A 57671-nucleotide genomic window follows, 5' to 3' on the forward strand; every position below is an offset into this window, starting at 1 on the left:
TCACGGAAAAACTGGGTGGCGCAGATAACGGCGCCACCCGCCTTTGGTGGGATACGGGGAAAAACTCTTTCTAGAACAGACTCCACGCAACCGTAAGCCCTGCCATCACAATGGCTACCATGCTCATCAGCTTGATTAGGATATTCAAGCTCGGACCGGATGTGTCCTTGAACGGGTCTCCTACGGTGTCACCCACGACTGTAGCCTTGTGGACTTCACTGCCTTTGCCGCCAAAGTTGCCTTCTTCCACATACTTTTTGGCATTATCCCATGCACCACCGGCATTTGCCATGAAGATGGCAAGCACGAAACCACTGCTCAATCCGCCAATCAGCAGGCCGAGCACACCGGGAACACCGAAAATAAGTCCCGTCGCAATCGGAGCAATGATAGCTATCAGTGACGGAATCACCATCTCGCGTTGCGCCCCTTTCGTCGAGATTGCCACACAACGCTCATAATCAGGCTCCGTTTCTCCCGTAAGGATTCCCTTGATTTCGCGGAACTGGCGGCGCACTTCGTCTACCATATGGGCCGCTGCACGCCCTACCGCATTCATCGTCAATCCACAGAAAAGAAATGCCATCATCGAGCCCAGAAACATACCGGAAAGAACTTTCGGATTCATCAGCGTCACATCGTAGTGATGCATAAAGTCGAAGAAAGTGGCATCTTGAAGAGCCACGGCATCGCCATGAGGAAGCGACAGTTCGGTAGTCCCGAGGCGGGTCAGCCCGATACGGATTTCCTCGACATAAGAGGCCAGCAAAGCCAATCCCGTCAAAGCGGCGGAACCGATGGCAAAGCCTTTGCCCGTAGCGGCTGTAGTATTGCCCAAGGAGTCAAGCGCATCGGTACGCTTACGCACCTCTTCACCCAGACCGGACATTTCCGCATTGCCACCCGCGTTGTCAGCTATCGGTCCGTAAGCATCTGTAGCAAGCGTGATGCCCAATGTAGAAAGCATACCTACTGCGGCAATGCCAATACCATAGAGCCCCAGACCCACATTAGAGAAGTCGAAGCCCGAAGCAAAGAGATAAGAAGCAATGATACCTATCACCACGGCAATCACCGGAATAGCCGTAGAAAGCATTCCCAAGCCTATACCGGAAATTATGACTGTCGCCGGACCGGTCTTTCCGCTTTCACTCAGCTTTTGGGTAGGACGGTAGGATTGGGAAGTATAGTACTCCGTAGACCGCCCGATGATGATACCTACTATCAAACCCACTATCACGGAGCAGGAAATCCACAGCCAGTTGTCCAACTTCAGCAACCACAGGATAAAGAAAGTGGCGACAACTATCAAAATAGAGCTGAGATTAGTACCGAAAGCCAGTGAGTTCAGCAAGTCCTTCATCTTCGCATTCTCTTTGGTACGCACGGAGAAGATACCGATAATGGAAAGCAATATTCCGACGGCTGCAATCAGCATCGGAACGATTACGGCCTTGAACTGCATCAGCGTATCACCCGAGTGGATAAAAGCCGCAGCACCGAGGGCAGCCGTAGCAAGGATAGAACCGCAATAACTTTCGTACAAATCAGCCCCCATACCTGCCACGTCGCCTACATTGTCGCCTACATTATCCGCAATCGTGGCAGGATTACGCGGGTCGTCTTCGGGGATACCGGCTTCCACCTTTCCCACAAGGTCGGCACCTACATCGGCAGCTTTTGTATAGATACCGCCACCTACGCGTGCAAACAATGCCTGCGTGGAAGCGCCCATACCGAAAGTCAGCATGGTAGTGGTAATGATGCAGAGTTTATGGGTGGGAGTCATTACATCTTCCGGAATTACAGCATTCAGCAACAGATACCAGAAAGATATATCAAGCAAGCCAAGGCCAACCACTACCAGTCCCATCACCGCACCGCTACGGAAAGCCACGCGTAGTCCGGCATTCAGCGATGTGCGTGCCGCATTGGCAGTGCGAGCCGATGCGTAGGTGGCCGTCTTCATACCCAAAAAGCCGGAAAGTCCGGAAAAGAATCCTCCGGTAAGGAAAGCAATCGGCACCCAGGAGTTCTGCACTCCGAAACCGTATGCCATAATGGAGAAAAGGATAACCAGCCCCAGAAATACCCAGCCCACAATCTTGTATTGTTGGCGAAGGTAAGACATAGCACCTTTGCGCACAGCAGCGGCAATCTTAATCATCTGAGGCGTACCCTCACTCTCTTTCATCATCTGACGATGGAAATACCAGGCAAAACAAAGTGCCATAATAGAAGCGGCTGGAACCAGCCAGAATAGGATTTGGTCCATAGCATTTATTCGTATTAAAAGGTTGAACGAAAGCCTAAAAATATTGATTTGAAACGAAATAAGCAAATGAAAAAGAAAAGAAATCCAAGCAAGCATGTATTTATACTGGCGAATAAAACAACAAGCAGTACCCTTTTTTACCTATTTTTTGTATTTAATGAGAAGAATAGAGCACATATAGATATATATTACAACTTTTATAGTACCTTTGCAACAAGTAAACAAGCTAAAAACAAAGGCATTATGAAACCAATCTATTCTAACCTAACATGCAAGATGCTGGCTTTGACATTATGCAGCATTATGCTGGCATTCCTATCCATAGGATGCGAACATGACGTCTACAATCCCAATAATGGAAAAGACGATGAGAAGACTCCCAACTCTTTTGATTTTTCTACGACATCTTCCATCCAAGTAAACGTAAAGTATGATGTCCCCGAAGGCTATAAAGTACTTTTTGAAATCTATCTTGAAGACCCGTTCACGATTGACAAAGATGGCCAGATTATAAAACGCACAGACCTGGAACCGGTCATCAGACGCATGACAGACGGTAACGGTGCATATAGCGGCAAGGAAATCATCAATTCGGACCATGGGGACGAAGCATATATCTATACTTCTTATATAGGGGTCCCCACCCTCTTCAAAACAGTTATTGCAGGAGATGCCATTACTGCCGACATCAAATGGGATTCCACCGATGATAATCCGCAAACACGGGCGGAGGGATGGCAGGCACCCAAAGGATACCATGTATTAGGAACATGGAGCTCCAAAGGATATCCTCATTATTTAGACACAGACAACAAAATCACAATTCCCGGTGATGTATTGACAATCATCAATACGACCTTGAAGGAAGGAGGCACATGCCCTAAGCAATACCGACAAGCCATAGATTTTGAAATCAATGATCCGGAAGGGCGCAATGCGGAAGTATCCATCCGGATAATTGGAGGAACCAGCGGTGCAGCGAGCGCCTTTGGCTATTATTGCTATAGGGCAGACGCATCTTTAAGTGAAATTAAAAAAGCCCCCAAATGCATTGTTTTTCCAAACACTCTGATGGATAATTATTATAATAAAAAGGCTTCCGGACTACAAGGCGGTGAAAGTGTAAAGCTTCATTACATAGACCCCGACGGAGTGGACCAAGGCACCGTATTTCCCAATGGAGTAAAAATCGGATGGTTCCTATTGAATGACAGCTTCTATGGCGGAAACAATAAGCCTTTCTACTCTACTACAAAGCTGAATGGGGACGGCCGTACACATACAGCTGCATTCCGCATCGATGATTTTGTCGTATTGTCCTTTGAAGATTGGACAGACCAAGACTATAATGATATACAATTCAACGTATGGTCCAACCCCATCGAAGCCATCATCAATCCGGATATTCCTGATATCAAACCTGACGGTGGCAACGAGGATAAGAAATACAGTCTGGAATACAAAGGAATCATCGCTTTCGAAGATAATTGGCCCAGAAAGGGTGACTATGACTTGAATGATGTTATTGTAAAATACCAGTCCGTATTGAACTTCAATGATGCCAATCAGGTCCTTTCTACAGAAGACACCTATGAGTTGCTTTGGTCCGGTGCCACTTTCAAAAATGGTTTCGCTTACCAACTGAATACAGAACGCAGCAATATGTCAACTGAAATATTGGAAGCCCCCACAAGTTTCAACGGACAAGGACTGGATACAGACCTTTCCAAAGCTACCGTCAATGTATTTCTAAGTGCGCTCGATGTAACAGAGAGAAATACAAAAACCGCTACATATAAGATAAAGAACACCTTCAAGACTCCACTATCACACGAAACGCTTGGAATTCCCCCTTATAATCCATTCATCATGGTACATGACGAATTGGAAGAATCACGCATCGAAGTGCATTTGGTCAACTATCCTCCTACTGAAAAGGCAGACATGGCTCTATTCCATACCGAAGAGGATTTGTCCTCTGTACCGACAAGCTATTATGTAGCCAATGGCAACTATCCTTTTGCCATTCATCTAAGTGGAGCCACAAACTTCAATACTCCTGAAACCCAGCCGATAGACAAGAGCTTTGAACATTTTATGGATTGGGTCAATTCCAATGGAACAGATTATAAGGATTGGTACAAATAACCGATAAAAGATACTCCTTATAAAGAAAATGGCAACCATTCACAGGGTTGCCATTTCTTATATCTTCCTATGTTGTAATATAGTAGAGCGAACTTATTCCACCGTTACAGCCGTACCGCATGCCGTAACCATCAACATGCTGCCACTGCCTCCTACCGTTTCATAGTCCAAGTCTACACCAATCACGGCATTGGCACCCATAGCACGGGCATGTTCTTGCATCTCGCGCAAGGCTATATCTTTAGCTTCGCGCAGCACTTCTTCATAAGAGCCACTTCGCCCACCCACCACGTCGCGGATGCTGGCAAAGAAATCGCGGAATACATTGGCACCGATAATCGTTTCACCGGAAACGATGCCATAATAGCGGGTGATACGTCCACCCTCAATAGTCGGGGTTGTTGTTACTAACATAATTCATTTTTTTAGTTGTTGACATATTAGACGCAAGGAATGAAAGAAAGGTTGCAAAGCTTTGCTTTGGTCAGAACATCCGGCTGACACGAACTATACCTGCCACCAGCACATCTATCTCCTCCCGGGTATTGTAAAGCCCGAAAGATGCACGCACTGTTCCTTCGATGCCAAGACGCTGCATCAATGGTTGGGCACAGTGATGTCCCGTGCGTACGGCAATGCCAAGACGGTCGAGCAATGTACCCATATCAAAATGATGGATATCACCTACCAGAAACGATATGACACTACCCTTGTCTTCTGCCTCGCCGAAGATACGCATACCGGGAATCTCTTTCAGCCGTTGCATGGCATACTGGGTCAATTCGTGTTCATAGGCGGCAATCTTGTCCATCCCAACCAGCGAAACGTAGTCCAAAGCTTTGGCAAGTCCGGTAGTACCGATATAATCCGGCGTACCGGCTTCAAACTTGAAGGGCAATTCATTGAAGGTAGTCTTTTCAAAAGATACATGCTGAATCATCTCTCCACCGCCCTGATAGGGAGGTATCCTATCCAGCCACCCCTCTTTACCATAAAGCACCCCTACCCCCGTAGGACCATACACCTTGTGCGCGGAGAAAACGAAGAAATCGGCATCCAGATCCTGCACATCTACCGGCATGTGGGGAATGGACTGGGCACCGTCCACAAGCACCGGAACACCCTGCTCATGGGCAAAAGCAATCATCTCCTTGACGGGATTGACCGTACCCAGCACATTGGAAACATGCGCCACACTGACAATCCTGGTACGTTCGGAGAACAACTGCCTATATTCGTCCAATAAGAGTTCGCCCTTGTCATTCATCGGAATCACCTTGATGGTAATTCCACGCTTGGCGGCAAGCAGCTGCCAGGGAACAATGTTGCTATGGTGTTCCATCACAGAAAGAATCACCTCATCCCCCTCCTGCATAAATTCCTCACCAAAGCTGGAGACAAGCAGGTTGATACTCTCCGTCGTACCACGGGTGAAGACAATCTCATTCGTGCTGCGAGCATTGATGAAACGTCTCACCGTCTCACGCGAGGCCTCGTGCAGCTCTGTAGCCTGCTGCGACAGGAAGTGCACTCCGCGATGCACATTGGCATTCACCGAATAATATTCGTCCGTAATGGCATTTACTACCTGGCGAGGTTTCTGCGTAGTCGCGCCGTTGTCCAGATAGACCAACGGCTTGCCATATACCTCACGGGAAAGGATAGGGAAATCAGCTCGAAGCCTCTCCCCCAGCCCCTCTCCCATAGGGAGGGGAGCCAAGATACTACTCTTATTTATATCGTTGTTCATAATGAATCGAAATTATAAGCTATCACTTGCAGATGGCGCACCCCTGGCATTTGTTCAGTTCCCCCCGGAAACGCTTCTCTACCAGCAGATGCAGACGGTCTTTCAAAGCATCCAAACGGATGGTGTCGATAACTTCGTTGACAAAAGCGAACATCAGCAGCAGGCGCGCCTCGCGCACCGGGATACCACGCTGCCGCATATAGAAGAGAGCGCTTTCATCGAGCTGCCCCACCGTAGCGCCGTGACTGCACTTCACGTCATCTGCATAAATCTCCAGCTGAGGCTGGGTGTACATATGTGCATCTCGGGTGGCACAAAGATTGCGGTTGGTCTGTTGCGAACTGGTGTGCTGTGCGTCAGGGCGCACTAAAACCAGACCGGCAAAGGCACCTACAGCCTGCTCGTCAAGGACATACTTATAAAGCTCATTGCTGGTACAGTTGGGCACGGCATGGTCGATTGTCGTATGATTGTCCACATGCTGATTCTTGTCTGCAATGGCCATACCGCACAGATTCAGCTCCGCATGTTCACCGGCAAGCGTCACACAGGTTGTATTCCGTGTAGTTCCGTTGTGCAAGGTCATACCATTCAGCAATACATTACTATTGGCTTCCTGCCTTACATACATATTGCTGATACGTACCGTACTGGTGTGTGTCTCTTCGAGTTCATAAAAATCGAAAATGGCATTCTCACCGGCAAAGATTTCTATCACCTGCGTTGCCAGGAAGTTCACGCCGTCCATCGCATGGTCACACACCAACAAGCGGGCTTGTGCACCCTCCTCCAGAATAATCAGCACACGGCGGTTCACCATAAAATTGACGTCACCACGCAGGATATTCACCAGCTGAATAGGTTTCTCTACCACCACGTTCTTAGGAACATAAAACAGAACGCCGTCTTGTGCAAAAGCGGTGTTGAACGCCGTCACCCCATCCTCTGCCGTATCAGCCAACTTGCCATAATATTTCTTCACCAAATCGGGATGTTTCTCGGCCACCTCCTTCAGGCTGCCGAAGATAACCCCTTCAGGCAGATGGGACTTAGGCAAAGCCCTGCCATAAAAAGCATCGTTCACCACAAAATAAAGAGCAGTGCTCATATTGGGAACATCGCACTTGAACACTTCATAAGGATTCACCGGAATTTCCAACCGGTTCAAGTTCAAGCCATAATCCGGCTCAAAGAACTTGCTGATATCCGTATATTTGTATTTCTCCTCCTTACGGGTGGGAAAGCCCAAGCGCTCAAAGTCAGCAAAAGCAGCGGCACGCGGCGCATTCAGCACCTCGGCACTATGCCGGCATATCATCGCCTCCGTTTGGGAGAAAAGGTCTATGTATTGTTGCTCTACACTCATGTTTTCAGATTATGAGTTTATAATTCACCTGCTTCTTTCCTTATCCAATCGAAGCCACGTGTTTCAATCTCCTTCGCCAATTCCGGTCCACCGGTCTTTACGATACGTCCACCCAGCAGTACATGTACCGTATCGGGTTTGATATAGTCCAACAACCGCTGGTAGTGGGTAATGACCATAGCACTGGTTTCCGCAGTCTTGAGTTTGTTGAAACCGTCGGCCACAATACGCAAAGCATCCACATCCAATCCGGAATCCGTCTCGTCCAAAATAGCAAAAGTCGGTTCCAACATCGCCATCTGGAATATCTCGTTACGCTTCTTTTCACCGCCGCTGAAACCTTCGTTCACGCTACGGTTGGCCAGCTTGTTGTCCAACTCCACAATGGCACGCTTCTCGCGCATCAGCTTCAGGAACTCACTGGCCGACAAAGCAGGCAGATGGCGGTACTTGCGTTGCTCATTCACAGCCGCACGCATGAAGTTCACCATCGACACGCCCGGAATCTCTACCGGAGCCTGGAAAGAAAGAAAGATTCCTTCATGTGCACGGTCCTCAGGACTCATGGCAAGCAAGTCCTTGCCATTAAAGGTAATTGAGCCGCGCGTCACTTCGTAAGCAGGATGGCCAACCAACACATTACTCAACGTACTTTTACCAGCACCGTTCTGTCCCATCAGTGCATGTACTTCTCCATCACGTATGGTCAAGTTGATGCCTTTCAATATTTCTTTGCCATTGATGCTGGCATGCAGGTCTTTTATCTCTAACATCTTTATATTTACTATTTGACTATTTACAATTTACTATTTATAAATCACCCCACGCTTCCTTCCAGCGAAATGGCAAGCAATTTCTGCGCTTCTACGGCAAACTCCATCGGAAGTTTATTCAAAACCTCTTTGGCATAACCGTTCACAATCAGCCCCACGGCATCTTCCGTAGAAATACCGCGCTGATTGCAGTAGAATATCTGGTCCTCACTGATTTTGCTGGTAGTGGCCTCATGCTCCACGATGGCCGTTTCATTGTGAATATCCATGTAGGGGAAAGTATGCGCGCCGCATTTGTCACCAAGTAGCAAGGAGTCGCACTGGCTGTAATTACGAGCATTGTCCGCTTTCTGTGCCACGCGCACCAAGCCGCGGTAAGAGTTTTCGCTCTTTCCGGCAGAAATGCCTTTGCTCACAATGGTGCTCCGGGTATTCTTGCCCAGATGAATCATCTTTGTTCCCGTGTCTGCCTGCTGATGGTTATTGGTTACTGCCACACTATAGAACTCCGCTGTCGAATTGTCGCCGGAAAGGATGCAAGACGGATACTTCCAGGTAATGGCCGAACCTGTTTCCACTTGCGTCCAAGACAGTTTACTGTCCACCCCTTTACAATGGCCACGCTTCGTCACAAAGTTATAGACACCACCCCGGCCCTCGGCATCACCGGGATACCAGTTCTGCACGGTGCTGTATTTCACTTCTGCACGGTCGTGCACCACAATTTCCACAATGGCCGCGTGCAACTGGTTCTCGTCACGCATCGGAGCCGTACACCCTTCCAGATAAGAAACGTACGAATCATCATCCGCCACAATCAAGGTTCTTTCGAACTGCCCCGTATTGCGGGCATTGATGCGGAAATAGGTGGACAACTCCATCGGACAACGTACCCCCTTCGGGATATAGACAAAAGAACCGTCGGAGAACACCGCCGAGTTCAGTGCCGCAAAGAAGTTGTCACGATAAGGCACCACCGAACCGAGATATTTCTGTACCAAGTCGGGATGCTCGCGTACAGCCTCGCTGAACGAGCAGAAGATGATTCCTTTCTCCATCAGCGTCTCCTTGAAGGTAGTCTTTACAGACACCGAGTCCATAACGGCATCCACAGCCATACCGCTTAACGCCATCTGTTCTTCCAGCGGAATGCCCAGCTTATTGAAAGTCTTTATCAACTCAGGGTCCACCTCATCCATGCTTTTCGGTCCTTCCTTCTTCTTCGTAGGGTCGGCATAGTAGGATATGGCCTGATAATCTATTTCGGGAATGCGGAGATGTGCCCATGTAGGCATCTCCAATGTCAGCCAGTGGCGATATGCCTTCAGGCGGAACTCCAGCAACCATTCCGGTTCTCCCTTCTTCTCAGAGATAAGCCGCACTACATCTTCATTCAGCCCGCGCTCAATGATGTCTGTATGCACGTCGGTCGTGAAACCGTACTTATACTTCTCCTGAGTGAGTTCCTTTACATATTTATTGGGTTCTTCTTGTTGCATCACTTCTATAATTACAAATTATGAATTACAAAATCACGGTTCACGGTATCAGTCAAAGTCTCCGTTTACAATCTGCTCCGTAACCGCCTTTGCCGCGGGAAAGAATATCCCGGCAAACTCTTCCATAGGATAATATAACACTGATTCTTTCTTTTTTGTTTTGCTAATCAGCGTATTGTCTCCGTCTATAAATTCGATGACACCAATCAGCAGGCTCGTCAGCAGGAGGTACTTCAAAGCTCCTAGACCAGCCCCCAACCAATGATTGAGCCAGCCCAGCGAGACGGCCTCCATTGCCCGGGTCAGCAGAGAAGCCACCAGGGAGAAGAGCAAGGGAACAGCCAGCCAGATGAGGACAAATGCCAGTACTTGCGCCACTGTCATAGAGTCTGTCAACGTGGGGCACAGCTTCACTGCCAACGAGGCATACAAAGCCTTTGCCGCCAGCAGACCGACAATCAGCCCCAGCAAAGAGGCCAATTGCTTCACAAAACCTTTCATGAAGCCAATGATTGCGCCCAAGCCGAAAGCAGCCAATATGATGATATCTATAATTGCCATAGATTAATGTGATAATGTGGTAATGTGCCAATATGCTAATGAGCAAATGGCTGATATGCAAAATGTGCCAATTGCCCTGCGGCATTTTCTGTACGCGCAGCCAATTGGCACATTAGCATATTTGCACATTATTCAATTATAATGTTTGCTTCACTTCTATTTCTTCGTAAGATTCGATAATATCGCCCACCTTGATATCGTTGCAGTTTGTCAGGCTGATACCGCACTCGAAGTTGGTACCTACCTCTTTCACGTCGTCCTTGAAGCGCTTCAGGGCATTGATGGCACCCGTAAAGATTACGATACCGTCGCGTATCAAGCGGGCCTTGTCGCTGCGTTTCACCTTTCCGGTCTTGACCATGGCACCTGCCACCAGTCCCACCTTCGTGATGTTGAACACTTCGCGCACCTCGATGGTTGCCGTTATCTGCTCCTTCAATGTCGGTGCCAGCATACCTTCCATGGCAGCCTTCACCTCTTCGATGGCATCGTAGATGACGGAGTACTTGCGGATATCCACACCCTCCTGCTCTGCCATCTTGGCGGCAGCACCCGAAGGACGTACCTGGAAACCGACGATAATCGCATCCGAAGCGGCAGCCAGCGAGACATCCGATTCGGAAATCTGACCGACACCCTTGTGGATTACGTTTACCTGCACCTGCTCCGTAGACAGCTTGATTAAAGAGTCGCTCAACGCTTCCACAGAACCGTCCACGTCACCCTTCACAATCACGTTCAGCTCATGGAAGTCACCCAGCGCCAGACGGCGGCCCACTTCGTCGAGCGTCAGCATCTTCTGCGTACGCAGACCTTGTTCACGCTGCAACTGTTCGCGTTTGTTGGCAATCTCGCGTGCTTCCTGCTCCGTTTCGATTACGTGGAACGTGTCGCCAGCAGCAGGTGCACCGTTCAAGCCCAATATCAGGGCAGGTGTAGAAGGACCAGCCTCCTGCATGCGTTGGTTACGCTCATTGAACATAGCCTTCACCTTACCGTAGCTGGTACCCGCCAGCACGATGTCGCCCATTTTCAAGGTACCGTTGGAAACGAGTACCGTAGCCACATAGCCACGACCCTTATCCAATGAGGACTCGATAATGGAACCGGTAGCACGGCGGTTCGGGTTTGCTTTCAGCTCCAGCATTTCTGCTTCGAGCAGCACTTTCTCCATCAACTCGGGTACACCGATACCCTTTTTGGCAGAGATATCTTGCGACTGATACTTACCGCCCCACTCTTCCACCAAGAAGTTCATGGCAGCCAGCTCTTCCTTAATCTTGTCGGGATTGGCAGTCGGTTTATCAATCTTATTGATTGCAAATACAATAGGAACACCCGCAGCCATGGCATGGTTGATGGCTTCCTTTGTCTGCGGCATCACGTTGTCGTCAGCAGCCACAATGATGATGGCAATATCCGTAGCTTTGGCACCACGGGCACGCATGGCGGTAAACGCCTCGTGGCCCGGAGTATCGAGGAATGTAATCTTACGTCCGTCGTCCAGCGACACGTGGTAGGCACCAATGTGCTGTGTGATACCACCCGCTTCACCGGCAATCACATTCGCCTTACGGATATAGTCGAGCAATGAAGTCTTACCGTGGTCTACGTGACCCATCACCGTTACAATCGGAGCGCGAGGTTCCAAATCTTCCTCATCATCCTCTTCCTCTACGATAGCCTGCGCCACTTCTGCACTTACATATTCTGTCTTGAAGCCGAATTCCTCAGCCACCAGGTTGATGGTCTCGGCATCCAGACGCTGGTTGATGGATACCATCATGCCAATGCTCATACAAGTGGCGATGACCTGAGTAACAGAAACATCCATCATGCTTGCCAACTCGTTGGCCGTCACGAATTCCGTAATCTTCAGTACCTTGCTTTCTGCCATTTCCATGTCTTCCAATTCCTGCATACGGCTGGAAGCCATGTCACGTTTTTCCTTACGATACTTGGCACCTTTGTTCTTTCCTTTGGAAGTGAGGCGTGCCAAAGTTTCCTTTACCTGCTTTGCTACATCTTCCTCGCTAACCTCCTGCTTGATGACCGGCTTCTTGAAGCGGTCCTTATTGCGGTTGCGGTTATTATTGGCATTGTTTCCACCAGGCTGGTTTCCACCTTGCGGGCGGGCACCCTGACCTTGCTGGGCACCTGCGTGTCCACGGTCGTTGCCACCACGCTGGAAGTTGGAAGCATTGTTGATGTCCACTTTCTCCTTATTGATACGGACACGTTTCTTCTTGCCGTTGGCATCACCGGCAGCGGTATCCTTCAACTTGCTGTCATCACGGCGGATTTCCTTGATGATAGCTTCCTTCATCTGCTTCTTCTGATCCTGACGAATCTTTTCCTTCTCTTCACGCTCCTTGCGTTTCTCCTCTTTCGATTTCTTCTTTGGGCGTGTGGATTGGTTCAGGGCCGCCAAGTCTATCTGTCCGATAACATTAATCTTCGAAACAAACTCAGGCTGATGTATCTTGAAGATTTCTTCTCCTTCTTCTTTCCCCTCTTTTTCAACCGGTGCTTCTTCAGCTGCCGGTGCGGGAGCAGGCGCTTCTATCATTTCTTCCTTTTTAGATTCTTGTTGAGCCTCTACAACCGGAGCAGGCTCTTCCTTGACAACGGGTTGTGGCTGCGGTTCCGAAACGGGCTGCGGCTCGGGCTCAGATGCCGGCTGTACCTCCGGTTGCGGCTGTGGTTCCGGTTGGGGAGCAGGAGCAGGTTCCGGTTTCGGCGTTTCTACAACTGCCGGTTCCTCCACCTTCTTCTCCTCTACCGCTTTTTCCGCTTCTTTCTCTTTTTCCTGAGCAGGAGCAGGTCTACGGTTCAGTTTGTCCAAATCAATCTTGCCTACCGGCTTGAACTTCGGACGTGCGTCTTCCGGAACAACCGTCTTAATCTCTTCGGGCTTCGCTTTCTCCTGCGTTTCCCTATAGCCGTCAATAGACACGGACGCCTTGTTGCGGTCCTTGCTCTGACGTTCCTGGCTGAAACGCTCCGACTTTATCTTAAGGTCCTTATCTGTACTAAACTCCTTTTTGAGCAGTTCGAACTGTTCATCCGTAATTTTTGTGTTCGGATTTGCCTCAACGGTAAATCCCTTCTTTTGCAGGAACTCGACAGCCGTCGTAATCCCTACATTTAAATCTCTTGTTACTTTGTTTAACCTTATCGTCATCAATTTTTTCTATTTACGATTTAACCATTTACGATTTACGATTGATAATACTCGGAGCGGAACGACTTACATTTACAATCAAACTCTAATCGTAAATCGTAAATCGTAAAATCGTAAATCATTCATTCTCCTCTTCAAACTCCTGTTTCAAAATGCGCAATACCTCGTCCACCGTCTCTTCTTCGAGGTCCGTCTTCTCAATCAACATCTCACGGGGAGCGTTCAACACAGCCTTAGCCGTATCGATACCGATAGCCTTGATGGCATCGATAACCCAACCGTCTATTTCATCACGGAATTCGTCCAAGTAGATGTCTTCATCCTCTATGGCCTCATCCAACTCACGGAACACGTCGATGGTGTACTCAGTCAACATACTGGCAAGCTTGATATTCAAACCGCCTTTACCGATAGCCAGCGACACCTCTTCGGGTTTCAAGAACACTTCAGCCTTGCGTTCTTCCTCGTTCAAGCGGATGGAAGAAATCTTGGCAGGGCTCAAGGCACGCTGTATAAACAACTGGATATTGGACGTATAGTTGATAACGTCGATATTCTCGTTGCGAAGCTCGCGGACAATACCATGAATACGGCTACCCTTCACACCCACGCAAGCACCTACCGGATCGATACGGTCATCGTAGCTCTCAACGGCAATCTTGGCACGCTCGCCGGGGATGCGGGCAATCTTCTTGATGGTAATCAGTCCGTCATTGATTTCGGGTACTTCCATTTCGAACAGACGTTGCAGGAAGACGGGCGACGTACGGCTCAGGATAATCTTCGGATTATTATTCTTGTTGTCCACACGTGCCACTACGGCGCGGGCGGTCTCGCCCTTGCGGTAGAAGTCACTCGGTATCTGTTCGGTCTTGGGCAGCAACAGTTCGTTGCCTTCATCATCGAGCAGCAGCATCTCTTTCTTCCAAATCTGGTAGACTTCCGCATTGATGATGGTACCCACTTTATCAATGTATTTGTTGTAAATACTATCTTTCTCCAGTTCCAATATCTTGGAGGCCAGTGTCTGGCGCAAGTTCAAGATGGCACGGCGACCGAAGTTCGCGAAGATAACTTCATCCGTCACTTCCTCGCCCACTTCATAAGAAGCATCAATCTTTTGTGCTTCGGACAATGCAATCTGCAGGTTCGGGTTTTCCAAATCCTCGTCTGCCACTACCTCACGGTTACGCCATATTTCGAAGTCACCCTTGTCCGGGTTTACAATTACGTCGTAATTCTCATCGGTACCGAACATTTTCGCAATCACACTACGGAACGACTCCTCGAGTACGCTTACCATCGTGGTTCTGTCGATATTCTTCAGTTCCTTAAATTCCGAAAATGTATCTATCAAGCTGACAGTTTCTACTTTTTTGGCCATAGTCTTATTTAAAACTGATTAAGTATTTAGTGTATTTTATCTCTTCATACGTAAAGGTCAAGTCCTCGTCCACCAGCTTGGGACGCTTGGCACCTTCCTCTTTCACTTTCTTCTGAATGGTCACGACGAAATGCTGTTCGTCGGCTTCCTTCAACACGCCGCTGAGCTTGCGGCCGTCCTTTGCCAGCACTTCCACTTCCTTGCCGATGTGGTTAATGTACTGCTGCAGTACCTTAAAGGGCTGTCCGATGCCGGCCGAACCGACTTCCAACTCATAATCCTCATCCTCACGGTTCAACTTGGACTCGATGTAGCGGCTCAGCTCTACGCAGTCCTCAATCCAAACACCTTCTTTGTGGTCTATTTCCACCAAAATCTTGTCATCCGGGCTGATTGTCACCTCCACAAGGAAGTAGTCCTTTCCTGCCAGCCACTCGTCAACAATCTGACAAACAGTTTTCTTTTCTATCATAGATTAACCATTAGGAACAAAAAAGAGGAGCTTAATCGCCCCTCCACCTTTCATCCGTTTTCGGTTGCAAAGATATAAATAATCTGTTCGACTACAAAATATTAGAGAAAAAAAGATTGATTTAACGGTTCAAACGGGAATTATATTACAAACACACCCTTTCAACACTTCAAGATAAGGGGTAAAACATATAATCTTATGAGACAGAAGCTTATACTTTATGAAATGAATTATCACGTTCCATACTGCATGAGATGCACATGTCAAGCACAACGAGATGTGCATCTCGGACAACATGAGATGTACATCTCAAGCATACAATCTCTATTGTTTCAGGAAAAGAAGTAAGGAGATACAAACGGAAAGAAGATACTGTTGAAAGACAACGCGGAAAAATAAAAGGCCGATAGCTTGTTTCATGCTATCGGCCCTTTTACTATGGTTCTAAAGGTCTAAAAGACCTTGTCGTATCACTTATTCGGAGTCTCCCACTTCTTGGTATCCGTACAAACCACGTTCACCGTTTGGTCACCCGTCTGGATGCGGAAGTCACCTTTCTCCAAAATCCACTTGCCATCATAGCCTACGAAAGCAAGGTCGGAGCCTTTCAGTTTCAGAGTCACGGTCTTTGTCTCGCCCGGTTTCAGTTCCACTTTCTCGAAAGCGCGAAGACGGCGGGTATCGGGAGTAAGGGAGGCAACGAGGTCACTGCTGAAGAGCAACACGCTCTCCTTGCCGACACGGTCACCGGTATTCTTCACATCTACAGTGAAAGTAAGCACATCATCAGCGGTAAAGTCCGACTTATCCACCTTGAGGTTACTGTATGCAAAAGTAGTATAACTCAATCCATAACCGAACGCCCACTGTACAGATACTTGCGCATCGTAGTTATAAGCACCTTCCATCTGCTTGCCGATGTGTTCGCACGGTTTGTAGTCGTACGTAATCAGAGAGTTGATTTCCTTCGGATAAGTGAAAGGCATCTTTCCGCTGAAGTTGGCGTCACCGGCAATGAGGTTTGCCAACGCATCACCGCCATAGTTGCCCGGAAGCATAGTATTGACAACAGCCTTAGCCAAAGGCTCGATGTCAGCAATCAGGCGAGGACGACCTTCGTTCAACACCAGAATGATGGGCTTCCCGGTCTTGGCAAGAGCCTTCACCAAATCGAGCTGGTTCTGGGAGAGGAAGAGGTTCGTCAGGTTACCCGGAGTCTCGCAGTAAGAGTTCTCACCGATGCAGGCAACGATGTAGTCGGCACCGGCAGCGGCAGCTACAGCTTTCTCTATCTCCGGAGTGTTTTCTTCCCACCAGTTGCCACCTTGCTTATAAGTGACACCGGCTTCGTAAATGATATTGTCCGCACCGAATTTATTGGTGAAGGCTTCAAGAATCGTATTGTATTGGCTTGCATGCTCGTCGGCCTTGTCGCCCTGCCATGAATAGGACCAGCCACCGTTGAGGCAACGCATGGAATTGGCATTCGGACCGGTAACCAGCAGTTTCTTGCCTTTTGCCAACGGCAATATACCGTCTGTATTCTTCAGGAGTACCAAAGACTCTTCGGCAGCCTGCAATGCAGCAGCGGCATGTTCCGCACTACCGAACAACGGGAAGTCTTTCAAGTCATAATAGGGCTTTTCAAATAGGTTGAGACGGTACTTCAAACGCAGCACACGACGTACAGCATCGTCTATACGGCTCATGGGAACTTCACCTTCTTCCACCAGCTCCTTCAAGAGTGTACAGAACTTCCAGTCGTACGGGTCCATAGACATGTCGATACCGGCATTGATGGCGAGCTTGATGGCTTCCTTCTTGTCCTTGGCAATGTGGTCGCGGCTATAAAGGTTGTTGATGTCCGCCCAGTCGGTCACGATCATACCGTCCCAGTTGAGGTCTTCTTTCAGCCACTTGGTCAGCAGCTCATAGTTGGCATGGAAAGGCAGGCCGTTGTTCATGGCGGAGTTCACCATCACGGAGAGGGCACCTGCCTTCACCATTTCCAGATAAGGAGCAAAATGCTTCTCACGCATATCCTGCTCGGTGATGGAAGACGGCGTACGGTCCTTACCGGAAACGGGGACACCATAACCCATATAATGCTTCATACAAGCGGCAACGTTGTTCCCGCCAATCAGGTTGGGGTTCTCTCCCTGGAAACCGATAACGGCTTCACGTCCCATTTCGGCATTGACGTAGGCGTCTTCACCATAGTTTTCCCACATACGCGGCCAGCGCGGGTCACGCCCGAGGTCGGTCACCGGGGCATACGTCCAGGGAATGCTTCCCGCCTTTGTTTCATAAGCGGAGATGCGTGCACCTTCACGTGTCAGTTCACGGTTGAAGGTAGCTCCCATATTGACGCCTTGCGGGAAGAAAGTACCACCCAGCGTATAGGTAGTTCCGTGTATCTGGTCTACACCGTACACACAAGGAATACCCATCACCTCCATGGATTTCTCCTGAATGCGTTTGATGATTTCCTGCCACTTCTCCACGCTCTGTGCCACACCGTTGGGCACGTTCAAGATGGAGCCTACTTTGTATTTTCCGATGACAGAGTCGAGCATCGCCTCATCCAACTGGAAGCCCTTGGCATTCTCAATGCCTTGGATACGCATATAGAGCTTCATCATCACATCCTGCGAAGGCATCTCCTTGCCCAGCTTGAATTCCTTTTCAAGCTTGTATCTCTTGATGATTTTTTGCAGGTCCTTCACCGTGATGTTCTTCGGGTCGAGGCCGGCAAAGGGATTGGCGCGTTTCTGCAGGAGGTCGATAGTGAGTTCGCACATCTGACCGACTTTCTCGTCAAGCGTCATCTTCTTCAGCAAAGTCTCAATCTGCTGTTCTATTTTCTCGTCTCTTGGAATGGCAGGCGCAACAGTGGTCTGCGCCGTAGCAGTAAGCACTAACCCTGATAGGGCTAAAGATAAGATTAACTTTTTATTCATGGTTGTGATATTGGTTTATAATAGTTGCACTATCTGTTTATACGAGGCACAAAGATAAGAACATCCTGCCATACCAAAGGGTACAACAGGATGTTTTTTAGGGTATGATTTGTTATCTTTTCAGACAATCCTACTCTCATCTCTTCAAGAGGCTCATCGGTTCCTGAAGTTTCAAGATGTTGTTCGTCTTCTGCGTTGCGGCAGCTACTTCAGCCTCCAGCGTAGCCTTGATGTCGCGTGAGGAAGCCCCGACGAGGAACTTGTAGTTTCCGGGAGTTACCACCCATGCCGATGCAGCCTCATCGTAGGAAGCCAGGTCGGCAGCATTCACTTTCAGCGTCACCACAGTAGTTTCGCCCGGTTTCAGTTCCTTGGTCTTGGCGAAAGCTTTCAGTTCCTTTTCGGGTTTGTTGGCGTCTGCAGCATCGGGAGCGGATACATAAAGCTGAACCACTTCCTTGCCTGCTACCTTACCGGTGTTCTTCACTTCTACAGACACGGTATAGACACCGTTGTCTGCCTTGACAGCAGCCTTGTCGTAAGCAAAAGTGGTATAGGAAAGACCGTAACCGAAAGGATAGGAAACCTGCTTGCCGAAGGTGTCGAAGTAACGGTAACCCACGTAGATGTCCTCTTCGTAATTGGTATAGTCCACGTTCTTCACGTCGTTCTTCTTCCCGCCTTTGTTCATAAGGTCGGTGCTTACACGCATGTCTATCGGGAAGTTGTCGGAAGAAGCAGCATCTTCAAACTTCACCGGGAAAGTCATTGTCAGCTTGCCCGAAGGAGAAGCCTTGCCACTCAGTACGTCGGCCACACTGTTTCCTCCCTCCTGGCCTGCCTGCCATGCACAAAGGATGGCATCGGGAACAGATTTCCAAGAAGCGGTTTCAATCACCCCGCCGATGTTGAGTACCACCACTACCTTCTTTCCGGCAGCATGGAAAGCATCGGACACGGCTTTCAGCATGTCCTGCTCTTCTTTGGTAAGGTTGAAGTCAGCTACCATACGGTCGAGGAACTCACCAGAGGTACGTCCCAGCGTCACCAGTGCCACATCGGCCTTGGCAGCCTGCTCGCGGATGACCTGTGCGGACACAGCCATCTCAGCCGGACGGGTATCGGGCATGAACCACTCTTTCTTATCTTTGGACAGACGTTCTTTCTCGGCTTTCAGGTAAGCTTCATAGCTATTCTTCAGCGCTTCATCCACCACATAGCCGGCATTCTTCAAGCCGTCCAATAGCGAAACGGTATAAGCGCGGTTCACGTTGCCCGAACCTGTACCGCCTGCAATGAAATCGTAGGAAGTGCAACCGAAGAGTGCCACGTTCTTCACGTCGGCAGCCAGCGGCAGAGCACCGTTATCGTTCTTCAGCAATACCATGCCTTCCGTTGCCGACTGGCGAGTAACGGCAGCATGCGCCTTCAAATCAGGCTTGTTGGAGTATTTATATCCCTTGAAGTGGGGAGTCTGGAGAATCATCTCCAGAATACGCTTCACATTCTGATTGAGGATGGCTTCATCTAACGCTCCGTCCTGCACACCCTTCACGATGGCTTCGTACTGCTTGGGCAGACCGGGCTGCAACATGTCGTTGCCTGCCACCATCTGTGCCACGGCATCCTTGCCGCCAAACCAGTCGGTCATCACCATGCCCTTGAAGCCCCATTCGTCGCGCAACATCGTTGTCTGCAACTCCTTGTTTTCCGAAGTGTAGACACCGTTCAGGTAGTTGTATGAGGACATCACGGTCCAAGGAGCGGATTCCTTCACGGCAATCTCGAACCCTTTCAAGTAGATTTCGCGCAAGGCGCGTGGAGATACATGCGCATCCGTAGCCATACGGTTGGTTTCCTGGTTGTTCACAGCAAAGTGCTTGATACTGGTACCCACACCGTTGCTCTGCACACCACGTACGTAGGCGGCGGCAATCTTACCCGACACCAACGGGTCTTCGGAATAATACTCGAAGTTACGTCCGCAAAGCGGGTTACGGTGAATGTTCAGCGCCGGAGCCAACAGCACGTCCGCACCGTATTCCAGCACTTCGTTACCGATGGATTGACCTACACTTTCCACCAGTTCCTGGTCCCAGGTAGAGGCGAGCAAAGTTCCGATAGGGAAATGAGTACAATAGTACGTAGCCGAATCCCCCTCACGCTTGGGGTCGATACGCAGTCCGGCGGGACCATCAGCCAGCACCACAGCGGGAATGCCGAGGCGTTCAATCGGGTATGTGGTTCCTGCCGCACCCGGCACTAGCTTTCTCGTTGCACCGATTACGGCACTGTCACCCGAGAAACCTGCCATACCGGTACCCACTACCAGATGCGCCTTTTCTTCCAAGGTCATGGCGCCAATCACCTCATCCAGAGAGGACTTTCCAAGCTGCGGCACACCCGGTCCGCAAGCTGACAAAACAGCCATTGCTGCTGCCATGGATATGATATTCTTCTTCATAATCTTATTTAAATATCTTCGGTGCGAATTCTGTCAGGTAAATACGCCAGTTCTTCCAGATATGACCTTCTCCGGTTTCATAATATTCATATTTGTAACCCTTCTCGTCCAACATCTTGCGGTAGTCGCTGTTGGCCTGGAACAAGAAGTCTTTATTACCGATAGCGATGTAATAGAGTGACGGTTTCTTGGCAAACTGGGTTTTCAGTTTGGCTTCAAGGTTGTCATAAATCGGAGACTTCACATCTTTGTTGGGCATGATGGCAGCCGAGAACAGCCCTACATAGTCGAACATGTCCGGATATTGCTTGGAGATGTGCATGGAGTGGAAACCTCCCATAGAGAGACCAGCAATGGCACGCCCCTTCTTGTTGGCCTGTGTACGGTAAGTCTTATCAATGAATTTCACCACGTCGGGGAAAGCCGTTTCGAAAGAGCCTTCCATCGTCTTGGGCAGATTCATGTTGGGAGCGGCAAAGCCCAGTGAAGATTCACCCGGAGCTGCTTCCAATGCGGCGTTGCCGTTGGTCATCACTACAATCATCGGCTTGGCCTTGCCTTGGGCGATGAGGTTATCCAGAATCTGTGCCGTACGTCCCAGTTCGCTCCATGCGTTCTCGTCGCCACCCATGCCGTGCAGCAGGTAGAAGACGGGGTAGCGCTTGCCGCTTGTCTCATATCCGGCAGGCGTATAGACAGTCAGGCGGCGGTCCATACCCAGCGTGGGGCTGTTGTACCATACCTTAGATACCGTTCCATGAGGAACCTTATTCACTTTGTAGAGATCGATGCGCTCGTCACCACCGATGATGAATACATTCGTCACGCTTGCCACGTCTCGAATCATATAGACGTTGGCAGGGTCGTTAATCTTCAGTCCGTCTACCAGGAAAGTGTAGCTGTAGAGTTCTGGTTTCAGCGGTTCGGGAGTAGTGAATTCCCACACACCGTCCTTGTTCTCTTTCAAATCTGCCACACCCGGACCATCAAACTCACCAAAAGGAGTCTTGATTTTCTGCGTAGGCAGGAAGTCGCCGGTTACTTGCACCTTTACGGCTTTCGGCGCCTTCAAGCGGAAAGTTACTGTATTGTTGTCGTGTATCTCAGGTGATACCACGGGGGCACCGCCCCAGAGAGCTTGTTGCGCGAAAGTCATCGCACACATCAGCAACAGAGCTGATAAAATAGAAATTCTTTTCATAATGAGTTTGTTATTTTGTTATTAAACAGATAGTCTATAATCCTGCACTTCGGATTGGCGAAGTGCAGGGTGAATCAATCGGCACGAAGTCACTTGAACAACTTCGGCGCGAACTCCGTCAGATAGATGCGCCAGTTCCTCCAGATATGTCCCTCGCCCGTTTCCAGATACTCGTACTTGCAACCGTTGTCATCGAGCAGTTTGCGGAAGTCCGTCACGCTCTTGAAGACAAAGTCACGGTTGCCGCAAGCGATGAAATAGAGTGCCGGTTTCTTGGCAAACTGCGTCTTCAGTTTACCCTCGAAGTCGGTATAGACCGGACAAGTGGACTTATCGTTTCTGGAAGCAGTACCCGAGAACAAGCCCACATAGTCGAACATATCCGGATAGTACTTCGAGATGCTGCAAGAGTGGAAGCCACCCATCGAGAGGCCTGCAATGGCACGGTGCTTCTTGTCCGGCAATGTGCGGAAGTTCTTCTCCACGAATTTCACGATTTCCGGGAAAGAAAGTTCGAAGCCTCCTTCCGGAGCGGAAGCACGTTCCTTCGGACTCATGGAAGGGACAGTGAAACCTTTGGGCGATTCACCGGGAGCGGCATCCTGCCAGGCATTGCCGTTGGTCATCACTACAATCATCGGTTCTGCCTTGCCCTGCGCTATCAGGTTATCCAGGATTTGTGAAGTACGGCCCAAGGCAATCCATGCCTCTTCGTCACCTCCGGCGCCATGCAGCAGGTAGAAGACGGGATAACGCTTCTTGCCGTTCTCGTAGCCGGCGGGTGTATAAACCGTCAGGCGGCGGTCCATACCCAGCGTGGGACTATTGTACCACATACGTCTCACTGTTCCGTGAGGCACTTTGTTCACCTTGTAGAGGTCGGCACGGTCACCGCCGATGATGAACACATTCGTCACAGTTGCCACATCACGAATCATATAGACGTTGCCGGGATCCATTATTTTCAGCCCGTCCACAAAGAAAGCATAGCCATAAAGTTCGGGTTTCAGCGGTTCGGCAGTGGTATATTCCCACACGCCGTCCTTGCCCTCCTTCATATCGACGATGCCCGGAGCGTCATACTCGCCCCTCGGTGTCTGGATGGTGTGCGGCGGCAGGAAGTCACCCGTCAACTGCACCTTCACGGCTTTCGGCGCCTTCAGGCGGAAAGTGACCGTATTGTCATCGTGAATCTCCGGCGAAACTACCGGAGCACCGCCCCACAAGGCTTGTTGCGCAAAGCTCATTGCACACATCAGCAACAAAGTAAATAAAAGTGTAAATTTCTTCATAATCATTTTAATTGTTTAAGGAGTTGGAGAAAGTTGAAGGGAATCAAATCTCATTTCTCAAAGCACCGGCTCACAAAAGGCAAACACATATACAATGCCGAATGCCAGTATTCACTGGTGTGCCCTCCGTCGCGCACGCGGAACTGGCAAGGAATGCCGGCATTGCGCATCGCCTGGAAGAACTCGATGTTACGGTCGAGCAGGAAATCATCGTCACCGCAATCCACAAACCACTGCACGGTGCGCAGAGCAGCTTTACGGGCCTCATCAGCCTCCAGCACATACTTGATGCAACTATGCTCCTGCACCGAACGGGTCAGCACAGCCATCTTGTTTGTGGGGTCGGGGTCTTTTCCCGCCGCCTCACCACTGACGGGGATGTTCATCAAGGCACTCATGGCGTATGCCGCACAATAGAGGTCGGGATAGCGCTGCGCGTAGCTCGTGGTTCCGCCTCCACCCATCGAAAGGCCCGCAACGGCACGATGCTGACGGTCGCCCACCACACGGTAGGTCTTCTCGATATAGGGCATGAACTCCTTGTAGAAGAAATCCTCGTAAGCCCATCCCGGCATGTTGAAGTAGCCGTTCCAGCACGTGGCCGGATTGCCTCCGGCGTTGGGGCTGACGATAATCATCTCGCACGCCTCGCCCGATGCCGTCAACTGGTCCATCACGTCCTTCACACGCTGGTCCGTAAACCAGCTGGTATTCACCCCCGACATGCCGTGCAGCAGGTAGAGAATGGGATACTTCCTGTCTGCCTCCTTGTCATAGCTCTGAGGCAGATAGATGGTATAGGCGCGGTGCGTCTTCAGCACCGTGCTGTAGATGCTGTCGGTCACGACCTTGCTTTGTGGTCCCCATGCAGGATTCTGTGCATTTGCCATCCACAACGAGCAGACGGCAAAAAGAGAAAGTATCAATCTTTTCATGGCATAGATTTTAAAAATGTACTACAAAATAAGTGCTTTCCATTCTAAAATGGATTGATATATATCAGTTTTTTCAGGTGATGTATATGCACACCTCATCTCTTCACCATGGGATGCACAGCCACCGGCACTTGTGCCCGCATGGCATCGTGCACTTTCTGCTTGCGTGCCTTTGCCACCTTCTGCACCGTGGTGCAACGCACGTCGGCCGAAGAGGCGGCAGCCATCCATTGATATTCACCCTTGGCCAACTCCCAAGAGCTGCTTTTCTCGTTGAAGGAGGCCATGTCCATCACGTTCCACTCCAATGTCAGGGTCTGGCTCTCGCCGGGTTTCAGCAGGCGGGTCTTGCCGAAGGCTTTCAGTTCCTTGGCGGGCTTGTCCATGCCGCCCTCGGGAGCCTTGACATAGAGCTGCACGGCTTCACGGCCTGCCACCTTGCCGGTGTTCTTCACGCTCACTTTCATGCGGCAGCGGTCACCGTCGATGGCAGCCTCTTCCACCGCATATTCAAAGGTGGTATAGCTCAGTCCGTGGCCGAAGGGGTAAGACACCTCTTTACCGAAGGTATCGAAGTAACGGTAACCCACGTAGATGCCCTCCTCGTAGAGGGTGAAATCGACGTTGCGTTCCGGCTCTTTCGGCTTCTCCTCTTTCTTGTCGGACTTGAAGTTCATGCCGGTACCCATGGCGAACGACGGCATCTTGAACTCATAGTCGAAGGGAAAATTGGCATCCGACGGCGCGTCGCCATACTTCACGGCAAACGTCATGGGCAGCTTACCGCTGGGGTTCACCTTACCCGTCAACACGTCGGCAATGCAGTTGCCCACTTCCTGCCCGGGCTGGAAAGCGCATACCAAGGCATCTGCCAGTTCTTTCCATGAAGCGGTCTCCACGGGGCTGCAGATGTTGAGAACCACCACCAGCTTCTTGCCTGCGGCACGATAGGCGGCAGACACTTGCTTTATCAGAGCCAGTTCGTTCTCCTTCAAGAGGAAATCTTCCACACGGCGGTCGCAGCCTTCACCACTGACACGTCCCAGCGTAAGCACGGCGATGTCGTTGGCTTTCACTTGCGCGGCCAGTTCCTCGGCAGTGGGCAGGAACTCTTCGGCACGGGGCAGCGGAGTGAACGCGAAAGGAGGACGACCGTGGGGGAAGAGGCGTTTCTGCTCGTCGGCCATGTGCTTCTTGTAGCGGTTCAGCAAATCCTTATCTACCGTATAGCCCGCATTGCGCAAGCCTTCTACCATAGACACCGTGTAGTAGCCGAAACCCGTACTGCCGAATCCCATACCGGCAGGAACCATGTCGTAGGAAGTAGTGCCGTAAAGGCCTACCTTCCTGATGCCGGCAGCCATAGGCAGCGCATTCTTGTTGTCCAGCAGCACGATACCCTCGGCACCTACCCGGCGGTCTACTTGCGCGTGGGCTTTGAGGTCGGTCTCGTTGGGATAATTGTAACCGGCAAAGGTGTGGCTCTTCACCACAAACTCCAGCACACGCTTCACGCTGAGGTTGAGGAGCGCCTCATCCAGCGTGCCGTTCTTCACGGCTTCCAGAATGGCGTTGTACTGGCGTTCCTGCCCCGGCTGCAACATGTCATTACCTGCCGCGATGGAAGTCACGGCATCTTTTCCGGCATTCCAGTCGGACATCACCAGTCCCTTGAATCCCCATTCATTGCGGAGGATATCTTCGGTCAGTTCGCGGTCTTCGCAGGTGTATTTGCCGTTCACCTTGTTGTAGGCGGTCATCACGCTCCAGGGCTGAGCCTCCTTGACGGCTATCTCGAAGCATTTCAGATAAAGCTCGCGCAAGGGGCGCTGCGTCAGTCGGGAGTCGTTGTTGTTGCGGTTGGTTTCCTGGTTGTTCACGGCGAAGTGCTTCAGGCAGGTGCCGGTACCTTCGCTCTGGATGCCGTTGATGTAGGCAGCGGCTATCTTGCCCACCAGCACGGGGTCTTCGGCATAATACTCGTGGTTTCGTCCGCAGAGGGCGTTACGCATCAGGTTGACACCGGGGGCGAGGAGCACGTCCATACCGTAGTCTTTCACTTCGGTACCCAGAGCCCGGCCTACATGGTAAGCAGCATCAGGATCGAACGTAGCTGCCACCGTGGTGCTCGAGGGGAATTCGGTGGCGTGATAGGTGCGGCTGTCGAACTCTCGTTTGGAAGCCATCGCCAGGCGGTGCGGTCCGTCGGCAAGGAAAGCCGATGGGATGCCCAGGCGTGGAATGTCGTAGGTACGTCCGGCGGTACCGGGGAACTTGGAGTCACTGCCCATCGACATGCCGCAACCGATGACGAGGTGCACTTTCTCTTCAAGGGTCAGGGCGCTGACCACTTCGTCGATGTTGTCGGCACGCAGCACGGGCGAACCGGTGGTGGGCACCGGCTGTGCATTCACAGCCAGCGCCACGCAAAAGGTGAAAAGGGGAGTTAAGAATCTTTTCATGTCTCAATGCTGTTATTCTTCAAATGTATCGCTTACTTTCTTCAAGAGTTTGGGCAGACAGCCTTTCCAGAAAGCCCAGTCGTGGATGCCGTCACGGGTGATGTACTCGTTGGCGATGCCGCTGCCGTCCAGTGCCTGCTTGAAGCTGTTGGCAGAGCCGAACAAGAAGTCGCCTTTGCCTATTTCAATGGTGATGCCCGGCAGATCTTTCGTGCCCAACATCTCATATAAGTTGGGAGCACCCTCTATGGCGGTGGCAGGACTGCACGCATAGACATAGCAGAACATTTCGGGATGCAGAAAGCTGTAATACAGCGAGCCGAAACCACCCATAGACAGACCTGCAATGGCACGTGTGCCACGTCCGGCTTTCACCTTGAAATTGCTTTCGACGTAGGGAATGAATTCATCAAAGAAGTAGGTCATATACTTCATGTTGTTTCCCTGATAGTTGTCGCAATAGAAAATATTCTGACCGTCGGGGCTTCCGTTGGGACAGACAATAATCATCTCCTTGCCACCCGCAGCCTCGGCTGCACTGGCGTAGGGATTCAGCATACCCTGAGCCATCCAGTCGTTGTGGTTGCCGTCGGCACCATGCAGCAGGTAGAGCACGGGATATTCCTTCTGTCCGTCATAGCTTTTGGGCAGATAGACGGAGAATGGCATCTTGCGCCCCATTACGGCGCTTTCCATCTGCTGGTCGCGCATTTCGTAACCGGTGCCTTGCAGCACGGTGACAAAGCGGTAGTCTGCATCGGCAGCCGTACCGGGGATTTGCGAACCGGTGGCGTCCATGCCCAGCGTAGTGTTCAAACCCTTGCCGGAGAATGTAAAGAGGGTTTCGCCCTCCATGCCCGTAGCAACGGCAATGTTCAGCGTACCTCCAAAAATATACTGCTTGGCATCGTTGGCGATGAAGTAGCTGCCCCAAGACCAGCCGCCCCACTCTGCAGGAAGTGCATTACCCTGAGCCATGGAACCGGCTTCCGACTTGCCGGTCACACTGTAGCTGCCTGCCAAAGCTTCCAGCGGCATGTTTTCCTTGTTGATAAGGTCGAACTGTGCCACCCCGTTGCCGTCAGGGTCACTGACTGCAAACGAATACTGAGATACACCGGGAACGATGCCGACAGGCTGGTTGTTGGCATCCAGCAGATAAACGGGCGATGTGGTAAGAACCGTGGTGTAGCCGCTGGCTTCGGGGTCGTCTTCACCAATCTCAAAAGTGATGGGGCCTTTGTAATCGCAAGAATATTGCGTGCCGGTCTTGCTCATGAAGAGACCGTCAATATAATAAGTATCGCCCAACAAGGTGACTTCCAAGTCACCAGAGGCAATAGTGTCCTGCCCTACAATGCTGTACAGCAATCCGGCGGTAAGCGGTTCCTTCGGCTTGATTTTATCTTCTTCCGACTTAATATCACTTTCTTCTAACTTTTCAAGAAGCTTTGCTTTAAAAACTCCATTTTGCAACACCCAGTCCTTAGAACCTAAGCGCAAGTCCCATTCGTTACCGGCTTCGTCAGCAAACTTAAGGTTGAGCTGTTTCACGCCCTTGCGCAACTTGTCTGTAGATTGTGCTACAATATTCTTATAGACACGTCTTTCCATGTCATACTTTCCGGACAATCCGTCCAGCCCATCTTCGCTACATGCTCCTAAGAAACAAAGCATCAGCAAGGCAGTTAATTGAAATATCTTTTTCATACGAATGTTCTTTATAATATTATATGTATAAGAAATTACCAACCCTCGTTTTGCACCATATTAGGATTCAGTTGTATTTCCTTCAAAGGAATGGGCAGCAGGTTGTGCTTGGACTTGAAACCATAAGAAGAATTGGTATATGGGTATGTCACTCCATCTACTTTGAATGCAGGAACTTTTTTACCTTGATTTCCCAATACAGATTCTGCATCGCCCCAACGAACAAGGTCTTGGAAGCGTACACACTCCATACAAAGTTCCAGACGCTTTTCTTTCTTCACATCGTCAAGGGTAACACTGGAGAGCGGTGCCAACTGGGCACGTTCGCGTATCTGGTTGATATATGCAACAGCTTTATCTTTGCTTCCACCCATTACATGCGCCTCAGCAGCCAACAGTAGCACTTCAGCATAACGCATCACACGCAGGTTGATGTATTGCAGTGCCTGAAAATAAGAAGCGTCATAGATACAGTCTTCTTTCAATGCACGGTTCTTCCAGTTGAAATAACCTTCATGATTTGACAGCATGGCACCTGCATTCAGCGATACGCCAAATTGCTCTACCTGCTCGTAAGTGCGGATAGTTGCGTTCACACGATAGCCATTCTTCCCTTCCATGGCAACGAAAGCATCGTATAGTGACTTACGGGGATTCATAAAGCCATACGTACCAGAAGCAATCGTGGTTTGTGCCTCACCGGTAAGCATCAATTTGTCGGTACGCCATCCCTGCATAATGAATGTCATTGTCATCTGGGTCCATGCCTGCTCTGAGTCATTGCGTTTCTGTACTTCGAGCATCGATTCGCAACTGCCGTTGGCGGCTATATGGAGCAGCTTGTCATATTCACCTTTCCACAACTCATATTTATGGGAATCAATCACCTGATCCAAAATAGAGGCGGCTTCTGCATATTTCTTCTGGAAAAGGTATGCCTTACCCAGCATGGCCTGCGCAACTTCCTTGGTAACACGGATGCCTGTTTCGCTATCGGTCGCACTCTTCTTTGAGGGGAGCACATTGGCATCAAGAGCATCGTTCAAATCCTGTTCGACGAAGCTCCACAACTCTTCGGGCGTGCTGTTTGCCATACGGTATTCTCCCGGAGTAAGCAAATGGTCTACTTTGGGAGCGGTACCAAATAAAGTAACCAGTTCAAAGTTAGCCCATGCACGGAAGAACTTTGCTTCGGCCACCGCCTGTTTCTTTACTTGTGTATCGGGTTCCATCAGGTCAATTATCAGGTTGGCATTGTAGATAATGCCGTACATGCCCGAATATATTCCAGACACCATACTATGGTCAATATCGAAAGTATATTCGTTGAGCCGTTCCATCTCTGAGTTATCACCTCGTCCGCCACCGCCTGTCCATACATCGTCGGCCAACAGATTTTTCACAAAGAACCAGTTGTAATAATTGCCTCCCCAAGCATTGTAGAGAGAAGAGAGTGCCTGCATGGCATCTGCATCCGTTTTGTAGAAGTCTTCCTGACTTCCCATATTGCCGTGCTTCGGAATGTTCAAACGGTCTTCGCATCCGGTTGTTCCTAACAGAGTGGATAAGCCGAACAATGCGACATAAAAATATTTTGCTTTCATATTCTGTATCAATTTTAGGTTTGATTAAAATTCTATGTTAAATCCAAGTACCACTTTCTTTGAGCAAGGATAAGCGCCTTTGTCCACACCCATACCTGCCGTGGCATTGGCTGCGGCTTCGGGGTCGAAGCCCGGATAGCTGGTAAAGGTGAAGAAGTCGTCGAGCGAAGCGTAAAGACGCAGGTTGTTGACGCATACTTTTTTCAACAGTTGTTTCGGAATGGAGTAACCCAATTGAATCTGCTTGATCTTAAAATAAGAGCCATCGTATACCAAGGCATCGGATACGGCATATTTGTCCATATTCTTAGCGTTTGCACCAGGAACAGTTCCTCCGGTATTATTGGGCGTCCAACGGTTGTCATAGAATACTTCCTTCATCTTATTGTAAGTGGGAATATCGGAACGGTTGATGCAATTAAATATGTCATTTCCATGTGAACCGGTAGCAAATACCGTCAAGTCGAAGCCTTTCCAAGCGGCAGTCAATGTCAGACCGTAGGTGAAATCGGGAATAGCATCACCGATATAGTCCAAGTCGCCATCGTTCAAATTACCGCTGTTATCCAAATCGTGGAAAATAGGGTCACCGGTTTCCGGATCTACACCTTTGAATTTATAGCCGCGGAAGTAGTAAACCGGATAGCCTTCTTCAAAGAAGGTGATGGTATTGGTATGGAAGTTCACACCACTCAAACGGGTCAGTGAGGGGTCAAGGTAGGTTACCTCATTTTTCAGTGTGGCAAGGTTACCGCGTACGCTGTACTGGAAGTCACCGATGTGATCGCGCCAGCCCAGTTCGATTTCCCAACCCTTGTTGCTTACGTTACCGGCGTTCATTGGTGAAGTCTTACCTCCCACAATGAGGGACGGGGTAGTACCATTTACCAACAGGTCTTTGGTCTTTTTGTCGAAGTAGTCCAAACTGAAAGTCAGTCGGTCGTTCAAGAAGCGTGCGTCAATACCCACGTTTATCTGTTCAGAAGTTTCCCATTTCAAGTCTTCGTTACCCATAGAGGTAGGAGCTGCACCGGTAATGTAGCTGTTGCCCGGCACAAAGGGATAGATGCCGCCCAATGCCATGTCGGTGCTGTAGGTATAGCCACCCAATGCGGCAAGGCTACCGTTCTGTCCCCAGCTGGCACGCAGTTTCAAACTGCTGATGTGCTTTTTCAAGGGTTCAAAGAACTTCTCTTCGGAAACAGACCAACCGGCAGAAACGGCAGGGAAATAACCCCAACGATTGGAAGCAGGAAGCATAGCGAGGTCAGCTGCATCGGCACGCAACGAAGCCTGCAACATATAGCGTCCGGCAAAGTCATAACCCACACGACCGAAGTAAGACATCTTGGCCGAACGAGTCTTTTCACCGCCTACGCCCTTGGTGGCAGAAGCCGAACCGTAGTTAAGGAAGTAGAACAGCGGGTCGTTCTTCTTCACGGCATCCTCACCGTTGGCAGAAAGACTGCCGTTCACATAATCGTAGGTAGATTCCTGATAGGACATACCCACCATACCGGTCACGGTGTGCATGCCGAAGCGTCTCATGTAGTTGGCGAAGTTCTCCCACTGGTAGTAGATGGAAGTGGAAGAGGTGGCATTGTGACTCACAAAATCACGGCTTTGTGTGGCGTTACCATAGAAAGGAAGGTCTGTGTTGCTCTGGCGTGTACCAGAAAGACGGTAACCGAAACGGGAAGTAATGGTGATGTCCTTGATGGGCTTGAAGTCGGCATAGATAGAACCGTTGACATTGAAACCGCTGTTCTTGTTAGCGTTGTTGTCGCGCATAATTATCGGGTGATAGGATTCACCGCCCAAGAACTTGGAAACAGAATAGTAGTTGCCGTTGCCATCATCAAGCAGGTGCTTGCCTTCGTTCATAGCTTTCAGCATATGGGAGGGTAGTTCCTCGTAGGTATAAGAGAAGGGAGTCAACGGGTCGGCTTGCAGGATGGAAGCCAACATACTGCCGTATTCGTTGTTGGTAGAAACGGTGCGACTGTTGTATTTCTCAATCTGGTTGGTGGTACCCACCTTCAGCCACGGCTTAATTTCGTATTCGCCGTTGATGGTGGCGGTCAGACGTTTGTAAACGTCAGCGTCGCCTTTCACGATACCGTTGTTGTCAAGGTAAGTCAGCGAGAGGTAGTAGTTCCCTTTTTCGTTGCCGTTGGAGAAGGCGATGTTGTGCTTCTGCATCTGGCTGTTCTCGAATATCTCATCAGACCAAGAGGTATTGGTAACACCGTCCCAATTTCTCAACAGGTAGTCCTGTGTATAAGTTTCCGATTCCACCATGTAGTCGATATACTGCTCGGAATTCATCATTTTCGGGATGCGTGCCAATGATTGTGTGGTCCATTGAAAATCATACGTAATCTTGCCTTGTCCGGCTTTACCTTTCTTCGTGGTGATAAGCACTACACCATTACCGGCCTCAGCACCATAGATAGCAGCCGAAGCGGCATCTTTCAAAACTTCCATAGAGGCGATGTCGTTCGGATCGATGCCGCTGATATCGCTCAGGCGAATACCATCTACTACGTAAAGGGGATTGGAAGACACATTGGAGGAATAACCACGCACGCGCACCGTAGGACTGCTGCCCGGAGCTGCCGAGGTCTGGATTACCTGCACACCGGCAGTCTTACCCTGCAAGGCGGCAGGGGCGTTGCTGATGGTACGGTTTTGCATGTCCTCTGCTTTCACCTGCGAAATGGCTCCCGTCACGGAGCTTTTCTTCTGCACACCGTAACCTACTACCACCACTTCGTCCAGCGTCTCGCTGTCTTCTTTCAATACGATGTTCATCACACCGGCAACGGCTTGTTTCTCTTGGGTTACGTAACCGATGTAAGAAAAAATGATTGTCGCTCCCTGATTCACATTCAATGTATAATTACCGTCAATATCGGTAATACAACCGTTGGTAGTACCTTTCTCTACGATACTTACACCAATCATCGGTTCATTCAGGTTGTCAGTCACCTTGCCGGTCACTTTCACGGTCTGGGCTTGTGCCAGAGAGAAAGGAAGGCAGATTAAGAGAAAGAGTGCCATAGCGGCAAGTCTCTTTCGGGCTGCTTGATTCATGATTCGTTTCATTTTAGTTAGTTTAAAATTAGATTTATAGTTACATTTATGGTTACAAGTCAATTATTAGAATTAACTGGGTATCGCTTTCATTTTAAAGCCTCAGAATCCCCGTGTAGGGAACGCCCGTACCACCTCCAGCAACTCCTTGTCGTGGTGGTGCTTCACCTCGCAACGGTTGTTGAAGAACATCGTGGCTCCTCCCTCTTCGGTATAGGCATCCCACTGGGGCAGGCCCTCTGCATTGGGATTGCCCGTACGGGCGAAGTTCAGCCAGGCGCCGCTCATCTTCTCGGCCAGGGCCTGCGCCTCGGCACCGCCGCCCGTCATGGAGGCGTGGGCCACGGCATTGTTGAAGGCGAAAGGTATCTCCATGCAGTGCGTGCTGCGGAACATGCCGTCGAGCACCGGAGATTCCCAGGCGAACATGTACATATAGACCGGAGCGCCCTGCTGCGCAGCTTTCAGTCTGGCTTGCTCCACCGCACCGGGACGGAACACGAAATCCACATCCACCAAATCCTTGGGCCGGTAGCCGGGGTAAGCCTTCTCGAAGGCGGTGAGGAAATCGTCCGTGCGGTCACCGTAGCGTTGTTTCAGGAATTCCACGGCTTTCTCTTTGGTGATGGTGCGGAAAGCAGGCACGTAGGTGCTCATGGTGAACTCGTGCAAGGTAGTTCCTATCATCACGGGCACGTCCTTGCTCTGTGCAGGCGCCTGCGGGTCGAAAGGTTGTGCAGGCAACACGTCGCCGTCCACGGTGGGCGCCCATCCGAAGATGAAGGTGGAAATGCCGTCCTCTTTCTCGGCCTCGGCCTTCACCTTGGCAACGGCTTTCTCACCGGCGGCCAGCAGCCGTTCGTAAGGCATCTGCTGCAGCTCGTCTATCTGCGAGGCTTTCAGTCCCAGCTCGTCCATCACGGCAGCACCGATGCGACGTGAATACTTGGCATCCATCGTGCGCAGCATGGAGCCGCTCTGAACGATGGCCTTGTGGTAAAGCCCTTTGGCAGACGGAGTGGCAAGCAATGTAGATACCTTTCCGCCGCCGCCCGACTGTCCGAAAATCGTTACGTTCTGTGCGTCGCCGCCAAACGCGGCTATATTCTTGTTTACCCATTGAAGTGCCGCCACGAGGTCGAGCAGGCCGGCATTGCCGGATTTGGCGTATTTGTCGCCGTAGGCGGAAAGGTCGAGGAAGCCGAGGACGTTGAGACGGTGGTTGAGCGTGACTACCACCGCATCACCTTTCTTGGCAAGGTTGAAACCGTCGTAGGAGGGAAGTTCCTGTCCGCTGCCTGCCGCATAGCCGCCGCCGTGGAGCCACACCATGACGGGACGCTTCTTGCCGTCGTTCAGGCCCGGAGTCCAGATGTTGACCCGCAGGCAGTCTTCGCCGGGATAGCCGTCGTCCCAGTGGAAGGCGAAAGCGTGCTCATCGGCACCCCAGCCCATACGCACCGCCTGGGGGCAGGTGGGACCGAACATGCGGCTGCTACGCACGCCTTCCCATTTGTCGGCAGGCTGAGGCGGCATGAAGCGCTCTGCCTTGGCGTAGGGAATACCTTTATATATATAAATACCGTCTTGCAGGAATCCTCCCACTTTGCCCGACTCGGTCTGGGCGATGGCTGTTTCGGAAGAGGCGACGATTTCGCCCGTGGTTTGTTGCGCGCCGGCGGTCTTCACGCCCGCTGTCTGTCCGCAAGAGGAGAGAATCAGCAGGGAGGCCAACGCAAGCATGGATAAAGGTTGTCTTTTCATGGTTGTATATCGTTTTTTAAAATTGATGATTTGTCTTTGACTTGCTTTCAGCGAACGAGTTGACAAGTTGTTCACTTGTTCACTTTTTCCGGTTGCAATATTACGCCGATTGCGCCGGAGGGACTGGCCGACATGTAAAAACGATTTGCCCGGAGGTTTAAAAGCGCTTGCCCATAGGTTCAAATGTTTGCCTTTTTGTTCAAAACATGCTGCAAAGCAACTTATATTCAATTTTTTATCCTTATTTTCGCACATCATTCAAAACCTTTTAATATGACCTTGTCTAACCGGAAAATCCTCCGTACCCTGCTCTGCCTGCTGGCCGGAACTCTGTATGCCGTCTGCCTGTCGGCATGCGACGCCAAAGAGCCCTTATCCGAAAACCGGGATGCCGAAATCGAAAGCCCCGTCATAGCCAACGACCTCTCCAACCAGAAAGTCACCGCCATAGCCGAAGACACGCAAGGCCATATATGGATAGGCACGTTCCGCGGGCTGAACAAGAACAATGTGCACGACTACCACCAGTACTTCTGCACCGACGACTCGCTGGGACTGCCCGACAACCAGATTACCCACCTGCTGCGCGACTCGAAGAACCGCTTCTGGGTGGGCACCGTGAACGGCGTGTGCCTATACACCGACAAGGACAACTTCCGCATCATCCCCATCGAGGCCGACAACAAGAACGTGAGGCAGATTCTGGAAGACCGCAACGGGCGCATCTTCCTCAACACCGGCTTCCAGCTCTACGCCTACCACCCCCGGGAGGAAAAGATTACCTGCGTGCTGCCCGAAATCAGCCCCGGAAATGCCTTCTACGCACAGTGCCACATCGCCCCCGACAACAACCTCTGGGTAATGACCTCCACCGGGCTCCGCTGCTACGACCCCTCCACCCTTCAGCTGAAAGAGTCTGTCGCCCTCAGCGGCTATCCCTACTACTCGTACCTGCACAACAACGAGCTGTGGATAACCGGCAACCACACCCTCAGCATCTTCGACACCCGCACGCGCAGCTTCAAGCCGCTGCCGCAGCCCATCGCCCGAAACACCACGCTGTGCAACGCCGACATCGACTACATACACCCCTACGGCAACAACGGCCTGCTGCTGAACACCGCCAGACACGGCATGTTCTACTACAACCCGGGCACCGGCAGCGTGACCCGCCAGGGCGAGAACGGATTCCCCTTCGAGATGCCCCGCTTCCGAATCAGCCAAATGTTCACCGACTCGCAGCAGAACCTGTGGATAGGCTCCGTGGACCAGGGGTACACCGTGTGCTACCACTACAAGGAGCGGTTCAACAACGACAACTACCTGCGCTCCGAGCTGAACAACAAGTCCGTGGTGTCGCTAAGCGCCGGCAAGGACCACAAGCTGTGGATTTCCACCCTGATGGACGGCATCTACGTGTATGACACGAAGAGCAGCGAAATCAGGCACATCGACCCCGAAACGTTCTGGGGGCAAGAGAAACAGAAAGCCATCTACGTGAACCAGCTGATGGTGGACAGCGACAACAACCTCTGGATGACAAGCACCGACAGCGAAGTGCTGAAAGCCCGCTACACGCCCGACGGGCAGCTGAAGATAGAGGAACGGCACCGGATTTTCCTGCCCATGTCCATCGCCCAGTCGCCCGACGGAACCATCTGGATAGGCACCGCCACGGTCAACGTCTATGCCCTGCGCCCCGGCAAGAAGGAATTCGAGGCGATGAAGCTCTTCGAGGGGTTCACCTTCGTGCCCGGCCTGGCGATGATGGATAACCGCCGGCTGATGGTGACGGGCTTCTACCAACCCATCAAGCATATCGACATCGAAAACCTGGAGACGGGCACGGCGGACATCGCGGAAGAGGACCTGAAAGCCTGCATACGCCGCTCCGTATTCGTCCCCACGGCCTTGTACAAAGACACGTACGGCATTCTCTGGATAGGCACCATAAGCAATGGCCTGATGTGCTACCATCCCGAAACGGGCCGGATGACACCCATGCCCGGCACCTCCTGCCTCGACATATCGGGCATCGAGGAAGACCTGCAAGGCAACCTCTGGATAAGCACCCAATACGGACTGAGCAAATATGACCGGACAGCCGGACGCTTCACCAACTATTACGCCGCCGACGGCATAGGCGGAAACCAGTTCTACGACCGCGCCTCGTGCCGTCTGCCCGACGGGACGCTGGCATTCGGCGGCACGCACGGGCTCACGCTCTTCAACCCCATCGACGTGCCCATCAAGCGCAGCATCCCGCTGCTGTTCAGTGACCTGAAGATACACAACAAGCTGATACGTCCGCAATTGCACGGAGAAACCATCGGCAAGCACCTCTCCTACTGCCCCGACATACACCTGGAGCACGACCAGAACAGTTTCAGCATCTCCTTCTCTGCCCTGAACTACAGCGAGTACGGACGAGTGCACTACCAATACCACCTGGAGGGTTTCGACAACTACTGGGTAGACGCCCGCAACAACCACGAGGCCTACTACGCCAACCTGCCTGCCGGAGAGTATGTGTTCCACGTGAAAATCACCAACAACGACCGGAGCATCGTGGAGGCCGAGAACTCCATCCGCATCCGCGTATATCCGGCTCCCTGGCGCACGTGGTGGGCCTACTGCATCTACTTCTTGTTGGCAACCGCCCTCGCCCTTCTCTTCCTGCGTGCCCTGCTCCGCGTCCGCGCCGAAAAGGAGGCCGCCCGCCGCGCCCGCCTGGAGAAAGAGCAGGAGCAACGGGTGAACCGGATGAACATGAGCTTCTTCGCCAACGTCTCGCACGAGTTCCGCACACCGCTCACCATGATTTCCGGTCCCGTGAACCAGCTCTGCGCCAATCCGCGGATAGAGGGTGCGGACAAGAACCTGCTGCACATCGTGCAACGCAGCGTGAACCGCATGCTGAGGCTCGTCAACCAGATGATGGACTTCAACAAGCTGGAGAACGACACCCTGCGCCTGCAAGTGAAGCGCGCCGACCTCATCGCCTGCCTGCAACGCCAGGTGGGCATCTTCCGGGTGAACGCCGACGACAAGGGCATCGACCTGAACACCTACGGACTGGAAGACACCTTCCTGATGTGGCTGGACGAGGACAAGGTGGAAAAGATATTCAACAACCTAATGTCCAATGCCCTGAAGTTCACGCCCCAAGGCGGTAAAATCAGTGTCGGCTTCGACGTAATAGACCGTGAGAAAGCCGCGCGGCTCTTCGGCCTGTCCGCCGACGGGCGCATCACGCAGTACGTCAAAGTGTCCGTGGCCAACACGGGACAGAGCATCCCCGAAGACAAGATAGAGAAGATATTCGAACGCTATTACCAGATAGGCAACCAAGCCGAAGGTACCTACAACTGGGGAACGGGCATCGGCCTGTACTACGCCCGCAGCCTGGCCGTACTGCACCACGGGCAACTGAAAGCCAGCCAGTCCGAAGAGGGAAGCGGCGCCGTGTTCACCTTCGTCCTGCCCGTGAACGACGCCGCGTATGCCGAAGACGAACGGGCAACGGAACAGAGCAACCAGTCGGAAGCCTTCCCGCTGGCCGCCGCCTCGCAGCCTGCCGAGAACAAGACCGGCACCGACGAGAAGCAACCCACCCTGCTGGTGGTGGACGACGACACCGAAGTGGCACACTACCTGCGCACCCTCCTCTCCGCCCACTACAAGGTAATCTGCCGCTTCAATGCCGACGATGCGCTGAAGGCGCTGCATGAGGAGTCACCCGACCTGGTTCTGAGTGACGTGGTGATGCCCGGCAAGGACGGTTACCAGTTCTGCCGGGAGATAAAGGAAGACTTGCAGCTCTGCCACCTGCCCGTGATTCTGGTTACGGCCAAAGCCACCGTGGAAAACCAGGTGGAAGGACTGGACACGGGAGCCGACGCCTACGTGACCAAGCCTTTCGACCCTGCCTACCTGCTGGCGCTCATCAAGTCGCTGCTCAAGAACCGCGAGAAAGCGCGCAACATGCTGGGAAAGGCCACGCAGACGGACAAGATAGAAGAGAACATCCTCTCCCCGCAAGACAACGTCTTCATGACCGAACTCTACCACCTGATGGAGAGCGAGCTCTCCAACCCCGAACTGGACATTGCCCGCATGACCGAGCTGCTGAGAATATCACGCACCAAGTTCTACTATAAAGTAAAAGGACTGACCGGCGAAAGCCCCAGCACCTTCTTCAAGACCTACAAGCTGAACCGTGCCGCCGAACTGATAACGGAAGGGAAACATACCGTCTCGGAAATTGCGGACATGACGGGATTCAGCACGCTGTCCCACTTCTCGAAGAGCTTCAAGAAGCAGTTCGGAGTAAGTCCGAGCGAATACGGCAAATAGAAGGACGGGCTACTTGGCTTGTTGTATGAGGGTTATGCCTTTCAGGAGTGAAGGTATAACCCTCATGCTTTTAACAGCCGGTCCTTGTATGCACGAGATGCACATCTCATACAACACGAGATGCACATCTCGAGATACATGAGATGCACATCTCGTGCATACAAGGACTACGCCTTAAAGTGAGAGAGGAATAGCCATGTGTGTTACCGGGCTTCCGGAATATTAGTCGAATCATATACAATCATCGCCCGGCCTTCGGCCAACTTCCTCGCAGTGGGAGGCATCTTGATGAAATAGTTGGAATAAGGTTCCGAACCTTCCTGGTCTCCATTCATCAGCCTGTGGGAAATACGTATCATCGTCTGAATATAGGCCAGCGGCAAAGAAGATTTCAGATAAGGATAATGTCCGCACCAGATATCCTTGATGTGCCCTTCCTTCATGAGCTTTTCCATACGGCAACACGACTCATGGAAAGTGGCGATGGGAGACATCGGCACACACTGCAGCCATACTTCACCCGAGCCGAACGCATCACCCGAATAACAGTCTCCGTTTGCCTTGTCCAGGAGTACCACCGAGCCGGGCGTATGCCCGGGCATCCATGCCACTTCCAGCTTGCGTCCACCCAAGTCGAACACTTGTCCTTCTTCCATATAGAGGAATTCTCCTTGATAATCCGCCGCATGCTGGGGCACCAGCACCGTATCGGCCCGATGCATCCATACTTTATCGAAATACTTGATGCAGCCGGCATGGTCGGGGTGCATGTGGGTGACGATTACTTCCAGCGGTTTCCCGGTTATCTGTCCCACAATCTTATCCAAATCCGCACAACGCGTGCCGGTATCAATCAGCACGGCCTTGTCTTCGCCCTCTATCAGATACATGGTAGTATAGTCCCAAGTGGAAAATACCCAAGTCTTCTCTTTCAACAAGGAAACCTCTACCTCTTCATTCTTGAATACCGTTTGCGCCCCTATAGCCATACAAACAAACAGCAGGGCAAATATCACTAAGTTTCTTTTCATGTTTTTCTTCTTTATATAGTTAAACCGAATTGTGAATTTCTCAAGATAAATCAATAACCGGGATTCTGTTTCAGGTTGCTGTTCACCTCCAATTCATTTTCAGGAAACGGCAGCCACTCGTCGCGATTGGGAGTCCAACCCGCCAACGACTTTTCATTATCGACATAGGTGGTTTTGGTCGTATAACGGGCGTTGTAGATGCCTGCCGCCGTAGTGAGGTCATTATTCGGGTCAGGTACAATCTGGAAAGTCGGTAACTTTTTCCCTTTATCCGCCAATACCGCCGGAGCATCCCCCCAACGCTTCAGGTCCTGGAAGCGCATGCCTTCCATAGCAAGTTCCAAGCGGCGCTCCAGCTTTATATCGGAAAGCGTCACATGACTCTTTCTGGGAAGACGGGCCCTGTCGCGCACTCTGCCCAGATATTCGTCGGCACCGGCTTGGTCTCCCGCCTGGAGGCAAGCCTCGGCAGCCATCAGCAACACATCCGCATATCTGATGACCGGAGTATTGCTCTGGTTTCCACACCAATACCCTACAAATTCGTCATCGGTGCTTGCCAGCCATTTCAGACGGAAATAGCCTTCGCTGGCATATTTGTTGGTAGTCGTGTTCACCGCAATGTTCATGGCAATCACCTGCTCCCAGGTCCTGATCCAGGCATTCAAGCGATACCCGTCGGCACCCTCCTCAGCCACAAAGGCATCGTACAAAGACTTCGACGGATTGAAGTAGCTGTAACCGCTGGTAGTGTTGAACTTATAGTGCATGGACGCTTCCGGACCGGCTATAAAGCCATAGCCGAATCCCCAATTGGCCAAGATGCCGAACCAGCCCTCCTGAGAATACATGTTGGAAGGGTCGTAATGGCGCACACACTCCAGCACATACTCCTTGCAGCCGGCAGAGGCCGGATGATAGAATGTGCTGACATCGGCTATCAAATCATATTTGCCGGAAGAAATGACCTTCTCCAACTCACTTTTGGCATCGGCATATTTCTCCTGATACAGATAAATCTTTCCCAACAAGCAGCGGGCAGCCTCCAACGTGGCGCGGGTTCCCCCGTCCCTGTCTTCCAAACTCGTTTTCGAAGTGAGTTTCCCGGAAGTTATAGCTTCCGTAAGGTCTGTCTCCATGAATTTCCACAACTGTTCGGCAGTGGAGTTGGGCACCTTATACTCTTCCGAATTCTTCAATACCCTATCTACCAAAGGAGGAGTCCCCCACAAAGTGGTCAGTTCGAAATAGCAGATGGCTCTGAAGAATTTGGCCTCGGCAATGTTTCTTGCCTTCACTTCACTTTCAGCGGCATCGAACCGCTCAATCACCAGATTGGCCAGATAAATCGTGGCATACAACCTCTTATAATAGTTTTCCACCCAACCGTTCGTGGCCACTATCGCACTTTCGTATATCTCCTGCGCATACACCTGGTCGGAGCGGGCACCACCCGAATTGAAATCGTCTGCCAAGAAATTTTTCAGGAAGAAACCGTTGGCATACTGCGAGGCTTTCTCACCACGCCCGGAATAAGCATTCCGCCAGGACGCATAGACAGCAGCGATGGCAGACTCACACTGTTCATCCGTCTGATAATAATTCTCTTCATTCTCTACACCTTTCTGGGGAATATCCAGCAAATCGACATCGCATGCGGAAAATGTAAGTGCACACGCCAACAGTCCGGACAAGATATATTTTCTTTTCATATTTCTTCTATTTATTATTTAAAATGTAACTGATAAACCGAACACCACCTTCTTCGTTGTGGGATAATTTCCGTAATCCACGCCCATACCGCTGGTAGCCGTGGAGGAAACCTCCGGATCGAGTCCCGGATACTTCGTGAACAAGAAGAAATTATCCAACGAGGCATATACTCTCAGCTTGTCGGCCAGGAATTTCTTCGTAACCGTCCGGGGCAACGTATATCCCAGCTGTATCTGCTTGATGCGGAAATAAGAGCCGTCAAAAATATAGGCATCGGACAAGCCATACTTGTCTGCATTCGTATTCTGCGGCCGTGCAAACTTACGGCTGGTAGTCCCGTCCGCCGTCCAGCGCTGGTCGTACATCTCCTTCAGCGTATAGGATATGGAGTTATAACTGTAGGACATGAATACGTCATTGCCCACGGAGCCGTTGCCGAAAATCAGAAAATCAAAATTCTTGTAGTTGGCGGTCAACGTGATTCCATATGTGAAGTCCGGCATCGGTTTACCAATCATCGCCTTGTCACTGGCATCAATGGTACCGTCACCCGTATTATCCCTGAATACGGGATTGCCCTTGTCATCCAGATGATCGACCTGATAGCCTCTGAAATACCACACCGGATAGCCTACCTCGAATGCGGAGAACGAACCGTTCGAAGCCATTGTAGTGGCGCCTTCTATGCGTCCGCCGCTGACATGCGGATCCAGATAAGTGACCTCGTTCTTCAAAGTGGCCAGATTGGCGGTCACAGAATAGTTGAAATCACCGGCTTTGTCTTTCCATCCGGCCTCAAACTCAAAACCCTTATTCGTCACATTACCGGCATTCATCGGAGCCGATGAGTTTCCCGCCTCATAAGGAATGACAATGTTGGAAACAATCAAGTCTTTTGTCTTCTTCTGATACCAGTCCATACCAAACGAGAAGCGGTCGTTGAAAGCGCGCAAATCCATACCCAAATCCAGCTGTTCGGAGGTTTCCCACTTCAAGTCAGGATTATAGAGCTGCGAAGGTTTGGCAGAAGTGACATATTTCATCGCCGTATTGCTGAAAGAGTACCCGGCAGCCGAAGTCACCAGGGAATTGGAATACTTGTAACCGCTCAGATTGCTTGTGCTGCCATTCTGCCCCCAGCTTGCACGCAACTTCAGGAATGTGAGAGGGGTATTGTTCTTTTCCGTGAAAAAGCGCTCGTTGGAAATGACCCAACCGGCTGATACCGACGGGAAATAGCCCCAGCGATTGGTACCCGGAAGCACGGAAGTATCGGCTGCATCGGCACGCATGGCCGCTTGCAGCATATAGCGGTTCTGGTAATCGTAAGCCAAACGGCCGAAATAGGACAGCTTACGATTAATCAGATTATAACCGGCGGTACTCTTCACGGCATCTCCGGCAGGATACGAAACGTCGGCATACAAAGGATCGTGCTTGGCAGTCTTGTCTACACCGGCAGAAACATAAGTGAAGTTATTCTCGCTGTAGGACATACCCAGCATGGCAGACACATGATGCTTGTCCCACAAATCCGTACTATAATTCACAAAGTTCTCCCACTGATAATAGGTAGTAGAGGAGTTGGAGCGGCTGGCCCCGTTCTTATCCTTATTATTGGCGGAAGCCGAACCGTAATAGAGATTGTTATACTGATAAGTGTTTGCGTTCAGTTCCCTGTAACCCAGCCGGGTAGTAAACACAAATCCTTTGAAAGGAGTCAGGTTGGCATAGAGCGTTCCCATCAGACTGTTGCCGAAGTTTTTCTTGTCGCTCATGCGGATGGCTACCATAGGATGTATCTGTTCCATAGAACCCAGACAGCTGTAATAATCGCCCTTGTCATTGCGCAGCAAAGTAAAGCCGTTGGCAATCAATGCCTCCATTTGTTTAGGAAGCGCATCGGCTGCATACGTGTCCGCATAATAAGGAGCCATGGTCATCACGGTAGCAATCATACTGGAATATGAATTGCCCGCACTACCGTCATTGATGGATTTCTGCGTATATTTTGCATAATTGGCAGTAACACCTACCTTCAACCAAGGTTTAATGTTATAGTCGGCATTCAGCATGACGGAAAGCCGCTTGTAGGTATCCTTGTTTTCACGAAGAATACCATTGTCATACAGATTGTTTAATGACAGGAAGAAAGAGCCCTTGTCATTCGCTCCCTGAAAGTTGACCGTATGATGGGAGGATGGCGAAGCATTAAAAGCCACATCATACCAATCGGTAGTCGATACACCGTCCCATGTGCCGCTGGTAATAAGCTCCTGGATATTATCATCTGTAAAAGTAGGGTCTTGCTCCTTCTTTTGCAATAAAGCTTCTTGTGAATTAATCAGCTTGGGACGTTGCGCCAGGCTACTGATGGAATATTGAAAGTCGTAGGAGATGCTGCTGGTTCCTTTGCTTCCGCTCTTTGTGGTAATAAGCACTACGCCATTACCGGCCTGCGCACCATAAATGGCAGCGGATGCGGCATCTTTCAGGACTTCCATGCTTTTTATATTATTAGGATCCACAGCACTCAAGTCGGATACTATCAATCCGTCTACCACATAGAGGGGATCGGAAGTACCATTCGATGAAAAACCACGGACACGAATGGTAGGCGAAGCACCCGGTTGCGAAGTTGTGGATATCAGTTGTACACCGGCTGTCTTGCCCTGCAGGGCTTCTTCCACCCGGGTAATAGAGCGGTTCTGGATGTCTTCTGCCTTCACGGAAGAAATGGCGCCTGTCAGGTCGCTCTTCTTCTGTACACCATAGCCCACCACTACCACTTCATCCAGCGTCCGGGTGTCTTCTTTCATCGTTATATTCATTCTCTCTGATACGGCTTTCAGTTCTTGTGTCACATATCCGATGTACGAATAGACAATGACGGCACCTTGCTTTACCTTTAAGGAATAATTTCCCTCCATATTCGTAATCACTCCATTAGAGGTGCCCTTTTCAAGTACACTCACACCAATCATCGGTTCTCCCAAATCATCTGTAATCCGTCCCGATATCATCATCGGACTTTGCGCCAGCATAAAAGGTATTCCCACCCAAAGGAACAGCCAGAATGCCATCAGCTTTCTTTTAAAGTTGTTTTCCATAATGCTTAAATAATTAGATTTGTTAATAAAAAAGCTACATTCACTTATTGTAGGATTTCCGATACAATTTTATCAAAAGAGGAGATAAGAGGATATTAAGAAAATACAAAAACATTTCCTATATGTTCAGATATTGTTTCTTGTACGTTCAAAAGATTATCAATATGTTCAAAACATGCCATACAGCATATTCCAAGCGGAAAAATCACTGTTACAGCAAATATCACCTACTTATTTTCTTTCTACTTTTGTCTGCTCCATTGTAAAAAAACACTCTCCGCGGAACATACCTTAATACACTTCATATATGAAAAAAATCATTCTTTCCCTCATAGCTTTATCTGCAATAGCGGTGTCTTCGTGCCAACCGACAACCGCCAAAGCAGAAGCGGAAAAACAGGATGTTTATAGAATTTCGGCAACCATTTCCAACCAAAACATTACGGATTTCCAAGAAGACGCGCAAGGCTATATCTGGATAGGAACCACACGAGGACTGAACAGATTCAACGCACACGAGTACCGGCAATATTACAGTTCCAACGACTCACTGCAACTGCCCGGAGATAGAATCCAGGATATTTTCATGGACTCACGCAAACGCTTATGGATAGCGACAACCAACGGAACATGCCGATATACCGACCAAGACAACTTCTGCCAGATACCCATAAACGTGCCCTATAATAATAGGAACGGACATCAGTTCATAGAAAGCAAGGATGGAAAAATCTTCCTAAACATGGTGGTACATCTCTGCGTCTATAACCCTGAAACAGACACTTTCAACCGTATTTTCATCAACTTTGACCCGGACAAGACCTATAAACAGACCTGCTACATAGATAACAACAACTGTCTGTGGGCCGTCAACCCCGTATCCATCCGATGCTACGACTCCCGAAACATGCAACTGACAGACTCCATACCCATGCCGCAGAAGATTACCTACTCTTACATGCACAACCATACCTCCCTATGGCTGGCAAGCAAGAACCGACTCTTCATATTCGATACCGAAAGCAAAAGATTCAAAACGACTCCCGAAGCAATAAGTAATCATCCCATCTTATCGAAAGCCGCCATCACCTATATACACCCGTACGACAAGAACAGGCTACTGATTTGCACGCAAAAGCATACGTTCCTTTACAACCACATAGAAAACACCGTCATACATGAAAAGGAAAACGGATTTCCATTTGAAGTCCCGCAACATGGCATCAAATGCATGTACACCGACTCGCACAAGAATCTGTGGATAGGCTCGCCGGACCAAGGCTATACCGTACGCTATCATTATAAGGAGCGTTTCAACAGCAACAATTATCTGCGTTCGTTCTTCCATCAAAAATCCATCATAGCCCTCGATGCCGACTCCTGCAACTTGTATATATCCACCCTGAAAGACGGAATGTATATCTACAACCTGAATACCAAGCATATAGAAGCTGTGAATATCAGTAGAATCCTACCTGCACAAAACACAGAAAATATAATTGTCAGACACATCTATCACGACAAAGACCGGCACATCTGGCTTGCCACCAATACCAATCAAGTCATAAAATGCGTGCTCGAGTCTAATCAATTAAAAGCAACGAGTATTTTTTCCGTCCCTTCCGTACTGTGCATAACGCAAGACCGTAACGGAACAATATGGGCAGGCAGCTTCAGCCAGGCAATATATGCCCTGAAAAAAGGTGAAAAGGTATTCACACCCGTATCACTTTATCCCCAGTCATTTTTCACCTTTACTCCTACCCTACGTCCCCTCTCCAATGGAGAAGTATGGATTGCCTCCTTTGCCAACAAGATTCGTTCAATAAATCCGGATACATGGAAAATCCGGATACCGGACATCTCGAGGGCAGACAGCCTGGCCTGCATACGCCGTTCTAAATTTATCCCTTCCGTATTATACGAAGACAGCCAAGGAGATATCTGGATTGGAACCTCCCATAACGGTCTTTTACGATATACTTCGCAGAATCATAAATTATCTCCCATATCCGGCATTGGCTGCACAGAGATTTGCAGCATCGAAGAAGATATGCAAGGGAACCTATGGATATCCACATTATACGGATTAAGTAAATATGAGCGCCGGACCAATCAAATCAGCAACTACTATGCAAGCGACGGTATCGGCGGCAATCAATTCTACGACCGTGCATCCTGCCGACTTTCAAACGGAACCTTAGTATTCGGCGGCACTCACGGAATGACATTCTTCAATCCGGTGGAAACTCCTTTCAAATACGATGTTCCCCTGACGTTCGAGAATCTGAAGATTCATAACAAGCTTGTATATCCCGGAAAGAATGCAATCATCGACAAGGACCTCTCCTACCAACCGGACGTATATCTGAAACATAGCCAGACCAGCTTCAGCATATCATTTGCCGCATTGGATTATAGTGAATACGAACGAATACACTATCACTACCAATTGGAAGGCATTGACCGCTACTGGATAAATGCACACACCAACCGGGAAGCTTATTATGCCAACCTTCCCACAGGAACCTATATGTTCAAAGTAAAAATCACCAATGAAGACCAAAGCATAATCGGAGAAGAAAAACAGTTGCGCATCATCGTCAAACCTGCTCCTTGGAATACCTGGTGGGCAAGATGTGCATATGCTCTGGTAATCATCGGAATAGCCGGTACACTTATACACAGTTGGCGGCGCGTAAGAATTGAAAAAGAAACCGCCTGCCGCGCCGAACAAGAAAAAGCACAAGAGCAGAAAATGAATAAGACATACATGAGCTATTTTACCAACATATCCCATGAGTTCCGGACACCACTGACCACGATGTTGGGTTCCATCAGACAACTGTGTGCCGCCCCCGGCCAATACAGTGCCAACCGGGAACTACTGAATGTTCTGCAAGACGGTATTCTGCGGATGCTCCAGCTAGTCAACCAATTGCTCGATTTCAACAAATTAGACAACGACAATCTGGGACTGGAGGTCCAACAGACCAACCTTGCCTCCACCATCAAACGAATCATCAGTTTCTTCAACATCAATGCCCAAAGCAAGAATATAACCCTTAGCATTCAGGGATTACACCATGACATCCTCTATTGGGCCGATGAAGACAAAGTAGAGAAAATACTGAGCAATCTGCTTTCCAATGCCATGAAGTTTACTCCTACAGGAGGTGAAATAGAAATCTCGTTCGCCATCGTCACACGCCAAGAAGCCGAGGAGTTCTTCTGCCTGACAGAACAAGACAAAAGCGTCCGGTATATCCGGATTTCCGTAACCAACACCGGAGAAAACATTCCGGAAGAACAGCTGGAAAAAATCTTTGAACGGTTCTATCAGATAAAAGGCAACAAAGGGACTTACAATTGGGGAACCGGCATCGGGCTTTATTATGCTCGCAGCCTTGCCCGGTTGCACCACGGATACCTGAAAGCAGCAAACCGGAAAGAAGGGAACGGAGCCATGTTTATCCTGATTCTGCCCGCAGACGATTTCTCGTACACAAAAGAGGAACGGTTCTATGGCAAAAAAAAACTCATAGACAATACTTCCATAGAACCTGCGAAAACAGAACCGGATGCTACCCATGAAGGCAAAACAAGTCCAAAAACAATACTGATAATAGACGATGACCCGGCCATCATGCACTATCTGCAGATTCTGCTGACCCCGCATTATCACATCATCAGCCGACTCAATTCCACCAATATCTTCCAAACCATTACAGATGAAGCCCCAGATTTAATACTGAGCGATGTACTGATGCCGGACAAAGACGGTTACCAGCTTTGCAAGGAGATTAAAGCAAACCTACAATTCTGTCATATACCCGTCATTCTGGTAACCGCCAAATCCACCGTGGAAAACCAGATAGAAGGATTGCATACCGGAGCTGACGCATACGTGCCCAAACCTTTTGAACCGGCTTACTTGCTGGCCCTGATTGAATCACTATTGACGAACCGTGATAAAATGCGCAGTTTCCTGACGAACAATACCCGGACAAGCCGGATGAAAGAACTTGCCCTTGCCCCAAAAGACGAGGCTTTCATGGCAGAACTGTATAAACTAATGGAAAATGAACTGGATAACCCCGAACTGGACATCACGCGGATGGCCGAATTACTCAAAATCTCCCGTACCAAATTTTACTACAAGGTGAAGGGATTAACCGGCAAGAATCCAAGTGTCTTCTTCAGGACTTATAAACTGAACCGCGCAGCCGAACTAATCAAGGAAGGAACCTATACCATCTCCGAAATAGCGGACATGACCGGTTTCAATACCCTTCCCCACTTCTCTACCTGCTTTAAAAAGCAATTCGGCATAAATCCGAGTGAGTATCAATAAACCTTGTATGTCCCTTACCAGCACCCACGGCTCCCTCTAATTCCCTTAAAAGAAAGAGCCGTGGCCTGTATAGAGATTACTTCTGATAAAAGCCGCCAATCATCGCTTGCCATAAACCAGTTTCTTCGTCCGCGGGTCGCGGGAGAATTGTTTCATGAAATCCCACATCAACCGTGCATCAGGCTTGAAGTTCCAATGACCGTAGTCATTCACAGCCACGACTTTAATCAGCGGAATGTCTCCCTTGTAAAGCACTCCCGCTTCCATCGTGACGCGCTTGTTGGTGGAAATCACTTCCCTGTCCTTCAGTGCCATGCCGAAGGTGGCATCTTTCGAAAAGTCAGGCCGGCTACTCACCTCCATGCCGTTCATGGTCTGATAGGCAGTCCAGGCACAGAAGAAGGCATTGGTGCGCCAATTGTTTTCGTTTACAAAAGGCACGACTTCGTCGTCCGTACCCGTCACAGAGAAATAAGCGGTCTCCACACTGCCCCGTTTCTGCACCGCCTCGTTCATCAGGGCTTCGCCACTGTAACCGAACATATACCGGTCGGGGGTCAGCCCAGCCGATTGGGCACCCACAGCGGCAAATACGTGCGACTTGCGTATACCAAGTCCCGTAGCCGTGGCGGCTCCTGCCGAAAGCCCTTCGGCATATACCCGCGAAGGGTCTATCTGCGGATAGGTCTTCAACAGATGATACACCACCTGCTCGATGCCGTCCAACCCCATAGGAGCATAACCGTTGCCCTGCCACTCCAATTCGGCAACAATGAAGTTCTCCTCAACCGCCAACTCAATGAAGCCGGATGTCTCAGCCTGTGTACGCGGATCATTGTTGTTGCCATGCAGCAAAAGCAACAACGGCACAGAAGCCTTTTCTGCCTTCAAAGTAGCTTCCGGATGGAATTCATACCATAGGAAATCGCCTGTACCGATAAGGTCTTTCTTCATCACACGACGAGTGATTCCCCAATCTTCGGGCATGATATACGGCTCCAGCTCATACGTACCATATTGGTCGAATTGAGCTCCCGTGTACCAAGTATGTTCGTAATTGTTGAAACGGTAGTTCTTGCAAAGCAAAGTCTTCCAAGCTTCCGCAAAAGCTTCTTTCAGGGAAATGTACTTGTTTGCACTCACCACAACCTGCTGTAGAGGCTCCTGCCGGTTGGCATAACAAGCCAACCCGTCTTCTTTCCGCACCGGTTCCGCCTGATTCTGCAAGATATAGGCTGCCGCTACCTGCCGACTGTGTGTTCCGGCAATAAAAGCAGGAACGGGGGCGGCACCCTCAGCCGTCTTGGCCGGTCGGCCATTCAGCGATACGATACCGGCAACAGCACCCGCATGTCCGGCAATGGTTCTATTAACGAACGTCGCCCCCTTACCTATACCGATTATCTTCAGATTAGTAAAAACACGCATCTTGTTCAGGAAATTCTTATAAGCTTCCAAATCCTTCACCGCATCATACTCCTTTCCCAAGGGGTTCATCACACAGACCGTCCCCGAATAGGTGTGCGCATAGGACGCAATACCCAATTCATCCGTCAACGCCGCCGCTTCGGAAGCATCGCACGGCTTGTCCGGATAAATCACGAAAAAAGGGGAGAAGCCGGGAAAACGTCCCTCTACACTTTTGCACGTATCACGCGTAATGTAAACTTCCTGCTCCAACCCAGGAAAACGAACAAACGGAGGAAGCCCTTCAGGGGTTCCACCAGCCCCTTTCATCTGCAATGCAACTACAGAAAACAAGAGCCCAAAAATGAAATTCAGTTTCATAGTATCTTTAACAATTTGTTTTACGACCGCAATATTAGCGAATTACCCTCAAAGCATTCTTTCCTATTTGTTCAAATGTTTATCCTCCGGTTCAATTTTATTCATTACATTTGCAGTGTTTCTTAAAACCAACCGTATATGGCACATCGTCTTAATACCAACAAACAGTTTATGGTAGGCAACGGCATCCTTGCCTTTGCCGTGATTTTCGTAGTCGTCATCTTTGTCTACATGAGCATGAGGCTGCAACAACAGAAAGCGGAAAACCGCAACTTCATCGAAACCTATACCATCACACTGACGAAAGGCTTTGCCGGAGACTCCACCTCCATCTTCATCAACGACAGCCTGCTGGTGAACCGCACCATGACGGAAGAACCTTTCATCCTCGAGGTGAAACGCTTTGCCGAACAAAGCGCACTGATGATTGTGAACAATGCAACCGAGAAGCTTTCCCTGTTTGAGCTTAGCGAAAAAGGAGGAGAATACCGGTTCGAGAAGGAAGGAGAAGAGGTAAAACAACTGGCGCAGGAATAAAAAAGCTCAGCAAGGAGTGTTGTCAGACGTTATCAACTTTCATTTTATTTTTTCTTACATCAATATAAAGCAAATCATCATGGTCTGTTATACTATACAGTTCCATAAAATCCTCTGTTACCAAGTAATATTCGTCAAGCCCCTCACAGTCGCCGATAAATATATGTATATCAGACATTCTTGCTTTATAAACGATAAAATCCCTGTTCCAATAATCAATAAAAAAATAGAAAACGATATTTTTGTCAATTATATCCAATAGATGAAAATAAGGATCTTCCATGTTACAATCTATACTATATGGCACATATTTAAATTTCAGCCATAATGCACGAGGATTTCCAATTACAAATGTGTCATATAACCGTTGTATTAAAATCTCTTTATCGACATCTCCTATTTCCTGAAATGGAAGATGGTTATCTTTGATTGTTCGTTCTATTTCTTTATAATCAAACATGACATTTTGCTTCTGTTAATAATCTCGCATTATCCATACCGGTATTAACTTTCTGAGATACCTTTCAAACGTGATAGAAGAGGCAGACCGCTATATCTCCGTTTTGTATTTCCGGAGTTCTGTTCTCAATGCCTGGGCCCTTCCATCAGTCATCCGGTCGAGCAAAGCCCAGAAACGTTTCCCGTGATTCATCTCGCGGGTATGCGCCAGTTCGTGCAGCAACACATAGTCTATCAGATGTTTGGGAAGAAGTACCAGGTAATAGGACAGATTGATATTGCCACGCGTGGAACAGCTTCCCCAACGCCCGCTACTGGAATTAATCTTCACACTCTTGTAAGGAAGGTTATGTTGCATGGAAAGCATATACAGGCGGGGAGGAAGAATAATCTTTGCATTCCGTCGCAAAGCCTCCTCAATCACCTTACGTAGCCAAGCCTGCAGATTCTCATCCGAGAAATCCGCATCCGGCGGACAGATTATCTGCATTTCTCCCAACTCGGAACGGGACAAGAACCGTTCCCGTTGTCCGCCGACCAACGTCAGCTTGAAGAACTCCGTATCAATGCGGTAATCCAAATCAATCAGCTTTCTGACCTGCTTCTGTCTGGCAGCCCTCAAACGCGAACGAAGCTGCTCGATGGCATTCTCTACCTCGGCAAGAGAAGTCCGGGGAGGCACGGTCACGTGAATTCCATCCTCCTTTGTACGGAAAGTGAGACGCCGTGCCCGGGCATTGACCCGGACAAACAAAGGACCTAGCTCTTTATCTTCTATAATGCGGTTTACTGTCATAAATCAAAGCCTCTCCCGTAGGAAGGGGCGGGGAAGAGGCTTTGCAAATGAACAAAGAATCGTCCAAAAAAGCAAGCAAACACCTGACAAAAGCGGACGGAGTGTCCGATAATGAACACTATGTAAAAGTTATTACACTTTAGTTATCAGCGACTTACACTTGTGGCACAATAATTGATTAAAGTATGATGACCGAGCGTCCTTTGAAAAAAGCATTTCTACATGCAACTTTTTCAAGGCAAATCACGTCTAACTAATAAATACTGAATCACAAAAAACAAAAAAATATGAAAGCTCTAACAACATTTATCGCAATCGCCTTATTGGCATTCAGTACAACCGCTTGTTCACAACAACACACATACCGTTCCGGAGGCTTCGGCAGCAAGACGGTCAAGGCAAGCAAGAACTATGTAACCAAAGACATAAAAGTGAACAACTTCACCAAGCTGAGTGTAGCCGGCAGCCCCGACGTGACCTACACGCAGAAGTCCGGCAAACCGACAGTGGAAGTATACACCTCGGACAACATTGTAGACTTACTGGATATCCGTGTCAAGGACAATACTCTCTACATCGGCTTCAAGAAGAATGTCAGCGTATCCTACAATAAACTGGAAGTACGTGTGTCCGCAGAAAAGTTGAACGGCATTGCCGTGGCAGGTTCGGGAGACGTGGAACTGAAAAACGGACTGAAGACGGACAACCTCAAAATTTCCGTAGCCGGTTCGGGTGACATCAGTGGAAACAACATCTCCTGCATAGACCTCGATATTTCCATCGCAGGCTCGGGAGACATCAACAGCAGCGACATCACTTGCAATGACCTCCAAGTATCCGTTGCAGGTTCAGGTGACATGAAGCTGAACAACGTAACGGCCAACTTCACCAAAGCATCCGTTGCCGGTTCGGGCACCGCTATCCTGAGTGGCAGCACCCAAGAAGCTGAATACAGTGTGGCAGGTTCGGGTGATTTGTTTGCTTCCGATTTCGTTGCCAAGAAAGCATCCGCCAGTGTTGCCGGTTCAGGCGACATCAAGTGCCATGCCACAGATTTCCTGAAAGTACGCACCAGCGGAAGTGGCAGTGTAGGCTACAAGGGCAATCCGGAACTGGATTATCCGAAGAAAGGACTGTATAAGCTCTAACATTGGAAAATATAGACTTTAAGATTAATAATTATAAGCCTAAACTAAATTCTCTCTCAAATAATTACCTATAAAGATGACGAAGGACTCCCGCAAGGAAGTCCTTCGTTTTTTGTACGCCCCACATCTCCGAAGCACGGGAACAACTATCATTTATCTACATTCAGAATACCCGACTCATTGTCGCTGTTATTGATGCGTCTGTCGGATGATTTGTAACGCTTGCCGAACTCGAAGTTATAACTCAGCTTGATAACCGCCATCTGTCCTATCTCTTTCGCATGGCTCCACGAGGTATAGGGTGCCACTTTGCTTACCCGTTCCTTACCCGTCTTGTAGTTGTTGGTGAACGGGAACATCATCCCTACCCCCAGCTGCAGGCGCTTGTGGGTATAAGTGGCCAGAATGGCAGTCTGATTCTCGCCCTTATAAATCGTTTCGCCCATCAGTTCGTTCGCCCTTTTACTGAATTGTCCCAACAGAGAGAACTGCTTATAATTGAACACGGCAACCAGATTGTAATAGAAGTCATTATACGTATGGGTATAGGTATTGCCGTTAGACCAGTAACGTGTAAATCCACCATCTATACTCAGCGTCAGGAAATTCTTCAGACTACCAATGTTCAGTCCGCGGAATGTGAAAGAAGGGCCAAAGCGCAGAAACTGTGCAGAACGCTGGTTCTCGCTCATCGAAACCAACTTGTCTCCCTCGGCAAACACACTCTCCATGATGATATTCTTGTGATAGCCATGTGTCACATTCAGCATGAAGACGAACTTCTGCTTCATATAGGAGTAGTTCAACGTATTGTTAAAGACACTGTAAGTCTCCAATGCCGGATTGCCGCGTACTATCTGGATGGTATCTATCGCCTGCTCCACATTGGTCAACGCACTGAGCGAAGGAATCTTGGGTTCGACATTGAACCGATAGTTGATGTTGCCGTTCTTGTGCGGCGAGAAGTTCAGACGGACAGTGGGGGTAAAGGTGTAATAGGTATGTTCCTCCCCTCCTTCCTTGAAATAAGAGCGGGTCAATCCGGCACTCACACCATAACTCACTTTCTTGATATTTCCCTGCACCTCGGCAAACGCCGCTGTCTTTGCCTGGTTCATTTCCGAAACGACGGGTGAGGAGCCTGCATACTCGTTCCTGGCATACATCCGGTAGTGCCGCAATCCGGAACTGAATACGAGGGACTTGAAACGCTTGTCGTAGATGGCTTCACCGATGATGGAACGCTTGTTTCCCGTCACATCGGTTTCAAGCATCGCCAGGTCTTCGGCTTGAGGAGTATATTCGTGGTAGAGCCTGTTATTGTCGGTGTGCATCAGCGTACCGGTCACGCTCATCGTAAGCATCTGATTCTTCGGTAATGTACGCTGGTAATAAAGGTCGAGCGAAGGAGTGTAGCCGGACTGCTTGTTCTTCAGTCCGGAGAAGATATAGTTATCGGCATCCGCAGCATCATACAGCTTGTTCGACTGGTTCAGAGAGGGAGCATCATAGATACTGTTGCGGAACACGACGTTGAATACGTACTTATCCTGCTCCGTCAGATTGTAAGAGAGGTCGATATTGTGGGTAAAGTGCTTGTTTTGGTCGTGAAGCCCCTCCTGCACACGATGTATCGTCTTATTTTCCAACACATATGTCTCATCTATATCCGTATACGTTTTCTTGAAGTTACGGGCAGACAAGTTATAGAACAATCCCCATTGTGACTTTTTATGATTGAACTTGGCCACCACATTGTCCTCGCTAAACAATATGTGGGGAGCATTAGTGGCTTGTATATTGACCAGTCCGCCCGTTTCGCGGCGGCGGACAATGATGTCTACCACAGCCCCCAGGCTGCTGTCGCCATAGCGCTCTCCCGGATTTTCAATGAATTCTATTCTTACAATCTCCTTGGGCAGGAGGGCTGCCACTTCGGTGGAGGTAGCCACAATACCGTTGATACGTGTCTGTACACTACCGCCATTGGCTTCCAGGCCTTTGCCAAGAGCATCCACCTTCAAGTGCGGAATGGCAAGGTTCAGCATCAGGTCGTAGGGATTGTAGGAATTCTTCATGGCAGTGGCGGTAGGTACTACAACCATGCGGTCCACTTTCTGCGTGATATTGCTGCCCGATATCACCACCTCGTCCAGCGCTACCGACTGTTCTTTCAAGATGATATCCCCCATCTCTACAGTGCCTTGGGGGTTCTTGATGACAATCTGCTCGTCGATATAACCGATGTAGGAGAATTTCAGCAGGAAATCTGAACCGGTGGCGGTTTTCAGAATGAATTTACCTTTTCCATTCGTAGTGCTTCCCGTAACGAATGAAGAGTCGGGTAAGGAAATCAGGGCTACATTGACAAATTCCACCGGCCGGTTCTGCTCGTCTATTACCGTACCGTTCACTTTCACTGTTTGCGCCGCTGCGGCAAAGCTACCCAATAGGTATATGATAGCTATAACAAGAATCTTTTTCATAAATGTCGGCGTTTAGAGTTTGTCTTTTAAAGCTGACTCGATGATTGCCTTTATCTCTTCTGACGAAAGAGTTTCTTTATTGGTCCACTCCTTGTCTCTCTCCTCCGAGATATCCAATACGGAATCGCAATGTTCCGACATCAGCAGAAAGAGCATTTTCTCTGAAGTTTCGCCCGACGCGCTTATTACCTCATAGTGCACTTCGGCATACTTGCAAAATTTGCCGTCTACGTTACGACCACATTTACGCTCCAGGTATCCGTAACGGAATTTCTCACCTTCGCCTAACTGCGACTTAACATATTCCTTAGTTGCCGACTTTATTTTATACTGGTCGCTTCCGGGGAAGTAACATGAAGTAAGAGATACAAGTGCGAAACACGCTGCGATTGCCATTGTTCTGAATGTACTTTTCATAAGACTTTCTGTTTTTTGATTTGATGCAAAGTTAAGGCAAGAAGTCTCTTAACTCCTACTAAATCGCACTATTAAAAGTCTTAATACTTAGCACATAAAGCACTGATTATCAACAATGACATATTATAAAAGTCTTAATCCGGCCTCTTCCGGTCTAAATGCCTCTTATGCACTCCACAATATCCTGTTTTTCGCCTGCATTTATCTTCTTTCGGATGGAAGTCTTACGCACGTAGATGGTTGCACTTGTCTGTTGGGTGACCACACCGATTTCTTTCGTGGAGAAACCGGCACAGAGCAGACAGCATATCTGCACTTCCTTATCAGACAATACCTGTCCGAACTTTTCCATCATGCGGGAATAAAAGCCATCGTATAGTTTATCAATTACCGGATAAAGGTCTGCCCAGGCAAGAAGTCCTTCCACCGGAATCTCCTTATTGCCGATGCCCGAAATAAGTTTCAGCAACGCCTGGTTCTGTGAGGTAGGCGTATTGGCAACAAGCCGTATGATACCCAGCTGCTGAAGAAGCAGCTTCTTGAAGAAAGCACCGCTATTCTCTTCCTGATTGTCCG

General features: G+C 49.7%; 35 protein-coding genes (2 of these 35 running past the window's edge). 6 read left to right on the plus strand and 29 right to left on the minus strand.

The genetic code is table 11. The features are described from left to right. Positions 1–74: the 3' portion of a SusD/RagB family nutrient-binding outer membrane lipoprotein gene (locus tag CSD97_RS08520; protein ID WP_005824376.1), read on the plus strand. The gene continues 1528 nt to the left of window position 1, outside the view; only the last 74 of its 1602 coding nucleotides appear in the window; the start codon falls outside the window, past its left edge; its stop codon occupies positions 72–74. On the opposite strand, the gene CSD97_RS08525 is transcribed toward CSD97_RS08520, so the two are convergent. Beyond that, a complete protein-coding gene (locus CSD97_RS08525; RefSeq protein WP_005833687.1) occupies positions 71–2275 on the minus strand; it encodes a sodium-translocating pyrophosphatase in 2205 nt (734 codons plus the stop codon). The genes CSD97_RS08520 and CSD97_RS08525 overlap by 4 nt on opposite strands. Before the next feature lie 66 nt (positions 2276–2341). On the opposite strand from CSD97_RS08525, the gene CSD97_RS08530 reads away from it, so the two are divergent. Beyond that, the gene (locus CSD97_RS08530; RefSeq protein ID WP_098032275.1) at positions 2342–4423 is read left to right on the plus strand and encodes an LruC domain-containing protein; all 2082 of its coding nucleotides are present in this window, start codon (positions 2342–2344) and stop codon (positions 4421–4423) included. A 93-nt stretch (positions 4424–4516) separates the two neighbouring features. Here the strand turns inward: CSD97_RS08530 and CSD97_RS08535 are convergent, their stop codons facing one another. The 19 genes from CSD97_RS08535 to CSD97_RS08625 form a co-directional block, all read right to left on the minus strand. Continuing rightward, a complete protein-coding gene (locus CSD97_RS08535; protein ID WP_005824368.1) occupies positions 4517–4837 on the minus strand; it encodes a heavy metal-binding domain-containing protein in 321 nt (106 codons plus the stop codon). Positions 4838–4907: 70 nt separating this feature from the next. Continuing rightward, a complete protein-coding gene (locus CSD97_RS08540) occupies positions 4908–6128 on the minus strand; it encodes a cysteine desulfurase (RefSeq protein ID WP_008661986.1) in 1221 nt (406 codons plus the stop codon). 67 nt (positions 6129–6195) lie between these two features. Beyond that, the gene (gene sufD / locus CSD97_RS08545) at positions 6196–7539 is read right to left on the minus strand and encodes a Fe-S cluster assembly protein SufD (RefSeq protein WP_005824364.1); all 1344 of its coding nucleotides are present in this window, start codon (positions 7537–7539) and stop codon (positions 6196–6198) included. Positions 7540–7556: 17 nt separating this feature from the next. Beyond that, positions 7557–8312, minus strand: a complete 756-nt coding sequence (gene sufC / locus CSD97_RS08550) for a Fe-S cluster assembly ATPase SufC (protein WP_005824362.1) — start codon at positions 8310–8312, stop codon at positions 7557–7559. Between the two features lie 44 nt (positions 8313–8356). Continuing rightward, complete coding sequence (sufB, locus tag CSD97_RS08555) at positions 8357–9811, minus strand: Fe-S cluster assembly protein SufB (RefSeq protein WP_005824359.1); 1455 nt, start codon at positions 9809–9811, stop codon at positions 8357–8359. Positions 9812–9859: 48 nt separating this feature from the next. Next, positions 9860–10372: a CvpA family protein gene (locus CSD97_RS08560; RefSeq protein ID WP_005833689.1), complete on the minus strand. Its 513-nt coding sequence runs from the start codon at positions 10370–10372 to the stop codon at positions 9860–9862. Positions 10373–10508: 136 nt separating this feature from the next. Then, positions 10509–13556: a translation initiation factor IF-2 gene (gene infB / locus CSD97_RS08565; protein ID WP_005833691.1), complete on the minus strand. Its 3048-nt coding sequence runs from the start codon at positions 13554–13556 to the stop codon at positions 10509–10511. Between the two features lie 118 nt (positions 13557–13674). Then, entirely contained in the window at positions 13675–14940 is a 1266-nt protein-coding gene (nusA, locus tag CSD97_RS08570; protein WP_005833693.1) for a transcription termination factor NusA, read from the minus strand. A gap of 4 nt (positions 14941–14944) precedes the next feature. Next, positions 14945–15412 carry a ribosome assembly cofactor RimP gene (rimP, locus tag CSD97_RS08575; protein WP_005824352.1) on the minus strand — a complete coding sequence of 156 codons (468 nt, stop codon included), beginning with the start codon at positions 15410–15412 and terminating at the stop codon, positions 14945–14947. Positions 15413–15882: 470 nt separating this feature from the next. Continuing rightward, a complete protein-coding gene (locus CSD97_RS08580; RefSeq protein WP_055288451.1) occupies positions 15883–18372 on the minus strand; it encodes a glycoside hydrolase family 3 N-terminal domain-containing protein in 2490 nt (829 codons plus the stop codon). Between the two features lie 136 nt (positions 18373–18508). After that, complete coding sequence (locus CSD97_RS08585) at positions 18509–20836, minus strand: glycoside hydrolase family 3 C-terminal domain-containing protein (protein WP_055288452.1); 2328 nt, start codon at positions 20834–20836, stop codon at positions 18509–18511. 4 nt (positions 20837–20840) lie between these two features. After that, positions 20841–22037 carry an esterase gene (locus tag CSD97_RS08590; protein ID WP_098032276.1) on the minus strand — a complete coding sequence of 399 codons (1197 nt, stop codon included), beginning with the start codon at positions 22035–22037 and terminating at the stop codon, positions 20841–20843. A gap of 89 nt (positions 22038–22126) precedes the next feature. Next, positions 22127–23329 carry an esterase gene (locus CSD97_RS08595; RefSeq protein WP_044468434.1) on the minus strand — a complete coding sequence of 401 codons (1203 nt, stop codon included), beginning with the start codon at positions 23327–23329 and terminating at the stop codon, positions 22127–22129. 50 nt (positions 23330–23379) lie between these two features. Beyond that, positions 23380–24264 carry an alpha/beta hydrolase-fold protein gene (locus CSD97_RS08600; RefSeq protein WP_044468431.1) on the minus strand — a complete coding sequence of 295 codons (885 nt, stop codon included), beginning with the start codon at positions 24262–24264 and terminating at the stop codon, positions 23380–23382. 95 nt (positions 24265–24359) lie between these two features. Continuing rightward, the gene (locus tag CSD97_RS08605) at positions 24360–26726 is read right to left on the minus strand and encodes a glycoside hydrolase family 3 N-terminal domain-containing protein (RefSeq protein WP_098032277.1); all 2367 of its coding nucleotides are present in this window, start codon (positions 26724–26726) and stop codon (positions 24360–24362) included. A 12-nt stretch (positions 26727–26738) separates the two neighbouring features. Then, positions 26739–28436, minus strand: a complete 1698-nt coding sequence (locus tag CSD97_RS08610; protein ID WP_118274170.1) for an alpha/beta hydrolase-fold protein — start codon at positions 28434–28436, stop codon at positions 26739–26741. Positions 28437–28471: 35 nt separating this feature from the next. Next, complete coding sequence (locus CSD97_RS08615) at positions 28472–30040, minus strand: RagB/SusD family nutrient uptake outer membrane protein (RefSeq protein ID WP_057087443.1); 1569 nt, start codon at positions 30038–30040, stop codon at positions 28472–28474. 24 nt (positions 30041–30064) lie between these two features. Then, entirely contained in the window at positions 30065–33148 is a 3084-nt protein-coding gene (locus CSD97_RS08620; protein WP_098032278.1) for a TonB-dependent receptor, read from the minus strand. Between the two features lie 90 nt (positions 33149–33238). Beyond that, positions 33239–34900 carry a carboxylesterase/lipase family protein gene (locus tag CSD97_RS08625; protein WP_173675106.1) on the minus strand — a complete coding sequence of 554 codons (1662 nt, stop codon included), beginning with the start codon at positions 34898–34900 and terminating at the stop codon, positions 33239–33241. Positions 34901–35173: 273 nt separating this feature from the next. Between CSD97_RS08625 and CSD97_RS08630 the strand changes: the two genes are divergently transcribed. Beyond that, positions 35174–39256, plus strand: coding sequence for a two-component regulator propeller domain-containing protein (locus CSD97_RS08630; RefSeq protein ID WP_098032280.1), 4083 nt, complete (start codon positions 35174–35176; stop codon positions 39254–39256). Between the two features lie 203 nt (positions 39257–39459). Here the strand turns inward: CSD97_RS08630 and CSD97_RS08635 are convergent, their stop codons facing one another. Genes CSD97_RS08635 through CSD97_RS08645 form a run of 3 tightly spaced genes read right to left on the minus strand, consistent with a single transcriptional unit; the run spans position 39460 to position 45110 of the window. Further along, positions 39460–40287 carry an MBL fold metallo-hydrolase gene (locus tag CSD97_RS08635; RefSeq protein WP_005833720.1) on the minus strand — a complete coding sequence of 276 codons (828 nt, stop codon included), beginning with the start codon at positions 40285–40287 and terminating at the stop codon, positions 39460–39462. 50 nt (positions 40288–40337) lie between these two features. Next, positions 40338–41999, minus strand: a complete 1662-nt coding sequence (locus CSD97_RS08640) for a RagB/SusD family nutrient uptake outer membrane protein (RefSeq protein WP_005833721.1) — start codon at positions 41997–41999, stop codon at positions 40338–40340. A gap of 18 nt (positions 42000–42017) precedes the next feature. Next, entirely contained in the window at positions 42018–45110 is a 3093-nt protein-coding gene (locus tag CSD97_RS08645) for a TonB-dependent receptor (RefSeq protein WP_034532607.1), read from the minus strand. A 307-nt stretch (positions 45111–45417) separates the two neighbouring features. Between CSD97_RS08645 and CSD97_RS08650 the strand changes: the two genes are divergently transcribed. Beyond that, complete coding sequence (locus CSD97_RS08650) at positions 45418–49464, plus strand: hybrid sensor histidine kinase/response regulator transcription factor (protein ID WP_005833724.1); 4047 nt, start codon at positions 45418–45420, stop codon at positions 49462–49464. Positions 49465–49563: 99 nt separating this feature from the next. On the opposite strand, the gene CSD97_RS08655 is transcribed toward CSD97_RS08650, so the two are convergent. Next, positions 49564–51252 (minus strand): PHB depolymerase family esterase, encoded by a 1689-nt coding sequence (locus CSD97_RS08655; protein ID WP_005833726.1) that lies wholly within the window; start codon positions 51250–51252, stop codon positions 49564–49566. A gap of 138 nt (positions 51253–51390) precedes the next feature. Between CSD97_RS08655 and CSD97_RS08660 the strand changes: the two genes are divergently transcribed. After that, positions 51391–51789 carry a hypothetical protein gene (locus CSD97_RS08660; RefSeq protein ID WP_005833728.1) on the plus strand — a complete coding sequence of 133 codons (399 nt, stop codon included), beginning with the start codon at positions 51391–51393 and terminating at the stop codon, positions 51787–51789. Positions 51790–51811: 22 nt separating this feature from the next. Here CSD97_RS08660 and CSD97_RS08665 read toward each other — a convergent pair whose 3' ends face one another. Next, positions 51812–52249, minus strand: a complete 438-nt coding sequence (locus CSD97_RS08665; RefSeq protein ID WP_005833730.1) for a DUF6756 family protein — start codon at positions 52247–52249, stop codon at positions 51812–51814. Between the two features lie 90 nt (positions 52250–52339). Next, entirely contained in the window at positions 52340–53044 is a 705-nt protein-coding gene (locus tag CSD97_RS08670; RefSeq protein WP_034522882.1) for a SprT family zinc-dependent metalloprotease, read from the minus strand. A 287-nt stretch (positions 53045–53331) separates the two neighbouring features. Between CSD97_RS08670 and CSD97_RS08675 the strand changes: the two genes are divergently transcribed. Continuing rightward, entirely contained in the window at positions 53332–54192 is an 861-nt protein-coding gene (locus CSD97_RS08675) for a head GIN domain-containing protein (protein ID WP_005833734.1), read from the plus strand. Positions 54193–54341: 149 nt separating this feature from the next. Here the strand turns inward: CSD97_RS08675 and CSD97_RS08680 are convergent, their stop codons facing one another. From CSD97_RS08680 to CSD97_RS08690, 3 genes are all read right to left on the minus strand, one after another. After that, positions 54342–56678, minus strand: a complete 2337-nt coding sequence (locus tag CSD97_RS08680) for a TonB-dependent receptor (RefSeq protein ID WP_005833736.1) — start codon at positions 56676–56678, stop codon at positions 54342–54344. A 12-nt stretch (positions 56679–56690) separates the two neighbouring features. Continuing rightward, the gene (locus CSD97_RS08685) at positions 56691–57095 is read right to left on the minus strand and encodes a hypothetical protein (protein WP_005825870.1); all 405 of its coding nucleotides are present in this window, start codon (positions 57093–57095) and stop codon (positions 56691–56693) included. Between the two features lie 154 nt (positions 57096–57249). Further along, a protein-coding gene (locus CSD97_RS08690; protein ID WP_009037383.1) for a LuxR C-terminal-related transcriptional regulator crosses the window boundary here: on the minus strand, positions 57250–57671 show its final stretch. It continues 1249 nt past the right edge of the window; 422 of the gene's 1671 nt are visible here — the last part of the coding sequence; the start codon falls outside the window, past its right edge; the stop codon is at positions 57250–57252.

The sequence above is a fragment of the Bacteroides sp. AR29 genome (assembly GCF_900217715.1).
GTDB lineage: Bacteria > Bacteroidota > Bacteroidia > Bacteroidales > Bacteroidaceae > Bacteroides > Bacteroides uniformis.

Bases quoted from the DNA above. Each gene is read 5' to 3' on its own strand.
- CSD97_RS08525 (WP_005833687.1), bottom strand. From the start codon at position 2,275: ATGGACCAAATCCTATTCTGGCTGGTTCCAGCCGCTTCTATTATGGCA.
- CSD97_RS08530 (WP_098032275.1), top strand. From the start codon at position 2,342: ATGAAAAAGAAAAGAAATCCAAGCAAGCATGTATTTATACTGGCGAAT.
- CSD97_RS08535 (WP_005824368.1), bottom strand. From the start codon at position 4,837: ATGTTAGTAACAACAACCCCGACTATTGAGGGTGGACGTATCACCCGC.
- CSD97_RS08540 (WP_008661986.1), bottom strand. From the start codon at position 6,128: ATGGGAGAGGGGCTGGGGGAGAGGCTTCGAGCTGATTTCCCTATCCTT.
- sufD (WP_005824364.1), bottom strand. From the start codon at position 7,539: ATGAGTGTAGAGCAACAATACATAGACCTTTTCTCCCAAACGGAGGCG.
- sufC (WP_005824362.1), bottom strand. From the start codon at position 8,312: ATGTTAGAGATAAAAGACCTGCATGCCAGCATCAATGGCAAAGAAATA.
- sufB (WP_005824359.1), bottom strand. From the start codon at position 9,811: ATGCAACAAGAAGAACCCAATAAATATGTAAAGGAACTCACTCAGGAG.
- CSD97_RS08560 (WP_005833689.1), bottom strand. From the start codon at position 10,372: ATGGCAATTATAGATATCATCATATTGGCTGCTTTCGGCTTGGGCGCA.
- infB (WP_005833691.1), bottom strand. From the start codon at position 13,556: ATGACGATAAGGTTAAACAAAGTAACAAGAGATTTAAATGTAGGGATT.
- nusA (WP_005833693.1), bottom strand. From the start codon at position 14,940: ATGGCCAAAAAAGTAGAAACTGTCAGCTTGATAGATACATTTTCGGAA.
- rimP (WP_005824352.1), bottom strand. From the start codon at position 15,412: ATGATAGAAAAGAAAACTGTTTGTCAGATTGTTGACGAGTGGCTGGCA.
- CSD97_RS08580 (WP_055288451.1), bottom strand. From the start codon at position 18,372: ATGAATAAAAAGTTAATCTTATCTTTAGCCCTATCAGGGTTAGTGCTT.
- CSD97_RS08585 (WP_055288452.1), bottom strand. From the start codon at position 20,836: ATGAAGAAGAATATCATATCCATGGCAGCAGCAATGGCTGTTTTGTCA.
- CSD97_RS08590 (WP_098032276.1), bottom strand. From the start codon at position 22,037: ATGAAAAGAATTTCTATTTTATCAGCTCTGTTGCTGATGTGTGCGATG.
- CSD97_RS08595 (WP_044468434.1), bottom strand. From the start codon at position 23,329: ATGAAGAAATTTACACTTTTATTTACTTTGTTGCTGATGTGTGCAATG.
- CSD97_RS08600 (WP_044468431.1), bottom strand. From the start codon at position 24,264: ATGAAAAGATTGATACTTTCTCTTTTTGCCGTCTGCTCGTTGTGGATG.
- CSD97_RS08605 (WP_098032277.1), bottom strand. From the start codon at position 26,726: ATGAAAAGATTCTTAACTCCCCTTTTCACCTTTTGCGTGGCGCTGGCT.
- CSD97_RS08610 (WP_118274170.1), bottom strand. From the start codon at position 28,436: ATGAAAAAGATATTTCAATTAACTGCCTTGCTGATGCTTTGTTTCTTA.
- CSD97_RS08615 (WP_057087443.1), bottom strand. From the start codon at position 30,040: ATGAAAGCAAAATATTTTTATGTCGCATTGTTCGGCTTATCCACTCTG.
- CSD97_RS08620 (WP_098032278.1), bottom strand. From the start codon at position 33,148: ATGAAACGAATCATGAATCAAGCAGCCCGAAAGAGACTTGCCGCTATG.
- CSD97_RS08625 (WP_173675106.1), bottom strand. From the start codon at position 34,900: ATGAAAAGACAACCTTTATCCATGCTTGCGTTGGCCTCCCTGCTGATT.
- CSD97_RS08630 (WP_098032280.1), top strand. From the start codon at position 35,174: ATGACCTTGTCTAACCGGAAAATCCTCCGTACCCTGCTCTGCCTGCTG.
- CSD97_RS08635 (WP_005833720.1), bottom strand. From the start codon at position 40,287: ATGAAAAGAAACTTAGTGATATTTGCCCTGCTGTTTGTTTGTATGGCT.
- CSD97_RS08640 (WP_005833721.1), bottom strand. From the start codon at position 41,999: ATGAAAAGAAAATATATCTTGTCCGGACTGTTGGCGTGTGCACTTACA.
- CSD97_RS08645 (WP_034532607.1), bottom strand. From the start codon at position 45,110: ATGGAAAACAACTTTAAAAGAAAGCTGATGGCATTCTGGCTGTTCCTT.
- CSD97_RS08650 (WP_005833724.1), top strand. From the start codon at position 45,418: ATGAAAAAAATCATTCTTTCCCTCATAGCTTTATCTGCAATAGCGGTG.
- CSD97_RS08655 (WP_005833726.1), bottom strand. From the start codon at position 51,252: ATGAAACTGAATTTCATTTTTGGGCTCTTGTTTTCTGTAGTTGCATTG.
- CSD97_RS08660 (WP_005833728.1), top strand. From the start codon at position 51,391: ATGGCACATCGTCTTAATACCAACAAACAGTTTATGGTAGGCAACGGC.
- CSD97_RS08665 (WP_005833730.1), bottom strand. From the start codon at position 52,249: ATGTTTGATTATAAAGAAATAGAACGAACAATCAAAGATAACCATCTT.
- CSD97_RS08670 (WP_034522882.1), bottom strand. From the start codon at position 53,044: ATGACAGTAAACCGCATTATAGAAGATAAAGAGCTAGGTCCTTTGTTT.
- CSD97_RS08675 (WP_005833734.1), top strand. From the start codon at position 53,332: ATGAAAGCTCTAACAACATTTATCGCAATCGCCTTATTGGCATTCAGT.
- CSD97_RS08680 (WP_005833736.1), bottom strand. From the start codon at position 56,678: ATGAAAAAGATTCTTGTTATAGCTATCATATACCTATTGGGTAGCTTT.
- CSD97_RS08685 (WP_005825870.1), bottom strand. From the start codon at position 57,095: ATGAAAAGTACATTCAGAACAATGGCAATCGCAGCGTGTTTCGCACTT.